At 65.3% G+C, this 57,671-nt stretch carries 43 protein-coding genes, 1 tRNA gene, 1 other RNA gene and 1 pseudogene (1 of these 46 running past the window's edge); 11 read left to right on the forward strand and 35 right to left on the reverse strand.

Going from position 1 to position 57,671, the window contains the following annotated elements; genetic code table 11:
* Positions 1 to 390 precede the first annotated feature (390 nt).
* From pbpC to ACD584_RS18520, 4 genes are all read right to left on the reverse strand, one after another.
* Positions 391 to 2,715 (reverse strand): penicillin-binding protein 1C, encoded by a 2,325-nt coding sequence (pbpC, locus tag ACD584_RS18505; protein WP_175611813.1) that lies wholly within the window; start codon positions 2,713 to 2,715, stop codon positions 391 to 393.
* 203 nt (positions 2,716 to 2,918) lie between these two features.
* Positions 2,919 to 3,761, reverse strand: coding sequence for a type II CAAX prenyl endopeptidase Rce1 family protein (locus tag ACD584_RS18510; protein WP_076037766.1), 843 nt, complete (start codon positions 3,759 to 3,761; stop codon positions 2,919 to 2,921).
* A gap of 68 nt (positions 3,762 to 3,829) precedes the next feature.
* The gene (locus tag ACD584_RS18515; RefSeq protein WP_175611558.1) at positions 3,830 to 4,777 is read right to left on the reverse strand and encodes a glycerophosphodiester phosphodiesterase family protein; all 948 of its coding nucleotides are present in this window, start codon (positions 4,775 to 4,777) and stop codon (positions 3,830 to 3,832) included.
* Positions 4,778 to 4,880: 103 nt separating this feature from the next.
* Positions 4,881 to 8,015: a TonB-dependent receptor gene (locus ACD584_RS18520; RefSeq protein WP_116923827.1), complete on the reverse strand. Its 3,135-nt coding sequence runs from the start codon at positions 8,013 to 8,015 to the stop codon at positions 4,881 to 4,883.
* Positions 8,016 to 8,619: 604 nt separating this feature from the next.
* Here ACD584_RS18520 and ACD584_RS18525 point away from each other — a divergent pair.
* Entirely contained in the window at positions 8,620 to 9,087 is a 468-nt protein-coding gene (locus ACD584_RS18525; protein ID WP_076036250.1) for a transposase, read from the forward strand.
* Between the two features lie 354 nt (positions 9,088 to 9,441).
* Here the strand turns inward: ACD584_RS18525 and ACD584_RS18530 are convergent, their stop codons facing one another.
* The 9 genes from ACD584_RS18530 to prpB all read right to left on the reverse strand — a co-directional run bounded on the left by ACD584_RS18530 (position 9,442) and on the right by prpB (position 25,527).
* Complete coding sequence (locus ACD584_RS18530) at positions 9,442 to 14,358, reverse strand: alpha-2-macroglobulin (protein ID WP_070692165.1); 4,917 nt, start codon at positions 14,356 to 14,358, stop codon at positions 9,442 to 9,444.
* 767 nt (positions 14,359 to 15,125) lie between these two features.
* Complete coding sequence (locus ACD584_RS18535) at positions 15,126 to 16,076, reverse strand: nucleoside hydrolase (protein ID WP_076037768.1); 951 nt, start codon at positions 16,074 to 16,076, stop codon at positions 15,126 to 15,128.
* Between the two features lie 124 nt (positions 16,077 to 16,200).
* Entirely contained in the window at positions 16,201 to 18,417 is a 2,217-nt protein-coding gene (locus ACD584_RS18540) for a TonB-dependent receptor (RefSeq protein WP_070692164.1), read from the reverse strand.
* Positions 18,418 to 18,671: 254 nt separating this feature from the next.
* A complete protein-coding gene (gene prpF / locus ACD584_RS18545) occupies positions 18,672 to 19,871 on the reverse strand; it encodes a 2-methylaconitate cis-trans isomerase PrpF (RefSeq protein ID WP_076036253.1) in 1,200 nt (399 codons plus the stop codon).
* 93 nt (positions 19,872 to 19,964) lie between these two features.
* Positions 19,965 to 20,282 carry a type II toxin-antitoxin system RelE/ParE family toxin gene (locus ACD584_RS18550; protein WP_043921641.1) on the reverse strand — a complete coding sequence of 106 codons (318 nt, stop codon included), beginning with the start codon at positions 20,280 to 20,282 and terminating at the stop codon, positions 19,965 to 19,967.
* Entirely contained in the window at positions 20,279 to 20,521 is a 243-nt protein-coding gene (locus ACD584_RS18555; RefSeq protein ID WP_019237897.1) for a type II toxin-antitoxin system ParD family antitoxin, read from the reverse strand. The genes ACD584_RS18550 and ACD584_RS18555 overlap by 4 nt, the downstream gene beginning before the upstream one ends.
* Positions 20,522 to 20,607: 86 nt before the next feature.
* On the reverse strand, positions 20,608 to 23,202 hold the full coding sequence (gene acnD / locus ACD584_RS18560) for a Fe/S-dependent 2-methylisocitrate dehydratase AcnD (RefSeq protein WP_076037769.1): 2,595 nt from the start codon (positions 23,200 to 23,202) through the stop codon (positions 20,608 to 20,610).
* Positions 23,203 to 23,400: 198 nt separating this feature from the next.
* Complete coding sequence (gene prpC / locus ACD584_RS18565; protein WP_011036232.1) at positions 23,401 to 24,555, reverse strand: 2-methylcitrate synthase; 1,155 nt, start codon at positions 24,553 to 24,555, stop codon at positions 23,401 to 23,403.
* A 75-nt stretch (positions 24,556 to 24,630) separates the two neighbouring features.
* Positions 24,631 to 25,527: a methylisocitrate lyase gene (gene prpB, locus ACD584_RS18570; protein ID WP_011036231.1), complete on the reverse strand. Its 897-nt coding sequence runs from the start codon at positions 25,525 to 25,527 to the stop codon at positions 24,631 to 24,633.
* A 145-nt stretch (positions 25,528 to 25,672) separates the two neighbouring features.
* Between prpB and prpR the strand changes: the two genes are divergently transcribed.
* Positions 25,673 to 27,274 carry a propionate catabolism operon regulatory protein PrpR gene (gene prpR, locus ACD584_RS18575; RefSeq protein WP_076036255.1) on the forward strand — a complete coding sequence of 534 codons (1,602 nt, stop codon included), beginning with the start codon at positions 25,673 to 25,675 and terminating at the stop codon, positions 27,272 to 27,274.
* Between the two features lie 94 nt (positions 27,275 to 27,368).
* Here prpR and ACD584_RS18580 read toward each other — a convergent pair whose 3' ends face one another.
* The 14 genes from ACD584_RS18580 to ACD584_RS18645 form a co-directional block, all read right to left on the reverse strand.
* Positions 27,369 to 27,698, reverse strand: coding sequence for a hypothetical protein (locus ACD584_RS18580; RefSeq protein ID WP_175611560.1), 330 nt, complete (start codon positions 27,696 to 27,698; stop codon positions 27,369 to 27,371).
* A gap of 207 nt (positions 27,699 to 27,905) precedes the next feature.
* Positions 27,906 to 28,130, reverse strand: a complete 225-nt coding sequence (locus ACD584_RS18585) for a hypothetical protein (protein ID WP_076036257.1) — start codon at positions 28,128 to 28,130, stop codon at positions 27,906 to 27,908.
* A gap of 302 nt (positions 28,131 to 28,432) precedes the next feature.
* Positions 28,433 to 28,507: transfer RNA gene (locus ACD584_RS18590), tRNA-Val, on the reverse strand.
* Between the two features lie 176 nt (positions 28,508 to 28,683).
* A complete protein-coding gene (locus tag ACD584_RS18595) occupies positions 28,684 to 29,037 on the reverse strand; it encodes a PilZ domain-containing protein (protein WP_011036225.1) in 354 nt (117 codons plus the stop codon).
* Entirely contained in the window at positions 29,034 to 29,993 is a 960-nt protein-coding gene (locus ACD584_RS18600) for a DNA polymerase III subunit delta' (protein WP_076036258.1), read from the reverse strand. The genes ACD584_RS18595 and ACD584_RS18600 overlap by 4 nt, the downstream gene beginning before the upstream one ends.
* Positions 29,990 to 31,048 (reverse strand): endolytic transglycosylase MltG, encoded by a 1,059-nt coding sequence (gene mltG / locus ACD584_RS18605; protein ID WP_076036259.1) that lies wholly within the window; start codon positions 31,046 to 31,048, stop codon positions 29,990 to 29,992. The genes ACD584_RS18600 and mltG overlap by 4 nt, the downstream gene beginning before the upstream one ends.
* A 60-nt stretch (positions 31,049 to 31,108) precedes the next feature.
* A complete protein-coding gene (locus tag ACD584_RS18610) occupies positions 31,109 to 32,464 on the reverse strand; it encodes an aminodeoxychorismate synthase component I (protein ID WP_076036260.1) in 1,356 nt (451 codons plus the stop codon).
* A gap of 161 nt (positions 32,465 to 32,625) precedes the next feature.
* Positions 32,626 to 33,861, reverse strand: coding sequence for a beta-ketoacyl-ACP synthase II (fabF, locus tag ACD584_RS18615; protein WP_014506895.1), 1,236 nt, complete (start codon positions 33,859 to 33,861; stop codon positions 32,626 to 32,628).
* Positions 33,862 to 34,001: 140 nt separating this feature from the next.
* Positions 34,002 to 34,241 carry an acyl carrier protein gene (gene acpP / locus ACD584_RS18620; protein ID WP_002814322.1) on the reverse strand — a complete coding sequence of 80 codons (240 nt, stop codon included), beginning with the start codon at positions 34,239 to 34,241 and terminating at the stop codon, positions 34,002 to 34,004.
* Positions 34,242 to 34,396: 155 nt separating this feature from the next.
* Positions 34,397 to 35,140: a 3-oxoacyl-ACP reductase FabG gene (fabG, locus tag ACD584_RS18625; protein ID WP_076036261.1), complete on the reverse strand. Its 744-nt coding sequence runs from the start codon at positions 35,138 to 35,140 to the stop codon at positions 34,397 to 34,399.
* 78 nt (positions 35,141 to 35,218) lie between these two features.
* The gene (fabD, locus tag ACD584_RS18630; protein WP_075286075.1) at positions 35,219 to 36,163 is read right to left on the reverse strand and encodes an ACP S-malonyltransferase; all 945 of its coding nucleotides are present in this window, start codon (positions 36,161 to 36,163) and stop codon (positions 35,219 to 35,221) included.
* Between the two features lie 642 nt (positions 36,164 to 36,805).
* Positions 36,806 to 37,783, reverse strand: coding sequence for a beta-ketoacyl-ACP synthase III (locus ACD584_RS18635; RefSeq protein WP_011036218.1), 978 nt, complete (start codon positions 37,781 to 37,783; stop codon positions 36,806 to 36,808).
* An 89-nt stretch (positions 37,784 to 37,872) separates the two neighbouring features.
* Positions 37,873 to 38,067 (reverse strand): 50S ribosomal protein L32, encoded by a 195-nt coding sequence (gene rpmF, locus ACD584_RS18640; protein ID WP_010368401.1) that lies wholly within the window; start codon positions 38,065 to 38,067, stop codon positions 37,873 to 37,875.
* A 96-nt stretch (positions 38,068 to 38,163) separates the two neighbouring features.
* Entirely contained in the window at positions 38,164 to 38,673 is a 510-nt protein-coding gene (locus ACD584_RS18645; RefSeq protein ID WP_011036217.1) for a YceD family protein, read from the reverse strand.
* Between the two features lie 111 nt (positions 38,674 to 38,784).
* Here ACD584_RS18645 and ACD584_RS18650 point away from each other — a divergent pair, with 111 nt between their 5' ends.
* On the forward strand, positions 38,785 to 39,363 hold the full coding sequence (locus ACD584_RS18650) for a nucleoside triphosphate pyrophosphatase (protein ID WP_076036262.1): 579 nt from the start codon (positions 38,785 to 38,787) through the stop codon (positions 39,361 to 39,363).
* Between the two features lie 7 nt (positions 39,364 to 39,370).
* Here ACD584_RS18650 and ACD584_RS18655 read toward each other — a convergent pair whose 3' ends face one another.
* The 3 genes and pseudogenes from ACD584_RS18655 to ACD584_RS18665 all read right to left on the reverse strand — a co-directional run bounded on the left by ACD584_RS18655 (position 39,371) and on the right by ACD584_RS18665 (position 44,038).
* Positions 39,371 to 41,200, reverse strand: coding sequence for a hypothetical protein (locus tag ACD584_RS18655; protein WP_228438048.1), 1,830 nt, complete (start codon positions 41,198 to 41,200; stop codon positions 39,371 to 39,373).
* Positions 41,200 to 42,174: pseudogene (locus ACD584_RS18660) on the reverse strand (glycosyltransferase). The gene ACD584_RS18655 and the pseudogene ACD584_RS18660 overlap by 1 nt, the downstream one beginning before the upstream one ends.
* A 19-nt stretch (positions 42,175 to 42,193) precedes the next feature.
* Positions 42,194 to 44,038: a glycosyltransferase family 39 protein gene (locus ACD584_RS18665; RefSeq protein WP_175611561.1), complete on the reverse strand. Its 1,845-nt coding sequence runs from the start codon at positions 44,036 to 44,038 to the stop codon at positions 42,194 to 42,196.
* A 36-nt stretch (positions 44,039 to 44,074) separates the two neighbouring features.
* On the opposite strand from ACD584_RS18665, the gene ACD584_RS18670 reads away from it, so the two are divergent.
* The 4 genes from ACD584_RS18670 to ACD584_RS18685 are packed head-to-tail and all read left to right on the forward strand — an operon-like array spanning position 44,075 to position 48,464.
* Entirely contained in the window at positions 44,075 to 45,028 is a 954-nt protein-coding gene (locus ACD584_RS18670; RefSeq protein ID WP_014506886.1) for a MoxR family ATPase, read from the forward strand.
* Between the two features lie 4 nt (positions 45,029 to 45,032).
* On the forward strand, positions 45,033 to 45,989 hold the full coding sequence (locus tag ACD584_RS18675) for a DUF58 domain-containing protein (protein ID WP_076036265.1): 957 nt from the start codon (positions 45,033 to 45,035) through the stop codon (positions 45,987 to 45,989).
* Complete coding sequence (locus ACD584_RS18680; RefSeq protein WP_076036266.1) at positions 45,982 to 47,931, forward strand: DUF3488 and transglutaminase-like domain-containing protein; 1,950 nt, start codon at positions 45,982 to 45,984, stop codon at positions 47,929 to 47,931. The genes ACD584_RS18675 and ACD584_RS18680 overlap by 8 nt, the downstream gene beginning before the upstream one ends.
* Positions 47,928 to 48,464 carry a Slp family lipoprotein gene (locus ACD584_RS18685; protein WP_011036208.1) on the forward strand — a complete coding sequence of 179 codons (537 nt, stop codon included), beginning with the start codon at positions 47,928 to 47,930 and terminating at the stop codon, positions 48,462 to 48,464. Before ACD584_RS18680 ends, ACD584_RS18685 begins: the two co-directional genes overlap by 4 nt.
* Before the next feature lie 102 nt (positions 48,465 to 48,566).
* On the opposite strand, the gene ACD584_RS18690 is transcribed toward ACD584_RS18685, so the two are convergent.
* The 5 genes from ACD584_RS18690 to ffs form a co-directional block, all read right to left on the reverse strand.
* Complete coding sequence (locus tag ACD584_RS18690; protein ID WP_076036267.1) at positions 48,567 to 48,917, reverse strand: histidine triad nucleotide-binding protein; 351 nt, start codon at positions 48,915 to 48,917, stop codon at positions 48,567 to 48,569.
* A gap of 105 nt (positions 48,918 to 49,022) precedes the next feature.
* Positions 49,023 to 49,616: a recombination mediator RecR gene (gene recR, locus ACD584_RS18695; protein ID WP_076036268.1), complete on the reverse strand. Its 594-nt coding sequence runs from the start codon at positions 49,614 to 49,616 to the stop codon at positions 49,023 to 49,025.
* A 96-nt stretch (positions 49,617 to 49,712) separates the two neighbouring features.
* Complete coding sequence (locus ACD584_RS18700; protein WP_011036205.1) at positions 49,713 to 50,033, reverse strand: YbaB/EbfC family nucleoid-associated protein; 321 nt, start codon at positions 50,031 to 50,033, stop codon at positions 49,713 to 49,715.
* A 6-nt stretch (positions 50,034 to 50,039) separates the two neighbouring features.
* On the reverse strand, positions 50,040 to 52,001 hold the full coding sequence (gene dnaX, locus ACD584_RS18705) for a DNA polymerase III subunit gamma/tau (RefSeq protein WP_076036269.1): 1,962 nt from the start codon (positions 51,999 to 52,001) through the stop codon (positions 50,040 to 50,042).
* Between the two features lie 176 nt (positions 52,002 to 52,177).
* An RNA gene (ffs, locus tag ACD584_RS18710) (signal recognition particle sRNA small type) lies at positions 52,178 to 52,274 on the reverse strand.
* Positions 52,275 to 52,721: 447 nt separating this feature from the next.
* On the opposite strand from ffs, the gene ACD584_RS18715 reads away from it, so the two are divergent.
* From ACD584_RS18715 to ACD584_RS18730, 4 genes are all read left to right on the forward strand, one after another.
* Positions 52,722 to 53,792: a DNA adenine methylase gene (locus ACD584_RS18715; protein ID WP_076036270.1), complete on the forward strand. Its 1,071-nt coding sequence runs from the start codon at positions 52,722 to 52,724 to the stop codon at positions 53,790 to 53,792.
* A 50-nt stretch (positions 53,793 to 53,842) separates the two neighbouring features.
* On the forward strand, positions 53,843 to 56,011 hold the full coding sequence (locus ACD584_RS18720; RefSeq protein ID WP_217694203.1) for an Eco57I restriction-modification methylase domain-containing protein: 2,169 nt from the start codon (positions 53,843 to 53,845) through the stop codon (positions 56,009 to 56,011).
* Positions 56,012 to 56,399: 388 nt separating this feature from the next.
* Positions 56,400 to 56,597: a hypothetical protein gene (locus ACD584_RS18725; RefSeq protein WP_139328369.1), complete on the forward strand. Its 198-nt coding sequence runs from the start codon at positions 56,400 to 56,402 to the stop codon at positions 56,595 to 56,597.
* Positions 56,590 to 57,671 carry the 5' portion of an AAA family ATPase gene (locus ACD584_RS18730; RefSeq protein WP_076037770.1) on the forward strand. 19 nt of this gene lie beyond the right edge of the window, so the window shows 1,082 of its 1,101 coding nt (coding positions 1-1,082); its start codon is at positions 56,590 to 56,592; its stop codon lies off the right edge, out of view. Before ACD584_RS18725 ends, ACD584_RS18730 begins: the two co-directional genes overlap by 8 nt.

Genomic DNA, 57,671 nt, shown 5'->3' on the forward strand with positions numbered 1-57,671 from the left:
CGCGGCTGCGTCTGCAGATGCGTGCGGCGCTGGAAGAAACAGTTTTGCTCTACCGTGGCGGATGACTGGATGGGCGAGGCTTCTTCCATCGGCCACACAAGCAGCCCAAATCTCGTAGGAGCGCCCTTGGGCGAGATGGGCGTTACCGGGAAAAGCCCATCGCGCCCAAGGGCGCTCCTACAAAAGCGGTCGCTGCCTCTGTAGATGCATGCGGCGCTGGGAGAAACAGTTTGCTTTGGCCGTGGCGGATGACTGGATGGGCGAGGCTTCTTCCATCGGCCACACAAGCAACCCTAATCTCTTAGGAGCGCCCTTGAACGCGATAGGCGTTACCGGGAAAGCCCATCGCGCCCAAGGGCGCTCCTACACACGCGCTGCCGCAACGCGTGCTCAACGCAAGACGCGAAAACGCACCTGGGTCCAGGCGCCGTCGCTGGCCATCGCGGTCAGGGTGTGCGTGCCCACTTCCGCAAAATCGCGCTGAAATCCCTGGCGCCCCGCGGTCTGGGCAATCCAGCGGCCGTCCAGCAGCCAGTCGATGCGCGCTTCGCTGCCAAGCGCGCGCAATTGCAGGCGCACCGGGCGTGCGGTGTCGTTGGCGCGGGCCAGCGTGGCGCGATCGGTCAGGCCGTCGATGCGCAGCACGCCACCGCCGGTCATGCGGCCGTCGGGCAGGCAATCGGCAGCCAGTGGCGGCAGCTGTGCGGCAGCGCGCTCGGCAGCGGTGAGCCAGGGTGATACCAGCGCCGGCCAGCGCGCCAGGCTGCGTGCGGCGCGCGGATGCGGCTGGGTACATTCCTGCGACAGCCGCTGGCCGCTGCGTGCGTCCACCTCGTACTGCAGTTGCCCGCTCTGCCACAGCCGCGCATCGCGTTCGGCGAAGGTGGGCGGCACCGCGCCGTCGAGTACGAAGGCCTCGTGGCGGCGCGCGCACAAGTTTGGCGGCGTCTGCGCGGCGGCAGTGCCCAGCGGCCAGCAGATCTCCAGCGCCTGCACGCTGGCCGGCATCGGCATCGGGGCGCTGTCGCCGGCCGCGCGCGGCAAGGCGTCGATCACCTCGAACATCAGCGGTAGCGCGGTGACTGCGCCGTACTGCCCCGGCAATGGCGTGCCATCCGGCCGGCCGACCCACACACCGACCGTATAGCGGCGCGTTCCGCCGATCGCCCAGGCATCGCGGTAGCCGTAGCTGGTGCCGGTCTTCCACGCCACGCCCGGGCGCGCGGTGGTGTCGAAGGTGCCGCTGGCATACCCGGGGCGCGGATTGCTTTGCAGGATCTCGCGCACGATCCACGCCGCGCCCGGCGACATCAGCCGCCGATCGATGCGCGGATCGTCCGGCATATAGCGCACATGCCCGGCAATGCCGCCGCGCTGCAGGGCCGCGAACGCACCCACCAACTCCTGCAACTGCGCACCGGTGCCGCCCAGGATCAAGGCCAGGTTCGGCGTGCTGCCATGCGCGAAGCGCAGCGCAATGCCGGCGTTGGACAAGCGCGCGGCAAAACGCGCCGGGCCGATGCGATCCAGCAAATCCACGGCCGGCACGTTCAACGACAGCCGCAATGCTGTGGCTGCGGCCACCGGGCCGTTGAAGGCCGCATCGAAATTGCCGGGGCGGTAATTGCCGAAGCTCTGCGGCGCATCCACCAGCAGGCTTTCCGAATGGATCACGCCATCGTCCAGCGCCATGCCATACAGGAAAGGCTTGAGCGTGGAACCGGGCGAGCGCCAGGCCTGCACCATGTCCACATGGCCCAACCGCTTGCGGTCGCCAAAACTGGCCGAGCCCACATATGCGCGTGCCTCCATGCTGGTGTTGTCCACCACCAGCAAGGCGGCCGAGGTGCGCTCGGGCAATTGCGAAAAATACGTGGCCACGCGTTCTTCCAGCGTGCGCTGCAGCTCCACGTCGAGCGTGGTGACGATGCGTGCGGCGCGTGGTTGCGCGCTGTGCAGGCGCTGCGCCAACAGCGCTGCATGCAACGGTGGTTTGAGTGAGCGCGTCACCACCGGTTCGATGCGGGCATCGTCCACCTGTGCGCGCGACCACACGCCCAGCTCCACCATGCGGTCGAGCACCTTGTCGCGGGCGCGCTGCGCCGCTTCCGGGTGGCGATCCGGGCGCAGCCGGCTCGGCGACTGCGGCAGTACCGCCAGCAACGCCGCTTCAGCCTGCGACAACGCGGTGGCCGGCTTGCCCAGATAGGCCCAGCTGGCCGCTTCCACACCTTCGATGGTGCCGCCGTACGGCGCGCGCTCCAGATACAGCGCCAGGATCTGCTGCTTGCTGAGGTGCGCTTCCAATTGCAGCGCGCGCAGCAACTGCTTGGCCTTGCCCCAGGGCGTGCGCGTGTGCGGGTCGAGAATGCGCGCCACCTGCATGGTGAGGGTGGAGCCACCGGAGACGATGCGCCCGCTGCTGATCCACTGCCCGCCCGCCCGCAGCAGACCCCATGGATTGACGCCCGGATGGCGCCAGAACCAGCGGTCCTCGTAATTCAACAGCGCCTGCAGATACAGCGGCGACACGCTCTGCGGGCTGGCCGGATAACGCCACACGCCATTGCGATCGGCGAACGCGCGCAACGGCGTGCCATCGCGTGCGACCACCAGCGTGGAGGTGTCGCGCGACTTGGGCAGCGGTAGCGGAAAAGCCAGGTCCAGCACCAGCACGGCAGACAACAGTCCCACGGCGCTCCAGCGCAGCCACATCAACCAGCGGCGGTGGCCGCGTTGGGCCACATCATCGGTGCCAGCGACGCGTTCCTGCGTCCTCTCGGTCCTTGCCTGCGCTTGCTGCTGTTCATCCATCCTGCGAAGCATGCAGGGCAAAACACATTTCGGCCACTCTTGCGCGCCGCGCATCGGGTGAGCAGCTCACCTGCGCACTCCTGAATGACGTAATGACGAACGCGCTAGCTTGCAACGTCCGCACGCAGCGAGCGAGACGGCGTTACAAACAGCCGCAGCAATCCCATCGCCAGGAATACGGCAGATAGCCGCAATGCCATGCCGAGCCAGCCACTGGCAGCCGAATCGGACACTGCAAAGACCGTCCAGGCCGCATTGAGCGAGACATGCAGCACCCAGCCGCTCCAGATCGTGTAACCGTCCTGTGCGTCCACAATGGCAAACAGCAGCGCACCGATGCCGGTGATGGCGAAGATCAATAAGGCGTCGCCGCCTCCGCCGCCTGCCCCGAGCCAATGCACGCCGCCGAACACAACCGCCTGCACCAGCGCGGCGATCGCCGGACGCCAGGCCAGTGCGCGGCAGGCAAAGACAAAGCCGAAACCACGAAAGACGATTTCTTCGGCCAACGGAAACAGCAGCGCCAGCCACAGCAGGCCAAGCAGATCGCCGGTGCCGACCGAGGTGGATTGCGTCCACAGCCCAAGCCAGCACGGCAGTGTGGCCAACAGCGTCAGCGCCGGGCCGCGTAAACCGTTCCAACGCAGCCCCAGACGCGCTGCAATCTCGGCTGGCGTACCAGGACGCAGCAAGGCCGCTGCGGCCAACACGACCACCACACTGAGCAAATTGTCGGCAATCCCGCCGCCATAGGGCACGGGAATTTTCGGGATGGGCAAACCAACCGCCTTGGCCACGTCGCGCACCTGCAGCGCGATCAGCAGCACCACCAACCAGACGACATGCGGACTGAATTTGCGCTGGCGTGTATCGAGCGGCATGCAGACATCCTTGCGTGCAAACAACGCCTGACTATAGCGGCGGCTGCAGGGTCCCCGCAGTGCCATGGTCATGCTGTGCGGCGACAGTGCGCATCCGTCGCAAGCCTGCTGCGTGCAGCGAGGTAACGCGGCGCTCAACGCGTCTCCAGCGTCGCGCGATAGCGCAGCAATGCTTCCGGCGCATCGGTCTGGATGATGGAGATGCCGTCGCGGTGCATGCGGCCCCAAACCTTGTCCGGGTCGCGCCCGGCATCGGCATCGCCGCCGTACCCGGCGATAAAGCCTGCCCACAACGAATTGACCATCAGCCGCACGTTGTGCGCCTTGCTCACCGCAACCAGGGCCGGCAATTGCGATGCGGCCATCTTGGGCAGCTCGAACGCCATCGGGCGCGCATTGCGGGTTTGTGCAGTGGCGATCGCGGCCAGATCGGCCGTGCCATGCGCATTGATCAGGATCGGGAAGAAGTGCACCCGGTCGAACGGCTGCATCGCTGCCAGCGGCGGCGTGGCGATGCCGGCTTCGGCCTTGACGATCACCTGGTGCTGCATGCCCGCGCGCGTGACCGCGTCGACCACCTGTACATAGATCGCATCCTTGACGTCGAGATTGAGCAGGATGTGGCCCTTGGCGGCGGCCAGCATCTGCTCCAGCGTGACCACGCGCTGGTCGGTGAGCGGCGCCTGTGCCCCACCCTCGTCGGTGCGCAGCCGCAGCTTCTGCAGATCGGCCAGCGTGAGCTCGGACAGCTTGCCGGTGCCATCAGTGGTGCGGTCCACGGTGGCGTCGTGCAGCATCACCAGTGTGCCGTCTGCGGCGCGGCGCACGTCGGTTTCCATCACGTCCACGCCGATGGCAATACACCGTTGCAAGGCTGCCAGCGAATTCTCCGGCGCGGTGTCGTTGAATCCATGGTCGGGCGCCGCGGCGTGGCAGCCGCGATGCGCCACCACCACGATGCCGCCGTCGGGATTGGTCAGCCGTGCCTGGATCGCGGCAACCCCCACCGGCGCGGCAGTCGCATCGGCGGCAATGGCTGCGCACAGCAGCGCGGCAAAAGAAGCAATAGACTGCAAGGTCATCGTACGGCTCCGTTTGAATGCGTGGGCAACGCGACGCATCCGCCAGGCGGCTGCATCGCGTTGCAGGTGCTTGGATGGCCGCTCACTGCGCGGCCATGGTTGTCTAGAGCGAGGGTGTAAAGCGCAGGCCCACCCAATAGGTGCTGGGCACCGAGTAACTGTCCTTGAGCAGGTTCTGCCCCGGGCCGGTCACGCTGCTGATGCGGCTGTGGGTGAGGTTGCTGACCTGGCCGATCAGGCTGAGCTGCTTGCTGACCGCATACGTCGCGGTGAAATCCAGCTGCGAACGCGGCGACCAGTACAGATCCTGCCAGTCGATGTTGCTGACGATGGCACGCAAGGCCTTGCCCTGCCGGTTGTAGGCGGCACGCAATTCCAGGCCGCCGGTGTTGTAGAACAGCGTGGCGTTGGCGGTGTAGTCCGGCTGGCCGACCAGGTTGTCGAGCTTGCGCTCGCGCTGGTTGACGGTGCTGCCGCTGCCGACGCTATACGGCACGTCCAGGCTGCCATCGAGCAGCGCAAAGTTCGCACTGAAGCCCACGCCGCTGAGCCACGGTGCAATCGGCGCCAGCGTGTTGACGATGCCGTTGAATTCCACGCCACGGATGCGCGCCTTGGCTGCGTTGGCCGGCGTACTGATCAAGGCATTGGCGTAGGTGGTGCCGTCGAAGGTGAAGCTATCGGTGCGCGAGAGCGTAAAGATCTCGTCCTGGATGCGCTTGTCGAACACGGCGGTGGAGGCGAAGGCATCGAAGTCACCCGGCAGCCGCCATTCCAGCGACAGATCCAGGTTGTTGGACACGCGCGGCTTGATGTCGGGGTTGCCGATGGTGACGGTGACGCCCTGCGCGTTCGGGTTGCCGGCGTCGGTCGTGTTGACGAAGCCGATCGAGGTGCGGGCTGCGTACGCATCGTACGGCGGGCGGCCAAGTGTGCGGCTGGCGCCGACGCGCAGGTCCAGTGCGTCGGTCAGGTGGTAAGTCATGATCGCCGAAGGCAGCAGATAGTCGTAATCCGCATTGGTGGGGTTATCGACATACACGTAGCGGTTGCTGGCGGTGTCCAGCTGGCGCTGGCGGCCTACGGTGTTGAGCTTGGTGCTGTCCAAATGCAGGCCGGCCTGCACGTTGAGTCGCTCACTGCGGTAACTCACCAACCCGTAGCTGCCGAAGGTCTTTTCGGTGTGGGTGAAGTTGTCCTGGTTGCTGAAGGCCTGCTGGTCGGTGCTGTTGAACGCGCTCAGCGGCGTTGCCGCCAGCACGCGGTTGGCCTTGTCCGGATCGATGGTGATCAGGTTCAGACCGGCATAGCGCATCGGCGCCCTGCCAGTGCCCGCAACATCGGCCAGGCCGAACGCCGGTGCGCTGGTGTTGGGCTGGTACTCCAAGCGAAAGATGTCGTAAGACGGCTTGTCGGTGGTGTATGAAACGCCCGCGGCAAACCCGATACCGTGATCGCTTTCGCCTTGATTGAAGCCGTAATCAAGCCGACCGGTGAGAATGCGATCGGCTGCAGTGCGCTTATAGTCCGGCCGCCAGTACGACAGGCTGTAGTTATCCAGATTGTTGTAGGCCTGCGGCGATACCCCGAAGCGCTGATCGAAGCCGGAGGTGTCGTAATTGAACGCATAGTTGGGTGTGGCATTGACGGTCACGCCGCTACCGGTCTGCCCCACTGGTACCGCTGCCGGCCGAATGATGCCGGTGGCGTACTTGATCATGCGGATCGGCTCGTCGTAGGTCGCATCCGACCACGAACCCCGTGCAGAAAACTGCTGCCGATCGGTGGGCCGCCAGATGCTGCCCAGCTGCGCCACCTTGGTGCGCGTGGTGACGATCTGGTTGGAGTACCCCACCTCGATATCGCCGCCGGGATAGCTGCCCGAGGTCGCGGTCTGGTTGAACACCTGGCCACGGTTGCGCGGGTCGATGATGACCTCGTTGCGCTCCATGTCGTCCTTGAAATAGTAGTACCCGGCCATGGCGTAGGCCTCGAAGGCCGCACTCGGGCGCGCTTCAAACTTGCCGGTGACGCCATAGCGGTCGCGCTGGTTCTGCACGTACCAGTACTTATCCTGCTGCGGCACCGCCCAACCATTGCCGAGATTTGCGCCGGTCTGCAGCACACCGTTGTTGTCGTAGAACCCGTAATGCACCGTGTCGGTGGTCATGTGGGTTTCGGTGTAGCTACTGAGCGTCTGGTAGTTGGCCGAAAGCGTGAAGCCGTATTGCTGTTCGCTGCCGAAGGTGCGGCTGCCGGTGGCATTCAAGCGATACCCAGGGTCGTCCTGGTCGCGCGGCTTGCCGACGTCGTTGGCGTGGCCCAGTGCGGCTTCGGCGCTGAAGAACGGCTTGCCGCCGTTTTCGAACGCACTGCGCGTCTTGAGATTGATCGCACCGCCGGTGGCATTGGGGTCCAGATCCGGTGTAAAGGTCTTGACCACCTGCAACTCGCTGACCATCGAGGCCGGCAGCAGATCCAACCGCACGCCGCGGGTGATCGAGCCGAGCGTGCCGTTGGGCGTACCGGGCGAGGCGATGGTGAGCCCATCGATGGTGACGTTGTTGTACGACGGCCCCAGCCCGCGCAGGACCGGCGTGGCGGCTTCATCGCGCGGATGCTCGTTGTCGGTGGCAGGCAACACGGATAAGCCAGGCACGCGACGTAACGCTTCGACAATGGTGCTGTCGGGCAAGGCCCGCACGTCGGTCGCACTGATCACATCGGTGATGTTGGTCGCCGCGCGCTTGCTTTCCACCGCCGCCGCGTTGGCACGCCGCACACCGGTGACCTGCATGGCATCGAGGGTTTGCACGCCTGCGGTGGGACTGGCACTGGCACTGGAACTGGCACTGGCACTGGCACTGGCACTGGAAATGGAACTGGCACTGGCACTGGCGACTTTGCCTATGCCTGTGTCTGAAGCTGCACCTGTGCCTGCACCTATCGCTGTCGCTGTCGCTGTAGCAGCGGTAGCTGTAGCAGACGTAGCGGTAGCGGAGAGATCTTGATTCGATGCCTCGCTTGATGGCCAGGAAGCATTCGCTGCCGCGGCTGGCGTTTCCGCACCGCCTGCATCACCGCTTGCATCTGCAGGCGTTGCCGCCGGCGAGATCGGCGAGCCTTGCCCCGCGGCATTTGAAGCGTCAAGGGTATGTGCCTGCACGCCCGACGAACAGGCCGCGATGGCAAGGGCAAGAACAGAGACGTGCACACGGTACGAATCGGAGCGCTGCATGGAATCCCGGAAATCGCGCGGCAAGGGCGCCGCGTCTGTGCGAAAGCACGCCACCGTAGGCAGCCAGGATGACCTTTGCGTGTCGCGCACATAGCACCAAAAAGACAATGCGAACACCTGTCGCGCAATGCGAAGAACCGTAGGAGCGCGCTTGCGCGCGACGGGCCTTTACCGGGAACGCCTCATCGCGCGCAAGCGCGCTCCTATCGGGGCCTCGCAGATCATGGATAACGGATTTACCCCTTCGCCGCACCGCCGCCACGAAAGCTATCCCGTTTAGCAACAGCAGGACGTAAACCCAACGTAGGAGCGCGCTTGCGCGCGAGAAGCTTTACCGGGAACGCCTCATCGCGCGCAAGCGCGCTCCTACACGGGCCTCGCAGATCATGGATGACGGATTCACCCCTTCGCAGCGCCACCGCCATGAGAGGTGTCTCGTTCAGCCACAGCTGGACGCAAACCCAACGTAGGAGCGCGCTCGCGCGCGAGAAGCTCTCCCGACAACGCCCGCCGCCCAAGCCCGCACTCCGGCGCGGAGTCCGCTGACCCCAATCCAGGGATTGCGCCAATGCAGCCCATCGACCAAGCACGTCAATCTGTTGGCATGACTGATTCCACTTCGCCCGGACATCGCGCCCTTCGCCGCGGCCGCCATTCGCTTGCGGGGCATTGCTACCTGCTCACCACGACAACCCACCAGCGGCAGCGCCTGTTCGACGATCCTCGCCTGGCTGCAAGCGCGTGTGGCGCATTTACCAAAGCAGCGCCCGCAGATGCCACCTTGCTTGCCTGGGTATTGATGCCGGATCACGTTCACTGGCTGCTGCAGTTGGGCCATCACGCGCCGCTGGCGCGGGCGGTGGCGTGCCTGAAGGCTGCGAGCACGCGTGCGGTCAACACGCAGCGTGCTGTGCAGGCGCCCGTCTGGGCCCGCGCTTATCACGACCATGCCGTGCGCCATGACGCGGATCTGCGTGCGGTTGCACGCTATGTCATCGCCAACCCATTGCGTGCCCGGTTGGTGCAGCGCATTGGCGCCTATCCGTTTTGGGATGCGATCTGGCTGGGGTAGAGGCGCGCCTGTGCGGTGAGGCACTTCTGGGAACGCTTCATCGCGCGCGAGCGCGCTCCTACGGTGATTGCGCACGGCTGTACGACCGTGATCGTGGCCTGGCTGGCACCTCCGTTCTGGAACGCGGTCTTATTGGCTTAGAAGCGAGCAGGCGCGCGGTGGAGTTTCCCCCGGGAACGCCTCATCGCGCGCGAGCGCGCTCCTACAGTGATCACTACGGCTGTGCCGCTGATCGTGGCCTCATTGGAACTACGTTTGGAACGCCGGTCTGATTGGCCTGGAAGCGAGCAGGCGCGCGGAGAGGCATTCCCAGGGAAGCCTTACCGCGCGCAAGCGCGCTCCGACCGTGATCCCTTACGGCTGCACCACCGTGATCGTGGCCGGGTTGGTGCGGCCGACACCGCGCAGGTCCGGGCGGTACATGTCTTCCACCAGGGACGGCGGCACGGTGTAGGTGCCCGGGGTGACGGCGCGCACCAGGTAGAACACCTGCGCCTTGCTGCCCGAAGACAACGACAGCGCAGCCACGTAGCGGTCGTCGCGGAACTCTTCGTGCTTGACGTCGGCGGCGCTGGAACGTTCGCTGATGCCGATGCCGTCCACCACCACGTCGGCCCACTGCTTGGCATCGCCCAGGTTGAAGTTCTCGATCTCCAGGCCGGCCGGCAGCAGGTCGGTGAGCAAGGCGTCGCGCATGCTGGTGTTGGCGGTGATGGTGACGCGCACGATCAACGCCTCGCCTTCCTTGAGCGCACGCGGCGTCCACGGCTTGCCGTCGGTGGTGTACCAGGTGCGTTCCACGCTGAGATGGCGGGTGTCCGCTTCCGGTGCGCTGCGCGGGATGCCGGCCACTTCCAGGCTGGCATACATCGGCGCCTCGCCTTGCGGGACGAACTGCACGCCACGTGCCAGCGCGGCGCTGTCGAAGCTACGGCCAAACAGGCGTGCCGGCGCGATCTCCTGCGCCTCCCCACCCACCGTCAACGTGCCCGACACCGTCTTGCCCTGCGCCACCATCAGCGCCTTGCCCAGCCGCGCCAGCGCAACCTGCTCCTGCGTACTCAGCCACAGCGAACCACCACCGCGGCGCGCGTCCAGCGCCTGGCCCAGCGTCACCGCGCGGGTGTCGTACTCCGGCGAGGACAAGCCACGTTCGTGCAGCAGCGCCATCATCAATGCATCGTCGCGGATCGCGCTGCCGTAGTCGCCGAAGTACGGGGGCCGGTCTGCACTGTTCTTGGCGAAGCCGGCCTTGATCGCTGCCTGGCCACGCTTGGTATCGCCCTGCAGCGACAATGCCGCGCCCAGATGCACCAGCGACAACCCGGTCAGCGCCTTGTCGCGCTGGTTGTCGTACAGCGCGCGCAGCGTGCCCAGCGGCGCACGGTTCACGCGCGCCAGTACATAGCCGGACCACGCCTGGTTGGCGAACTTGAGGTTGTCGCGGCGGTCCTGGCCGTAGAACTCGTTACCGCCGGAGAGCAGATCCTCGCTGAGGCGATTGAGCGCCTTCTGCAGCACGTTGTCGGGCACCGCAAACCCGGCGTCCTTGGCATCGAGCAGGAACTCGGCGATGTACGGGGTCAGGCCCGGATTGACGTAACCATCGTCGCCCCACATCGAGAAATGCCCGCTGGCAATCTGCATCGAGGCCAGCCGGCCGAACGCGCCTTCCATGCGCTCGCGGCGGGTGGCCGCATCCAGCCCCTTGGTGCCCAGCGCCCTGGCCGTGGCCTCGTCCAGCAGCAAGGCCGCATAGCCCTTGCTGGTGGTCTGCTCGGCGCAGCCGTACGGATAGTTCAACGCATCCTGCAGCGCACTGGCGAACGGAATCGGCGGCAGCGGGCTGACCAGCATGCGCGCGGTCACCGAGCCGGCCATCAGGCCCTCGGTCAGGCCCGCATCCATGCTCACCGGTGCCAATGGATCCAGCACACGCGTCTGCGTGCGCAGCACCTGCGGCCAACCGGCACGCACCGGCAGGTCGTAGCTGCGGTCGGCCTTGAAGCCGTTGCCGTCCACACGCACGCGCACCTTGGCAACGCTATAGCCTTCGGTGGCGGTGAGCGGAAAGCTCAGCGTCTGCTTGCCATCGGTGGCCAGCTTGACGCTGCGCGCCGCCTCGGCAATGGCCAGCGGGCCGATGCCGTCCACGCGCACGTTGAACTCGCCCGGCTTGCCGGTGAAGTTCTGCACGTCCAGCGTCACCGTGCTGCGGTCGCCCGGCGCCATCACGCGCGGCATGCTGGCTTCGGCCAGGATCGGCGCACGCACGATGGTTTCCATGTCGCGGTTGCCGTAGCGCGTGTCCGAGTACACCAGTGCCGAGACACGCAGCGTGCCATTGAAATCCGGCACCGGCAGCTGCACGCGTGCATTGCCTTTGGCGTCGAGTTTCACCGAGCCGGAGAACAGGTCCACCGTCTGCACGCGTGCGGTCGGGCGCTTGGCCTGTGGCAGCGCTTCCAGGGCCATGTCGCCGCCGAACTTGAGCTTGCCGCTGGCGCCTTCGAAACTTTCGATCACCCGTCCGTAGATGTCGTAGGCATCGGTGCCCAGCCGGCGCTGCGCGAAGAACTGCGCGTTGGCATCGGGCACCGGGAAGCGGGTGATGTTGAGAATGCCCACGTCCACCGCCGAGATGGTGACGTGCGCGGCCTTGCCGGCCAGCTCCGGCACACTCACGGTCACCGGCAACGGTTGTTCCGGGCGCATCTGCTTGGGCGCAGACAGGCCCACCGCCACGCGCCGCGCCTTGCGGTCCATCGGCACGAACGCCACGCCCACCGCGCGTGCGGGGGTGATCTTGCTCGGCGCGCTGCCGCCGCGGAACACCAGCGCGGTCACGTACACGTCGTGCCGTTCCCAGGCCTCGGTGACCGGAATCTCGAAAGTGCTGCCCGGCTTGACGTCGATGTCCTGCACGTACAGCAGCTTGTCGCTTTCCACCAGCAACACACCCTTGCCGGCATGCGGCGGGGTCAGCGTGACCTTGAGCGTGTCGCCGGCACGGTAACCGGTCTTGTCCAGCGCCAGCTTGACCTTGTCCGGGCGCGCGTCCAGGCCGCGGTTCTCGTCATTCCAGCTCCAGCCGGCGCGGAACGGGTAGCGCGTGGTCAGGCCGGTGGCCGGGTCGAACACGTCCAGGCGGTACTCACCCCACTCCACCGGGAAATCGAGCTTGGCATTGCCGCTGCCGACATCGATCGTGCGGGTGTCCTTGTTCTCGAAGCGGCGGGTGAAGTCGTAATCCCAATGGTCGTCGGTGTAGTTCCAGTGGTAGTCGCGCAGTTCGCGCACCAGCGTGGCCTTGAGCCCCTTGGCCGGCTGCGGCTTGCCCTCGGCATCCACGCGGGTGATCTCGAAGCGTGCGTTGCTGTTGGCATCGGCGCCGTCGGTGTCGTCGAACAACGGGCGCACGCCGACCAGCGCCTTGGCCGGCCACAGCACGCGCTTGATGGTGCGGGTCACGGTGCGCCCGCCGGTCTCGTACACACTGCCCGACACCACTGCGGCAATGGTGCTGACCGGCTTGGCTTCGTCCGGCAGGGCGATGTCTTCGCGCAACACGCCATCGCCGCCGAACTCGGTGTCGATCACGTCCTTGGCTTCGCGCGGCAGCTCCAGTGTGGGGTCGCCGAAGAACCAGCCCGGCAACGACTCCAGCGGATGCTGCTCAACGCTCACCGCCAGCTTGGCGGTGAAGCGGTTGCCATCGGCCGGCGCGCCGTACAGATACGCGGCATTGGCGATCAGGGTGAAGGGCTTGCCGGCGCTCAAGGTCTTTTGCGCGGCGTCCAGGTCCAGCTTCATGCGTTCGGGCAGGAACTCTTCCACGCGCACGGTCATGCCCTGCACGGCGTCCTTGCTGCCCGGGTCGGTGCGGAATTCCACCTGCCAGCGGCCGGTCGGCGCATCGGCGGGAATCTGCTGGGTAAATTCGAAATAGCCCTGCTCGCCCGGCTGCAGCTTGGTTTCGCGGAAGGTCTTGCCGTCGGGCTGCTTGAGACGCAGGAACACCGGCTGGCCGCCCTTGGTCGGCCCGCTCGTGGGCTTGCCATCGTTGTCGCGCAGGATCGCCGACACGCGCATGGTCTCGCCGGGGCGATACAGGTCGCGGCCGGCCCAGGCGAACACGTCGAACCAGGCGCCTTCGCGCCCGGCCACGGCAAATTCGCTCAGATCCAGCGCCGGCTGGTTGAACGGCAGCATCGAAATATCGGTCTTGCTGCGCGCCACCAGCACGTGGCTGGCGTCGAGTGTGTAGTTGAGCAACGCATTGCCGTTGGCGTCGGTGCTGCCCTTGAGGAACAGCTCGCCCTTGGCATCGAGGATGCGCAGTTCCACATTCTTGGCCGGCTCACCGCTCTGCAGCGAGGCGGTGTGCACGAACAGCTTGTCCTTGTAGGCGCGCGTGTGCAGGCCGATGTCGCTGACGGTGAAGAAAGCGGTGTCGAATTCGTTTTCGAAGGTGCCGGCGCGCTTCATCACCGCGAAATACAGGCCCGGCTCCTGCAGCTCCGTGATGTCCTGCGTGGGCAGGTAGGTCAGCACACGCTCGTTCTGCTTGCCGCCCAGGATGAAGCGGTTGACGTAGATCGGGTCGGCCAGTTTGGACAGCGGTGCGTTCTCGCTGTATTCGTTTTCCAGGTCCCAGCTGCCGCGTCGGCCGCCGCGCTGGAACTGGTGGAAGAACGCCGGCAGCGACTTCTCGCGCACGCGCAAAAATTCCACATCCACTTCCGGCACGTTCACCGACACCACGGGCAGGCCGCGGCTTTCGCGCGCCGGCAGCACGCTGCCTTGCGAGGCGAAGCCGGCCACCGGCTTCAGCTCACCGGTGTAGACCTTCTGCTTGAGGGGTTTACCCAGGCGGCTGCCATCGGCGGCGAGCAGGTTGGCGGCGATCAGGACGGTGTAGTCCTTGGCCGCTTCCACGTACGGGTAGCGCAGCGTCTTGCCGTCGTCAGACAGCGACCAGCTGCTGTCGCCGTTGCCGACCTTTTCCTCGAAGCGCACCAGCGCATCGAAGTCCTGCGTGCCCACCAGCGGCCGCGAGAACTCCAGCGCCAGCGACAGGCCGTCGCTGGTCTGGTCGGGGTAGGCGCGCGCCAGGCCAAAGCCGGTGATGCCCTGCTTGTCGGCCTTGATCGCCTCGCCACTGGCAGTGGGCAACTGGCCGCTTTCGTTGCGCTTGCACGCCACGCTCCCCAGCGCCACCGTCAGCAACACCACCCACAGCAGCATCCGCCGCACGCCCGACGACGTCATCCCTGATTCCTGCCTGTCCATTCGCGCTACCCCATGACTGAGGCGGCAAGTATAGCGACGTGCTTCACGCCGCCGATGTCCGATATGTGGCCGGTCGCGGACTTGCCGATGGGCGGTGAGCCTGCGCTGCGGTAGATGCGTGGCGATGGCAACGGCGCGTCCGACCCGCGGACGCAGTGGCTTTTTAGCCGCACGTTTTAGATGCAGTCAAAAGCCTGGTTGGTCGAGGGTGCGGTGCCCCCGCCGCTAGCGGGACACGCCGTGAGTCCGTCCATGCAGGCTCAGTAGCGGCATCCATGCCGCTACATGGTCCCGCAATCGGCGAGGACACCGCACCGGAGTGTGAGTTGGTTGCGTTGTTGAAAACATGCACACCGACACTCTCGACCGGATCGCCGCGTGGACAATCAGCTCCACAACGCAACGACATCAACGCCAGCGTCTACAAAGCAACCGGCTCACTGTCTAGCGCGGCGCCCTCGCCGATTGCGGGACCGTTGGCGGCATGGATGCCGCCATCGAGCCCCCAGGGACGGGTTCACGGCGTGTCCCGCGAGCGGTGGGGCGCCGCGCACCCGGCCAACCAGCCTGTGGCTGCGTCCGACAAAGTGCGGCCAACAAAACCACTGCGCTGACCGCCAGGCTGGCGTTCGCCACGACAGGTGGTGACAGCGGCGCGGAGGAACCGGAGTGTACGGGGGTACATGCCGATTCCGAGCACCGGCCGCGCCCGCCTGGCGGCTGCGCAGTCGTTTTGATAGCTGCTCTTAGTGCGACTGCAACAACGTGCGCATGTACATATCGATCAACGCCGGCTTGTCCGCGCGCAGGCAAGCCTGCACGTTCGGCGTGCCGGTGCCTTCGCGCGTGTACCCCTGCGCATCGACTTCCAGATGCAATGGCGTGGTCGGGCATAGCTGCGGTTGCAGCAGCCAGGCCACCGGCACCACGTCGAACAACGTTGGCGTGGCGCTGGCCCAGGGCTGGTCGGTATTGCGCCACTGGTAGTACAGCTGGGTGAGTGCATCGGTCAGGCCATCGCCCTGTGCAAACAGGGCCACGCGCTCGGGTTCTTCCAGCGTGATCTGGGTGGCGTCCAGCGGTAGCAGCACGATCGGCACGCCAGCGGCGAACACCCGTTGTGCGGCGGGTACATCGGCCAGCAGGTTGTACTCCGGCGCCGGTGCGCTGGCCGGGCGGTACGCCGACTTGCCGTAGCCCACCCGCACCGAGCCGCCCATCGCCACGATGCGCTTGAGCTTGGCAAACCCTGCCGGGTCGCGCTGCTGTGCACGTGCCGCATCGGTCATCGGCCCCAGCACCAGCAAGGTCACCTCGCCGGGATGCAGGCGCGCCTGCTGCAGGATCATCGCCGCCGCATCCGGCAGCTTGCCTGGTAGCTGCCCCTTGGCCGCCCAACGCGCCTGGCTGAAGGGAATCGTGCTGGTGGTGCGCTCGCCCACCGCCAACGGAATCTCGCTGCGTCCGGCCTGCTGCAACAGCCGCTGCAGCAACTGCGCGCGCAGCGTGGTATCGCCCCAGGCCGAGGCGATGCCCCGCACCTGCAGTTGCGGGCTGTGCAGCAGCAGGCCCAGCGCGAAGGCGTCGTCGATGTCATCGCCGATATCGGTGGACACCACCACGCGCTCGGCCGCGGCGATGGCCGGCACTGTCTGCGCCTGCGCCGCCGCTGCCTGCACACCGCTGCACGCCAGCATCCCGCACAGGCCCACCGCTATCAGCCACCTGGTTGCCCACCGTTGTCGCATCACCGCACTCCACCACAAAAAAAACCGCCGGCATGATAGCCGGCGGTCTGGATCGCTTACCTCACACCGGCCATCAGAAATTGGCGCGGAACTGTGCACCGACGATGCGTGGGTCGTTGATGAAACCGGTGAGGTTGTTGAAATCGATCGCACCGGTGGCGCGGATCTGGTTGGTGCAGTTGCGGCAGAACACCGACAGCTCGTACGCACCGGCGCCCCAGTTGTAGCCGATCTTCGCGCCACCTTCGACCAACGGCTGGCCGACGAGCTCACGCGAGTCGTACAGGAAGAAGTTCACTTCGCTGCGGTAGGACCAATCGGTGTAGAAGAACAGCTCGCCGTCATCGCCCATCGGGATGCCGTAGCGCAGCGTGGCGTTGGCCATCCACTTGGATGCCTGCGGCAGTGCGTTGCCATCGATGATGGCGTTGCCGGCGGCGTTGAGCGGGTCGGTCACGGTGCAGGTGCGGCACACGCCCACCGACAGGGTCGGGTCTTCGATGCGGGTCCAGTTGTAGGCACCGCCGGCGGTCACACGCAGGTTCTGGGTGATCAGCGCTTCGAAGTCGAATTCCGCACCGCGTGCCTTGGTCTTGTCGGCATTGAGCAGGCGCACATCGTTGGAGGCGCCGCCCACTGCGGTGAGCTGCTGGTTCTTCACCCGGAAGTCGTAGACGTCGAAGCTGATGCGGGCGCGGTTGTCGAACAGGTCGGACTTGATGCCGATCTCGAACGAATCCACCGTCTCCGGCTCGGCCACGGTCAGCGGTGCGGTGCCCGAAGGCACGCCGAAGCTGGCGCCGCGGAAACCGCGTGCGGCACGTGCGTAGACGTTGACCGCATCGTTGATGGCGAAGGTCGCCGCCACATCGCCGGTGACCTTGGAGTTGTCGGTCTCGCCGCTGGAGGGTTCCACCAGCGTGACGCGGTCCAGCGCCAGCACGTCGAAGGTCTTCTTGTCATAGGTGTAGCGGATGCCGGCGCGCAGGTTCAGGCGGTCGGTGGCGGCATAGTTCAACGAGCCGAACGCTGCCCACGAGGTATTGCGCTGACGGGTCAGCTGGTAGCTGGCCAAATCGCCGCCGCTGAAGGTGTTGTAGGTGTAGTTCTCGCCTTCCACATCGTCATGGAAGTAGTACAGGCCGGCCTGCCAGTTGAGCGGGCCCGCGTACTGCGATTCGGCACGCAGCTCCTGGCTGTACTGGTCCAGGCTCTTGATGCCGCCGGCGGTTTCCACCGGGAACGGGATCGGGCCGGGGCCGGAAGGCGGCGCGAACACTGCACCGAAGCCGCCGTCGATGTCGCCGCGGCTGTAGTACTTGCCGATGCCTTCATAGGCGGTGATCGAGTGCAGCGCGATGTCGCCCAGATCCCAGCTCAGATTGGCGCTGCCGCCGTAGGTCTGCAGTTCCTGGTTGTTGGCGCCGTCGATGGAGGCACGCTCCGGATCGAAGCCATCCACCAGCTGGTTGGTGCCCGGCTGGAAGATGTTGGCGCGGAACAGACGCGCGGTGCCGTCCAGGTGGCGGGCGTGCGCGTTGAACAGCGCGCTGAACGTGTCGCTTCCCTGGTACAGCAGCTGAAGGCGCACGGCAGAGTCGGTATAGCCTTCCAGATCGCGGCCGTCGCGGTTTTCCACCCAGTCGTCGCGGCGTTGGCCCAGCGTGGACAGACGCGCCGCCCAATGCTCGCCCATGGCGATGCTCAGGCCGCTTTCCAGGGTCATGGTGCCGTAGGTGCCGTAGGACAGGCTGGCGTAGCCGTCATTGGCGCCGATGGTCGGCTTGACCGAATTGAACTTGACCACGCCCGCCGGCGTGTTGCGGCCGAACAGCGTGCCCTGCGGGCCGCGCAGCACTTCCAGGCCTTCCAGATCGAAGATCGGGAAGCCCTTGAGGAAAGCGTTTTCCTGCACCACGTCGTCGTACACCAACGACACCGGCTGCGAGGCGTAAGTGTTGAAGTCGGTGTTGCCGTAGCCGCGGATATACACGCGCGGGAACACACGCCCGTTGGAGGATTCGATATTCAGGCTGGGTGCCTTGCCGGCCAGCACCCGGATGTCCGAGCCGCTGGTGGAGATCGCATCCAGGAATTCCGGACGCAACACGCTGGCGGACACCGGCACGTCCTTGGAGTCTTCCGAGCGGCGCTCCACCGTGACCTTGACCGCGTCCAGACGCGCAATGCCGTCATCGCTGGGCGCCTGCTGGGCCGCGGCGTAGAACGGAAGAAGGGAAGCGACGGCAACGGCGAGCGCGCTGACCTGAAGCGACCGGCTGGCTGACATGGGAGGACTCCGGATTCTGGTGACGGGGCGGCCTGGCTTTCATGCCGCGTTGCAACAGAATTAACATGATTTACACAAATATGGCAGGACGCGTGCGAAAAAGTTTTCGGAATTCGAAAGTGCGTTCTAATTAATGCAACAGGGGTGTGCAATTTCCGCACTACAGCCCTCGTTGGCGGCAGCGGGACGACACAGCCGCCGCCGCCCCGGATCAGCGCAACGACGCGGATTTCCGGCCTGTTTTGCTGCGCCGATTACCCGATCCCGGCAGCATCAGCCGGCACCCGTACCCACCCTTCCATCAGCACGCGCGCACTGCGGCTCATCAATGCTTTGGTGACCTGCCACTGCCCACCCACCTGGGTGGCCTCGGCGCCCACGCGCAGGGTGCCGGAGGGGTGGCCGAAGCGCACCGCCGAGCGCGCCGCACCGCCGGCGGCCAGATTGACCAGGGTGCCCGGCACAGCGGCGGCGGTGCCGATCGCCACCGCGGCGGTCCCCATCATGGCGTGGTGCAATTTACCCATCGACATTGCGCGCACCAGCAGATCGACCTCGGCCGCATGCACCGGTTTGCCGCTGGAAGCGGTGTAGTCGGCCGGCGGCGCCACGAAGGCGACTTTCGGGGTGTGCTGGCGCGTGGCCGAATCCTCCACGCGTGCGATCAGGCCCATGCGCACCGCGCCGTGTGCGCGCAGGGTTTCGAACATGGTCAGCGTGCGCGGGTCGCCATTGATGGCGTCCTGCAGCTCGGTGCCGGTGTAGCCCAGGTCGCGCGCGTTGACGAAGATGGTGGGAATGCCGGCGTTGATCAGGGTGGCGTCGATGGTGCCCAGGCCCGGAACCTCCAGCGCATCGATCAGGTTGCCGGTCGGAAACATCGCCCCGCCCTCGCCTTCGGCAGCATCGGCCGGGTCCAGGAATTCCAGTTGCACTTCGGCCGCCGGAAAGGTCACGCCATCCAGTTCGAAGTCGCCGGTTTCCTGCACCTGGCCCGCGCGCATCGGTACGTGCGCCACGATGGTCTTGCCGATGTTGGCCTGCCAGATCCGCACCGTGGCCACGCCATCGCTCGGCACGCGTGCCGCATCGACCAAACCATTGGCAAGCGCAAACGGCCCAACCGCCGCCGACAGATTGCCGCAGTTGCCGCTCCAGTCCACGAAGGCACTGTCGATGGACACCTGCCCGAACAGATAGTCCACATCGTGCCCCGGCCGCGTGCTGGCGCAGACAATCACGCTCTTGCTGGTGCTCGACGTCGCCCCGCCCATGCCATCGATCTGCTTGCCATACGGATCCGGGCTACCGATCACCCGCAGCAACAACGCATCGCGCGCCGGTCCCGGCTGTTGTGCGGCAAGCGGCAGATCCTGCAGGCGGAAGAACACGCCCTTGCTGGTGCCGCCGCGCAGGTAGGTGGCGGGGATGCGGAGTTGGGGCAAATGGGTCATGTCAGCTCGGTGAGGTCGAATTGAGTTGTGTGCATGGACACGTCCGGTGCAGCAGCGCCGCGTGCTTGGCTTGGCGGGGCTGCGTGCCAGGCGTTACGGATGTGCGCTCATCCACGCAGGAATATCGCGTTGCATGTGCAGCACACGCCAGATGACGATGTCGGTTGCGCGCTCGTTGTAAAACAGCAGATGGGGAAACCGCTTGAGCGGCCAGACATGAATCTGCGGCAGCTTCAGCACCACCGCGTGGCGGCTAGAACCGGCCGCCGGATTGCGCATGAGCGTGGTCACCGCCGACTCCAGTGCTTTGGTAAAGGCCAATTCCAGCGCAAGCCCGCCCTCGGCGCCGTACCAGGCGGCGGCCTCGTCGACATCGCGCAGCGCCAAGGGGCGCCAGCGCGCCGGCTTCATTTTCCGGCAGCGCGCTGATGCGCACGCGCGCGCATGCTGTCAAAGAAGTCGGCCTCCATCGCAACAGCAGGCCCGGACTCTGCGCCGTCCAGCAACAGCGCGCGCAGGCTTTGCGCATCACGCTGCATACGGATCAGCTCGCGCAGATATTCGCTGCTCGAGCCGTAAGCATGTTCCAGGACCTGCTGGTCGACAAATTCCTTGAGCTCGTCCGGGAGCGAGATGTTCATGGTGGCCATGCAGCGACCCGATGGCAAAGATTGCCAAAGTGTGCCTCCCGGCAGCGGCATCGGCAAGCCGCTGCGCGAGACGTACTGGCGTATCTTCAGGCAGCCTTGGTTGCTTCCAGAAAATCCTGCGCAAATCGCTGCAGCACGCCGCCCGCCTCGTAGATCGACACTTCTTCTGCGGTATCCAGGCGGCAGGTCACCGGCACCTGCAACTGCTCGCCGTTGCGTCGATGCACCGACAGCGTCAGCGTTGCGCCCGGGGTGCGTTCACCGACTACATCGAACGTCTCGCTGCCATCGATACCCAGCGTCTTGCGGTCGGTCCCCGGCTTGAACTCCAGCGGCAACACGCCCATGCCGATCAGATTGGTGCGGTGAATCCGCTCGAACCCTTCGGCCACGATCGCCTCCACACCGGCCAGCCGCACACCCTTGGCCGCCCAATCGCGCGACGAGCCCTGCCCGTAATCGGCACCGGCAATGATGATCAACGGCTGCTTGCGCTGCATGTAGGTTTCGATCGCCTCCCACATGCGCAGCACCTGCCCTTCCGGCTCCAGCCGTGCCAGCGAACCGGCCATGACCTGGCCATCGACCACCACCATTTCATTCACCAGCTTGGGGTTGGCAAAGGTCGCCCGCTGCGCGGTGAGATGGTCGCCGCGATGGGTGGCGTAGGAATTGAAGTCTTCTTCCGGCACGCCCATCTGGGTGAGGTATTCACCGGCCGCACTGCTGGCGAGAATCGCATTGGACGGCGACAGATGATCGGTGGTGATGTTGTCGCCCAACACCGCCAGCGGGCGCATGCCCCGCAAGGTGCGCGCACCTGCCAGCGCGCCCTCCCAATACGGTGGGCGGCGGATGTAGGTGCTCTGCGCGCGCCAGTCGTACAACGGGCTGACGCGTGCACCCTGCAGGCCACTGCGCTTGAACATCGGCTCGTACACGCTGCGGAAATGCTCCGGCTTCACGCTGCGCGCGACCACCGCATCGATCTCCGCATCGCTGGGCCACAGGTCCTTGAGCGTGACCGGCACACCCTCGGCATCCACGCCCAGGACATCCTTCTCGATATCGAAGCGCACAGTGCCGGCGATGGCGTAGGCAATCACCAACGGCGGCGACGCGAGAAAAGCCTGCTTCGCGTACGGGTGGATCCGCCCATCGAAATTGCGGTTACCCGACAACACTGCGGTGGCATACAGGTCGCGTTCGATGATTTCCTGCTGGATCACCGGGTCCAGCGCGCCGCTCATGCCGTTGCAGGTAGTGCAGGCGAACGCCACGATGCCGAAGCCCAGCTGCTCCAGCTCGCCCAGCAAGCCGGCCTCTTCCAGATACAGCTGCACCGCCTTGGAACCGGGTGCCAGCGAACTCTTCACCCATGGTTTGCGCGTAAGACCGCGCGCATTCGCATTGCGCGCCAGCAAGCCGGCGGCGATGACGTTGCGCGGATTGGAGGTATTGGTGCACGAGGTAATCGCCGCGATGATGACCGCACCGTCGGGCATTTGCCCGGGCAGCTGCTCCCACGCAGCGGCAATGCCACGGCTGGCCAGCTCGCTGGTCGCCACGCGCTTGTGCGGGTTCGACGGCCCGGCCATGTTGCGTACCACGCTGGACAGATCGAACTGCAGCACGCGCTCGTAGTGCGCGGTGACCAGATCGTCGGCCCACAAGCCGGTCTGGCGTGCGTAGGTTTCCACCAGCGCAATCTGCGTGTCTTCGCGCCCGGTCAGGCGCAGGTAGTCCAGCGTCTGCTGGTCGATGTAGAACATCGCCGCGGTGGCGCCGAACTCCGGCGTCATATTGGAAATGGTGGCGCGGTCGCCGATGGTCAGCGCACTGGCACCCGCACCGTAGAACTCCAGGTACGCGCCCACCACGCGCTGCTGGCGCAGGAATTCGGTCAGCGCCAGCACGATGTCGGTGGCGGTGATGCCCGGCGCCGGCCGCCCCAGCAACTCCACACCAATGATGTCCGGCAGCCGCATCCACGAAGCGCGGCCCAGCATCACGTTCTCCGCTTCCAGGCCACCAACGCCCACGGCAATCACGCCCAACGCATCCACATGCGGGGTGTGGCTGTCGGTGCCCACGCAGGTATCCGGAAACGCCACGCCGTCCTGCACGTAGATCACCGGCGACATTTTTTCCAGATTGATCTGATGCATGATCCCGTTGCCCGGCGGGATCACTTCCACGTTCTCGAATGCCCGCTTGGTCCATTCGATGAAGTGAAACCGGTCCGCGTTGCGGCGGTCTTCCACGCCACGATTCTTGGCGAAGGCCTGCTTGTCGAAGCCGGCATATTCCACCGCCAGCGAGTGATCCACGATCAACTGCACCGGCACCACTGGATTGACCTGCGCCGGGTCGCCGCCCTGCTCGGCAATGGCATCACGCAAGCCGGCCAGATCCACCAATGCGGTCTGCCCGAGGATGTCGTGACACACCACGCGCGCCGGGAACCACGGGAAATCCAGGTCGCGCTTGCGCTCGATCAACTGCCGCAGATAGGCGTCCACGTATTGCGGATCGGCGCGACGCACCAGGTTTTCGGCATGCACACGCGCGGTGTACGGCAGCGTGGCATACGCACCGGGCTGCAAGGCATCCACAGCGGCGCGGGCATCGAAATAGTCCAACGAGGTGCCCGGCAAGGGCTTGCGGTACGAGTTGTTCATGGCTGGCGACATCACGAAGCGGGCGGGGGCTTTGGAGCGGGAATCGGGAATCGGGAATCGGGAATCGGGAATCGGGAATCGGGAATCGGGTAGAGGCTGCAGGGCTGTGCGGTGTTTGCAAGTACAAAGTTGCGCTGTTTTCCGGCTATCTGCTCAAGAGGCAGGCAACCGGTCAACAGCGCAACCTGCAGTGCCTGCTCAGGCGCGCTGATCCAGCGGCACAAACGCCTGGTCTTCCGGCCCGGTGTAGTTGGCCGAGGGGCGGATGATCTTGCCGTCCACGCGCTGCTCGATGATGTGCGCGCTCCAGCCGGCGGTGCGTGCCAACACGAACAGCGGGGTGAACATCGCCGTCGGCACGCCCATCATGTGGTAGCTCACCGCACTGAACCAATCCAGGTTCGGGAACATCTTCTTGATGTCCCACATCACCGTTTCCAGGCGCTCGGCGATGTCGTACATCTTGCGGCTGCCCTGCTCGTCCGACAGCTCGCGGGCCACGTCCTTGATCACCTTGTTGCGGGGGTCGGACACCGTGTACACCGGGTGGCCGAAGCCGATCACCACTTCCTTGCGCTCCACACGTGCCTTGATGTCGGCCTCGGCCTCATCCGGCGTGTCGTAGCGCTTCTGCACTTCGAATGCCACTTCGTTGGCGCCACCGTGCTTGGGGCCACGCAGCGCGCCGATGCCGCCGGCAATGGCGCTGTACATGTCGCTGCCGGTGCCGGCGATAACGCGGCTCGCGAATGTCGACGCGTTGAACTCATGCTCGGCATACAGGATCAGGCTGGTGTGCATCGCGCGCACCCACGATTCTTTCGGCGCAAATCCATGCAACAGGTGCAGGAAATGCCCACCGATCGAATCGTCGTCGGTCTCTACCTCAATGCGCTTGCCGTTGTGGCTGTAGTGATACCAGTACAGCAGCATCGAGCCCAGGCTGGCCATCAGCTTGTCGGCGATATCGCGCGCACCTGGATGGTTGTGGTCGTCCTTTTCCGGCTGCAGGCAGCCGAGCACGGAAACGCCGGTGCGCATCACATCCATCGGGTGCGCCGAGGGCGGCAGCTGTTCCAGCGCAGTTTTCACCGCCGCCGGCACGCCGCGCAACGAGCGCAGCTTGGCCTTGTAACCACGCAGTTCACCACTGTTGGGGAGCTTGCCGTGCACCAGCAGATACGCGATCTCTTCGAATTCGCTGCTGGTGGCCAGGTCCAGAATGTCGTAACCACGGTAGTGCAGATCGTTGCCGCTGCGCCCCACGGTGCACAGCGCGGTATTGCCGGCGGCGGTGCCGGACAGGGCAACCGATTTCTTCGGCTTGAAACCAGGAATGACGGTGTCGTTCATGCGATGACCTCTTCAGATATGGCGTGTCGCGAAATTACTAACGGGATGGCACCGGCGACGTGCTGCGCAGCGCGATCATGCGCCCTTGCGCGCGAACAAGGCATCCAGCCGCTGTTCGTAATCGTGGTAGCCGATGCGCTCGTACAACTCTTCGCGCGTCTGCATGCTTTCCAGCACGGCGTTCTGATGCCCATCGCGGCGAATTGCGGTGTACACCGCTTCGGCGGCCTTGTTGGCAGCGCGGAAGGCAGACAGCGGGAACAACTGGATCGCCACGCCGGCCTGTGCAAGTTGGTCGCGCGTGAACAGCGGCGTCTTGCCGAATTCGGTGATGTTGGCCAGCACCGGCACGCGCACCGCATCAACGAAGCGCTGGTAGGTCTCCAGGTCATAGGCGGCCTCGGCAAAGATGCCATCCGCGCCCGCCTCCACGCAGGCAATGGCGCGTTCGATCGCCGCATCCACGCCTTCCATCTGGATCGCGTCGGTTCGCGCAATCAGGAAGAACGCCGGATCGGTCTTGGCATCGGCCGCTGCCTTGACCCGATCCACCATCTCGCCCTGGCTGACGATCTCCTTGCCCGGGCGATGGCCGCAGCGCTTGGCGCCGACCTGATCTTCGATATGGCAGCCGGCCGCGCCCGCCTTGATCAGCGACTTGATGGTGCGTTCGATATTGAACGCGCTCGGCCCAAAGCCGGTGTCCACATCCACCAGTAGCGGAAGTTCGCAGACATCGGTGATGCGGCGCACATCGATCAGCACGTCTTCCAGGGTGTTGATGCCCAGATCCGGCAAGCCCAACGACCCGGCCGCCACCCCGCCGCCGGAGAGGTAGATGGCCTGATAGCCTGCGCGTTGCGCCAGCAGCGCGTGGTTGGCGTTGATGGCGCCGATCACCTGCAACGGCGATTCGGCGGCCAGGGCTGCGCGGAACCGGGCGCCAGCGGAAGACAGGGGCAAGGACGTCATGGCGATTCCTGAGATGAGATGACTGTAGTAGCGCAAGGTGCGTGCCAACCGTAAGCCATTGATGTGACTGATCGCGTGCGCGCATAGCGTTGCATCAATGAAACATACGGAGCACAATGCAACATCACTGAAACGCCAGCGAATCATGGCCCACTCCTCCTTCGTCGCTCCTTTGGATGGCACCCTGCCGGTGATCTGGACGGTCAGCGTGTCGCGCCTGACCGGCCTGCTGGCCGATGTCATTCCCGAGTTCGACCAGCGCGCGCGCATCGAGCAGATCAACCTCGGCTTTGCCGAGGCAGTCGAGGTCATCGGCCAGCGCCTGCGCCGCGAGCGCTGCGACGTGTTGGTGGCTGGCGGCTCCAACGCCGCTTACCTACGCAGCCGATTGCCGCTGCCGCTGGCGCCGATCCAGGCCACCGGCTTCGACCTGATGGAAGCCCTGGCGCGCGCACGCCGCATCGCACCGCGCATCGGCGTGGTCACCCATGCCACCGACGTGCCGTCATTTCAGCCGTTCCAGGACAGCTTCGCGCTGGACATCGCCCACCGCCGCTTCATCACTGCCGAGGACGCGCGCGACTGCATCGCCGACCTGCGTGCCAGCGGCATCCAGGTGATCGTCGGGACCGGCATGGCGATCGACTTCGCCGAACAGGCCGGCCTGCCCGGCGTGTTGTTGTACTCGGCCGACTCGGTGCGCCTGGCGCTCGACCAGGCAATCGCCCTGGCCACCGCGCCCAGCAGCGCAGCCCCCGCTCTGCGCAGCGCCGCACGCCGCACGCGCAACCAACCGGCCGCACTGCTCGGCGAAGACGCCGCCATGGTGCAGGTGCGCGCATTGGTGCAGCTGTACGCGCCGCACGCCAGCACCGTGTTGATCAGCGGAGAGACCGGCACCGGCAAGGAACTGGTCGCGCGCCAGGTGCACGCCGGCAGCCGCCGCCGGGGCCGGTTCGTGGCGATCAACTGCGGCGCGATCACCGAGTCGCTGCTGGAAGCGGAACTGTTCGGCTACAGCGATGGCGCCTTCACCGGCGCGCGGCGCGGCGGCCATACCGGGCTGATCGAAGCAGCGCAGGACGGCACCATTTTTCTGGATGAAATCGGCGAACTCCCATTGCCGCTGCAGACCCGCCTGCTGCGTGTCCTGGAAGAACGCGAAGTGCTGCGCGTTGGCGCCACCGTGCCGGTACCGGTCGATGTGCGCGTGGTGGCGGCCAGCCTGCAGCCGCTGCAGGCACTCGTCGACCAGGGCCGCTTCCGCCGCGACCTGTTCTATCGCCTGGCCGCGTTGCGCATCGCACTGCCGCCACTACGGAATCGCCCCGACGACATCGCCTTATTACTTACGCACTACGCGCAACACGGCAGCGAGATGGCATTGCCACTCTCGCCCGCTGCGCTGCAGCGACTGCAACGCCACGCCTGGCCCGGCAATGTGCGCGAACTGCGTAACCTGGTCGAGCGTCTGTGCATCCATTGGAAGGCGCAAGCGCAGGGCCAGGTGAGTCTGGCCCAGCTCGAGGCCTGGGCTCCGGAGCTGGCCGATGCCATCACGCCGGCCGCCTACGATTCCACATCCGCCGACGCAGCCAGCTCGCGCGCGCAACTCACCGCAACATTGGTACGTGCGGCACTGGAACGTGCGCAGGGCAACCGCGCGGCCGCAGCCAAAGCGCTGGGCGTCTCGCGCACCACCCTCTGGCGCTGGATGCAGGCCCAGGGGCTAGCTTCTTCGCAGTGACCGGCGCACACGCGCGCTTGAGTACTAGCGCTAGAACAGATCGCCGCGGCACGGCTTTCGCGACTGACGCAGCACCTGTGCCCGCAGGCACGCACTACTTGACCGGTGTGTACTCGGACTCGCCGGTGCTCAGGTTGCCGGTCGACTGATCGATGGCGTAGTTGATCGTGCCCACGCCATTGGAAACCTGCAGCACATCGCCACGCAGTACCGCCGGATGGTTCTTGGTCTTCACCCCGTTGCCGAACAGCTCGGGCCGGGTATCGCGAATGATGAAGCTTTCGCCGTTGTGCTCGATGCTCAACACGTTCTTCGGCGCCTTGGCGTTGACCCACTTGCCCACGAATTCCTCGCCCATGTCTTTGGCGCAACCGGCCAGCAGGAGCAGGCTCGCAGCCAATGCAGTTCCAAGCAGCGTCTTCATCGCCACTCCTTCGTTGAATCCAGGGCCGAGCAGGATGGCGGTTCTCCCACGGGCCTGCAATAAGCAGACGCCACCGCAATCCCATTGCGGCCGGCTGGGATTCACCGGCCTGGCAAAAAGGTGACGCACGCCGCGGTGCACGCGTCGAACGCACAGCACACCGCCACAGCGACCGCGCGGCGGCTGGCCGCCGAAGGAGGCGCAGCCTCAGCGCAACGCCAGCTGCAGATCGCCGGGCGCAGGCGGCATCACCAGATCGGCCGTGTCCAGCAGGCTCTGTGCCGACGCGGCTGCAGCGGCCAGATCGCCGAAGCGCCCGCCCAGCTCGCCGACGGTGTAATGGCGCATCACCGCACCCTGCTCGCTGACGCGCACCTCATCCACCGGAAACCGGCGTGTTCCAGCCACCATCATTCGACTTTGCGTACGCATGGGTCTGTCTCCGTCGAGTACCGCGTCATGGTCGCTGCGCCGCGGCCGGACTGTCGGGGAGATGCCTGCAAGTGAACTGATCGTTCCCATCGCAGCGCTTCGCCCCCACCCCATCCGCACCGCCGCTGCATCTGCGCGCTACCTTCCGCGCACCACCGCTACCGGCAGGTGAAAAACCTCTTACACGCGGGTGTACGTCGCGCGTGCATGTAACGCGCCGACGCAATCGGCAATGCACTGCGCTGACCGAGCGCCCTGAAACGACAAAGGCCACCGCAAGGGTGGCCTGGTCTTCGACGTCATGGTGGGCGGTACAGGGATCGAACCTGTGACCCTTGCCGTGTGAAGGCAATGCTCTACCGCTGAGCTAACCGCCCGGTGACGCGAGCCGCACATTATAGGGCAGCGGCGGAGATCGTCAATAGTTGTTTACCGCGTGGCGCAACGCACTGAAACCGCCGTGCCGCCGCCCCACGATCACCACGCGCATGCAGCGCACCTGTGGCCCAGTCTTGCGCTCGCCGCGCGCCATCGGCCGCGGCAATTGCCTGCCTTACATCGTGTGGGTCGGCTTGTCGGAGGTGGTCAAACCGGCCAGCAGCGTTTCGATCTTGTTGCGCACCGCCTCGCCTTCCGGGCCGTCCGGAAACTGCACGCCGATACCAGCCGCGCGGTTGCCCTGCGCGCCCGCAGGCGTGGTCCACACCACCTTGCCGGCGACCGGGAGACGCTCGCTGGAATCGGGCAGCGTCAACAGCAGAAATACCTCATCGCCGAGCATGTAGCGCTTGGGGGTCGGCACGAAGATGCCGCCACTTTTCACGAACGGCATGTAGGCGCTGTACAGCGCGGCCTTGTCCTTCAACGCCAGCGACAAAATGCCTTGGCGTGCATTCATTGCACTCATCGAGTTCCCCTAGAACGGGCCGGGCGCTCTCCCTCGCGCCAGGCCAGCAACAATTCCGCCACCGCCAGATCGGCGCGGACGGTGGTGCGCAACAAATCACGGGTGCGATTGGCGGCGTCGAACCAGGTCGCCAGCTTGTGCAACCGTGATGGATCGGTCAAGCCGGCCGATGCCTGCGCCAACGCCAGGTCGGCGGCATGCCGCAGACGCTGGTCGGCCTGGCCATCGTTGGTCCAGCGCTGCGCCACGTCCACCGCGCCGACGCGGCCACTGGCGATCTGCTCCAGGTCCTGCGCCACGGCGCGGCGCACGGCCAGGCCGTCTTCGCGCAGCCACTGGGCGGCAAGCCCGGGATGGCCGCGCGCGGCCTCCAGCGCCTCCTGCGCCGCACGCTCGCTGACGCCTTGGGTCAGCAGCCAGGCCAGCGCTTCGTGGGCCGGCGGCAGTTTGAATTCCAGGCGCTGGCAGCGGCTGCGGATGGTGGCCGGCAAGCGCGCCGGCTGCGCACTGATCAACCACAGGTAGCGGCCTGGCGAGGGTTCTTCCAGCGTCTTGAGCAAGGCATTGCAGGCGGCGCGGTTGATCGCATCGGCCGGGTCGACGATTACCACCTGGGCGATGCCGTACTGCGGCGTCAGCGACAGTTTCTGCGAGATCTCGCGCACCTGTTCAATGACGATCTCGATGCGCAGCTTGTCGCCGGTGCGGTTGGCAATGAACGACACCAGCTGCAGATCCGGATGCGTGCCGGCGGCGATCAGCTGACGGGTGCGCTGCGCCACTGCCGGATCCGGCGCACTGGCCAGCACGTGCTCGGCCAGCGCCAGCGCCACCGCGCGCTTGCCCAGCCCGTCCGGGCCGCAGATCAGCAGGCCATGCCCGAGCCGGCCGGCATCCAGCGCGGCCAGGGTCTGGTCGTAGGCGCGTTGTTGCCAGGGTGAAAACGTAGGCGTCATGGCGTGGGCTCCGGCTGACGGCGGCGCTGCAGATAGCGCGCCACCGCCGCATTGTGTTCGTCCAGCGTGGCCGAAAACGCATGCGCACCGCTGCCATCGCCCACCGCGACGAAGTACAGCGCGTTGCCCGGCGCCGGGCGCACCGCCGCCAGCAGCGCTTCGCGGCCCGGCATGGCGATCGGCGTGGGCGTCAGGCCGGTGCGGGTGTAGGTGTTGTACGGCGTGTCGGTGGTGAGATCGCGGCGGCGGATGTTGCCGTCGTAGCTGCTACCGATGCCGTAGATCACGGTCGGGTCGGTCTGCAGCTTCATGCCCATCTGCAGGCGGCGCACGAACACGCCCGCGATCTGCGGCCGCTCGGTGCCCAGTGCGGTTTCCTTCTCGATGATGGAGGCCAGGATCAACGCCTGTTCGGGCGAGCTCAGCGGCAGTTGCGGGGCGCGCTGTTCCCAGGCCTGCGCCAGCGCCTTGTCCATTGCCGCATGCGCGCGTTTGAGCACGTCCAGGTCGCTGTCGCCGCGCTGGTACAGATACGTTTCGGGCAGGAAGCGCCCCTCCGGATGCTGGCCGGCAACGCCCAGCCGCGCCATCAGTGCGGCATCGTCCAGGCCCGCGATGGTCTGCTGCAGCGGCGTGGCCGTGCCCAGGGCCGCGCGCAGCTGACGAAAGTTCCAGCCTTCCACCAGGGTAAAGCGGTACTGGATCACCCGGCCCTGGCGCATGCGCAATAACAGCGCACGCGGCGACAACGCCGGCGTCAGCGCGTATTCGCCTACCTTGAGCTTGCCGGCCGCATCCACCTGGCGGGCCAGCAACTGCCATTCAAGATCACTGCCCTGCTGCACCCCGGCCTCGCGCAGCTTGCGCAGCGTGGCCTTGAGCGAATCGCCGGGCGCGATGACCACGCTGGGCGTGCTCGCAGTGACCGACGTCTCGGCAAAATGCACGAAGTGCCGCCACGCCACCACGGCCGCGATCGCCAGCAGCGCCGCAAGCAACAGCACCGTCCCCAGCACGGCCAGACATCCGCGTTTGCCAGTCACCGCCACACCCACCTCGTCATTGCTCCAGCGCCGCGCAGGATACCGCGCGCCGGTGATGTGCCGTTGAAGTACTCATGCCGGGTCCAGCGCACGCAGCAGCCCGCGCGCCTTGGCACGGGTTTCGTCCAGTTCCCGCTGCGGGTCCGAGTCCACCACGATGCCAGCACCGGTGCGGAACCGCACCTGGCTGCCGGCCACTTCGGCGGTGCGGATCAGGATGTTCAGATCCATGTCGCCGTCGCGGTTGAGCCAACCGAACGCGCCGGTATAGGCGCCACGCGCGGTCTGTTCCAGCTCGGCAATGATCTGCATGCAGCGCACCTTCGGGCAGCCGGTGATGGTGCCGCCCGGAAATACCGCCGCAATCACCTCGCCAGGGGTGACGCCCTGCCGCAACCGGCCGCGGACATTGCTGACGATGTGATGCACGTGCGCATAGCTCTCCACGCCCATCAGCTCGTCCACCTCCACGCTGCCCGGCGCGCAGATGCGGCCCAGGTCGTTGCGCTCCAGGTCGATCAGCATCACGTGTTCGGCGCGTTCCTTCGGGTGACCGACCAGCTCGCGGATGCGCGCAGCATCATCGTCGCCCGCGAAGCGTGCACGAGTGCCAGCAATCGGCCGGGTCTGCACCACCTGCCCGTGCACCGATACCAACCGCTCCGGCGAAGAACTCACCACCGCGCGCCCGGCCGCCACAAACAGGCCGGAAAACGGCGCCGGATTGGCCGCACGCAGCCGCGCATGCAAGGCGGCAGGGTCGACGGGCCGATCGAACTGCGCCTGCCAGGCGCGCGAGATATTGGCCTGGAACACATCGCCGGCACGCAGATAGTCCAGCACCCGCAGCACCGCATCGGTGAATTGCTCAGGCGGGTCTTCCTGCACCACCGTCGGCGCTGCCCAGGCAGGCAAGGCTGGCAGGCTGGCGCAGGCGGTGATGTCGTCGTCAATCTGCTGCAGCAGGTCTTCGCGCCCCGGCTCGGCCACGGCGAAGCAGCGCCCGTCCATGCGGTCGCGCAGCACTGCCGCCGGCGCCCGCAGGGCCAATGCCGCGGGCGCGGCGTCGCTGCGCATGGGCAGGCGCAGGATCGGCTCGACCTGTGCGGCCACCTCATAGTCCAGCAGCACCGCCCAGCCACCGCGAAACGGCCACGAACGATCGCCCTCGTGCGGCAAGCGCTCGGCCTGCCAGGCTGCATCCAGGGCGTCGAGAAAGCTGCCTTCCAGCAGTTGGCCATCACCGTTGCGGGTGCAGCCGTCCTGGTCCAGACGCAGCTGCGCGCCCTGCGCCAGCAGCAATACATCCCAACGCCCGTGCGCGGTGCCCGACGCGCTGGATTCCAGCAACGCGGGGTACCGCTGCGGTGCCAGGCGATGCAGCGCCAGCAGGTCGATGTCCGCGTGCAGTGGTCGGGTCAGCGTCATCGGCCTGGCTTGGCGTGGAGGGACGGATGCGGCGCTGCGCGCCGGTGACAACCAGCGCGCCGCACACCGCACGGTAAATCAGCAGAAGACACAACGGGCCGAACGCGCGACGCGTTGCAGCCCATCGCGACCCTGCGCCATTGCGGCGCAGGACCAATGGCTCAGATGCGCTTGAACACCAGGGTGCCGTTGGTGCCGCCAAAGCCGAAGCCGTTGGACATCACCGCATCCACCTGCACCTCGCGCGCCACGTTCGGCACGTAGTCCAGATCGCAGCCTTCGCTGGGCTCTTCCAGGTTGATGGTCGGCGGAATGATGCCGGTATGCAGCGCCATCACCGAGAAGATCGCTTCCACGCCGCCGGCCGCGCCGAGCAGGTGGCCGGTCATCGACTTGGTCGAGCTGACCATGGTCTTGTACGCGTGGTCGCCCAGCGCACGCTTCATCGCCATGGTTTCGGCCAGATCGCCCAGCGGCGTGGAGGTGCCGTGCGCGTTGAGGTAGCCGATCTGCTCGGGGTTGAGCTTGGCATCGCGCATCGCCGCGGCCATGCTGCGCGCCGCGCCTTCGCCATCTTCGCTGGGCGCAGTCATGTGGAACGCATCCGAACTGGCACCGAAACCGACCAGCTCTGCATAGATGCGCGCGCCGCGTGCCTTGGCGTGTTCGTACTCTTCCAGCACCAGCACGCCGGCGCCGTCACCCAGCACGAACCCGTCGCGCTGCTTGTCCCACGGACGCGATGCAGCGGTGGGGTCGTCGTTGCGCGTGGACATCGCCTTCATGGCGCAGAACCCGCCCACCGAACTTGGGGACGAACCGCGCTCGGCGCCACCGGCCAGCATCACGTCGGCATCGCCGTGCTGGATCATGCGCATCGCGGTGCCGATCGAATGGTTGGAGGTGGCGCAGGCCGACACGGCCGAGAACGTCGGGCCCTTCAGGCCTTTGATCAGGCTCACCTGGCCCGGCAGCATGTTGATGATGGTGCTGGGCACATAGAACGGCGAAATCTTGCGCGCGCCGCCCTCATGAAATTTGATGGTCTGCTCTTCGATGCCGAGCAGCCCGCCGATGCCGGAGCCCAGAATGGCGCCCACGCGTTCGGCATTGCTTTCATCGATCTCCAGCCCGGAATCGTCCAGCGCCATGAACGAGGCGCCGACACCGTAGTGGATGAACGAATCCATCTTCTTGACGTCCTTGGCGGACACAAACTGGGTGGGATCGAAATTCTTGATCTCGCCGGCGATCTTGGTGGTGAACTGCGAGGCATCGATCTGCGTGATCGGGCCAATGCCCGAACGACCGTGGATGATCCCATCCCAACTGGTGGCCAGATCATTGCCCAGCGGCGACACCATGCCCATGCCGGTAACGACAACACGACGACTCATTGCAGATCTCCTCACCACACGACGGACGGTGCTTGCGGTTTACGGTTGACGCTCAAAAACACAGGGCCGCATCAGCGGCCCCATGGGATGTCTGACGCAGCAGCAGCCAAATGCCCGCCACCGCTGTCAGGAACAACGCATCAGCTCTTGACGTGAGCCTTGACGTAGTCGATCGCCTGCTGGACCGACGTGATCTTCTCAGCTTCTTCGTCCGGGATTTCGCACTCGAACTCTTCTTCCAGCGCCATCACCAGCTCGACGGTGTCCAGCGAGTCGGCACCCAGGTCATCGACGAACGATGCGCTGGTGGTGACTTCCTCTTCCTTGACGCCGAGTTGTTCGACGACGATTTTCTTGACGCGTTCTTCGATGGTGCTCATTGAGATATCGCTCCAGATGGAGTAGTGGTGGTACAAAAAAAACGCCATCGCCGCTGCGATGGCCGCGTTGGATAGTGTAGTGGAAGCGACCGGGCCTTGCATTGCATCACAAATCCCGGCCGATCAGCCACTTAGCGCCTCCCGGCGCCGCACGCTCACGGCATGTACATGCCGCCGTTGACGTGCAGGGTCTCACCAGTGATGTAACGGGCGGTTGGGCCAGCCAGGAATGCCACCGCATTGGCGATGTCGTCCGGCTGCCCCAGATGGCCCAGCGCGATCTGCTGCAGCAACGCCGTCTTGGCATCCTCCGGCAACGCCTTGGTCATGTCGGTATCGATAAAGCCGGGCGCGACCACATTGACAGTGATCCCGCGCGAGCCGATTTCCTTGGCCAGCGACTTGGAAAACGCAATGATGCCGGCCTTGGCCGCCGCGTAGTTGGTCTGGCCCGGATTACCGATCACACCCACCACCGAGGCGATGTTGATGATGCGGCCCTTGCGCGCTTTCATCATGCCGCGCATCACCGCCTTGGAGCTCCTGAAGACACTGGTCAGGTTGGTGTCGATGATCGCCTGCCAATCGTCGTCCTTCATCCGCATCAGCAGGTTGTCGCGGGTGATGCCGGCGTTGTTGACCAGGATCGAGACCGCACCGAACTCCTTGCCGATCGCATCGATCAAGGCATCGACCGCGGCCGCATCGGTGACATTGAGCTCCCGGCCGTGGCCGCCGTTGGCAGCCAGGCGCTCGCCGATGGCAGCGGCCCCGGAGGCGGAAGTGGCCGTGCCGATCACCGTGGCACCCTGGGCGGCCAGCGTATCGGCGATGGCCGCGCCGATGCCGCGGCTGGCACCGGTGACCAGAGCGATCTCGCCCTGCAATGGCTTGCTCATGTTGCTGTTCCTCGAGAGGGGACGTCGCAACCGCAGTTACGAGCGTCGAGGGCCGGCATCACCGGCAAATTGGTCAACTCAGTGCGCCCACGCATCCAGCGCGCCGGCGTAATCGGCCGGCGTCGCGAGCGAACGGGCATCCAGACTCTTGTCGATACGCTTGATCAGCCCGCTCAGCACCTTGCCCGGGCCGCATTCGGCGATCCGGGTGATGCCCTGCGCGGCCAGCGCCTGCACGCAGCCGGTCCACTGCACCGGCAGATACAGCTGCTCGACCAGGGCCTGGCGGATCGCTTCGTGGCCGGCGTGCACCTGCGCGTCGACGTTCTGCACCACCGGAATCTGCGGCGTGCGCCAGGTCAACCCGGCCATCGCCTCACCCAGCTGGTTGGCCGCCTCGCGCATCAGCGGGGTGTGCGACGGCACGCTCACCGCCAGCTTGACCGCCTTGCGCACGCCGCGCTCGGCCAGCAACGCCAGCGCGCGATCCACCGCCGCCGCATCGCCACCGATCACGATCTGACCGGGCGAATTGAAGTTGGCCGGCACCACCACCTGGCTGCCCGAGGCCTCGACACAGACCTCGCGCACCAACGCATCCTCAGCGCCCAGCACCGCGGCCATCGCGCCGACACCGGCGGGCGCCGCTGCCTGCATGAACTGCCCGCGCAGCCGCACCAGGTGGGCACCGTCGTGCAGCGACAAGGCACCGGCAGCGACCAGTGCGGTGTATTCGCCAAGGCTGTGGCCTGCCAGCACCGCCGGCCGCTCGCCGCGCTGCGCGTTCCACAGGCGCCACACCGCCACACCGGCGGCCAGCAACGCCGGCTGGGTGTATTCGGTGCGGTTGAGCATCTCTTCCGGGCCGCCCTGCGACAGGGCCCACAGATCGACGCCGGCGCCATCGGAGGCCTCGACGAAGGTCTCGCGGATCTGCGGATGCAGTTCGGCAAGTTCAGCCAGCATGCCCAGGGACTGCGAGCCCTGGCCGGGAAACACGAAAGCGAGCGTAGATTCGGTCACGCGTTGCTGCCTACAAAAATCGAGCCGGGATAATACGTGCGAAATCGCCCGGCCGTCTGTACTGACGCGTATGCAAGGCCAACGCCCGCATCGCACAGGCGTCTGCCGGCAGGGTCTGAGCAGGTCAATGTCGCCGTTGAGGAGCCAGTCCAGGCACGGCATCGACAGCTTCAACGCGGTGGTCGCGTAGATCGCCGGGCGGCGCGCTGGCGCGTCAGCTGGGCGTGGAAGAGAGGCGGGTCAGATGCGCGAAACGCGCGGTTACTTGACCACCTGGGCGCAGGCAGTCCGCACACGAACGCGCTGTCGCTAAGCATCAGTGGCGTGCCCCTGACAACGCTCTACCCCGCCTGCCCGCAGGCCATCACCCGCAACAGCTTGACCGCCTGAGCCTGCAGCGCGCTGCGCCGGCTACATTCCCCGCAGGGACCGCATCACCGCCACGCTGCGGCGGTGGAGGCAGGACATCCAGGCCCCAGTGGCGTGCGAGAACGTTGCGTGTGTCGATCAAGACTGTGCGGCGGCTGCACTGCGTCAGGGAGACTCACTGACACATCAGCCCGCAATGGCAAGGCTCTTTGCACCAACAGAACCTCAAGCGCAAAAAGACACCGCCGGCAAACGCGGCAGTGCCTGCGCAGATCAGTAGCGCAGCAGCGCCGAGCCCCAGGTAAATCCGCCCCCGAAGGCTTCCAGCAGCAGCAACTGGCCACGCTGCACGCGACCGGAGCGAACCGCTTCGTCCAGCGCGAGCGGCACCGAGGCCGACGAGGTATTGCCATGCCGGTCGACGGTGACCACCACCTGCTCCATCGGCAGATCCAGCCGCTTGGCGGTGGCTTCGATAATGCGCAGATTGGCCTGATGCGGGATCAGCCAGTCCAGGTCGTGCGTGTCCAGGCCATTGGCGGCGAGGGTTTCATCGACCACCGAGTCCAGCGCCTTGACAGCGTACTTGAACACGTCGTTGCCCTTCATCAGCAACGCGCCACCGCCGTTCTTGCCTTCGCCGAAGCCAACAGACACACCGACCGGATCCCACAGCAATTCCTTCTTGCTGCCGTCGGCATGCAGATGGGTGCTGAGGATGCCGGTGTCTTCGTCGGCCTTGAGCACGACCGCGCCCGCACCGTCGCCAAACAGCACGCAGGTGGTGCGATCGGTCCAGTCGACGATCCGGGTCAGCGTTTCGGCGCCAACCACCAGCACGGTCTTGGCGTCGCCACTGCGAACGAACTTGTCGGCCACGCTGAGCGCGTAGACGAAGCCGGAGCAGGCCGCGTTGACGTCGAATGCACCGCATCCGACATTGCCCAGCCGCGCCTGCAACAGGCATGCAGTGGACGGGAAAATCAGGTCCGGGGTGGTGGTGCCGACAACGATCAGGTCGATCTCGTCGGCAGTGACACCGGCCGCTTCCATCGCCTTCAGCGAGGCGAAGTACGCCAGATCGCTGGTGGTCTGGTCGTCGGCAACGATGTGACGTTCACGGATGCCGGTACGCGAGCGGATCCATTCATCGCTGGTGTCGACGATCTTGGACATGTCGTCGTTGGTCAACACCTTTTCGGGCAAATAGCTACCCGTGCCCGCGATTCTGGAGTAGATCCGCTTGCTCATACTGTTCCCTGGTGCAAGAGCCGCGGTAATTGGCGGCTCCGGAAGTATCGAGGGTCACCCGCCTGCAAAACTGCGGCGGGTGCCACGGATCAATCTTCTTGGACGGCCGACGACTTGGTCGTGATCACCTTCTTGCCGCGGTAATAACCGTCAGCGGTGATGTGGTGGCGCAGATGGATCTCGCCGCTGGTCGGGTCGGTCGACAGCTGCTTGGCGGTCAGGGCATCGTGCGAACGACGCTGGCCGCGGCGGGACGGGGTGACTCGGGATTTCTGCACAGCCATGGGATTGCTCCAAACTTAAGTTCGATAACTTTTCTGTTGAGTCGAACAGGACTGTACGCCCGCGCCGACCTGTGTTTCCGCCCTTAACAGCGGCGGTTACTGTTTCTTCAACGCCGCCAGCGCCGCGAACGGACTGGCCTTGTCTTGCTCTTCCTGCGTCGGAACCCACTCGGCCTCGACTGCCTCGCTCCCCGGCGCCATCGGCACCACGGGAACCGCCAGCACCAGCTCGTCCTCCACCAGGTCCACTGCCCGCAGCATGCCGTCGTCTGGCACCAGCAAGGCTTCGTAGTCGGGCGGCAACGCGGCCTCATCAGCCTCGTCGCGGATCAAGCCGAGTCGCTGCCTGATCTGCACCGGATACAGAAAACGCTGCAGGCTGCGCTGGCATTCCAGCGGCAGCGCGACATCGATGCTGAGTTCGACATAGGCGACCTTCAACAGATCATCCTGATCGAACTGAAGCGAATAGACACATTCGCCCTCGGTATCAACCAGGCTTCCCTGAAGACGGGTCATCGCAGATAGCGGGATGCGGCCGTCGAAGCGCCTGCGCGCTGCGACCATCCGCCAAGCATCCAGCATTTCGGGCACGTTCGCGGACATAAGCCGCAGAATGTTAAAGACCCGCCGGGGCCATGTCAAATCTGCCGCCGCTGGGATTGTGGCCCGGCGCCCGGGCCGGCAGACTCCCTTGCCCTCCCTCGCGGTGCGCCCATGATGCCACGCCTGCTCCTGGCCTCCACGTCTGCCTACCGCCGCGAGCTGCTCGGCCGCTTGCACCTGGACTTCGACACGGCCCGCCCCGAGGTGGACGAGCACGCCCTGCCCGGCGAAACGCCGCAGGCGCTTGCGACCCGGCTGGCCAGCGAGAAGGCGCGCGCCGTGGCGGTGCGCTTCCCGGACGCCTGGGTGATCGGCTCAGACCAGGTCGCCGACCTGGACGGCGAGGCACTTGGCAAGCCGGGCACGCTGGAGCAGGCGCGCGCCCAGCTCACGCGCATGTCCGGCCGCACGGTGCGCTTCCAGACCGCCGTCAGCCTGATCGGCCCTGACGGGTTTGCCGCGCACGCGCTGGACCTTACCGACGTCCAGGTGCGGATCCTGCAGCCGCAGGAGATCGAACATTACCTGGCTGCCGAACCGGCGCTGGATTGTGCCGGCAGCTTCAAATGCGAGGGCCTGGGCATCACCTTGTTCGACGCAATCCGCAGCAACGACCCTACCGCCCTGGTCGGCCTGCCGCTGATCGCAGTGGCGCGGTTGCTGCGGCAGGCGGGATTTTCGCTGCCTTGAAGCTGCCTCAGCCCGCCCGGCGCAGCGTGCAAAACTGATACGGATAGACGGTTTGCCCAATGCGTGAGAGCAACGTGCGGCACTGCGCCGGATCCAGCGTCAGCCCGTACGCAACCAGGCGCTGCTGCGCCGCGTCGCGAATGGCCCGATCGGCCGCCGCGATATCCAGCTCCCTGGCCTTGGGCACGACCAACAGGCAGCGGCCGGGCGTGGAAGCAGCCAGCTCGGCGCGCAGACCCCGGGCGATCAGCCAACGCAGGCGTGCGCAGTCCGACTGCGCATCCCACCCGAACTGCTGCGCCCAGCGATTCATGCGATCCACTCGCATCTGCTGTTTGTCGCGCGCCGCACCGAGCATCGCGTAAACCTGCGGGCGTTCGGCCACCAGGGTGCGCACGCGCGCCCGATACGCATCGGTCTCGCTGATGTTGGTTGCGACCCCGATGTAACGGGCCTGCTGCGGCAATAGGGTGACGCGCCATGACTGCGGCTCATCGCCGACCAGCAAGACCGTTGCCCGTGCCGGATCGATGATCTGCGGTTGCGTGACCTCAAACGCCGCGCGCGCCCAGGGCTCGTACCCCCAATCCTTCCAGCCGGCCACCGCCACCAGCGCGCACAGCCCGATCAACCACGCAGCCTTGTGATCGGCACGTTGCGCAAACGCATGCCGGCAACAGATCCACAGCACCACCGGCGCCAGCAATTCCAGCACGACCAGATAGCGGTGGATGCTGAAGATGGCCTGCCACAACACATAGGCCGTGGCCACGAACACCAGCACCACAGTGGCCGAGCGGTCCAGCCCAACCCCGGCAACCCGGCAACGCAGCACAGCGCGCGCCGCCACGATCAGTACCAATGCATACAGCAAGGCCCACAGTGACTGCACCAATCCCAGGTCGCCGATGCGTTGCGGCTTCAACGTAAACAGCAGCGGCCAGAGCAGGTGTTCGCCGAGATTGCGCGGCAGCCAGCGCGTGTCGGCGATCGACACCGGCGCAGCCAATGGGGATTTGAATAGCCCGTTGAACTGCGGGAACAACGGGTTGCCCAGGTGCTGCCAGACCTGCCAGTACCACGGCCCGGCCACCAGCACGAACACACCGCCCGCGACGACGATCACGATGCCCAGCGCCAGCAGCCGTGCCCGCAGGCGCGCGCCATCGCACATCAGCGCCGGCACCAGCGCGAGGGCGTAGAGCGCATTGGTCAACCTGAGCGCGACCGCCAGACCCAGCAACGCGCCTGCACGCCATAGATGGAGGGCGGTTTTGCCCTGCCGCGCACGTGCCTGTGCCTGCAGAACCAGCGCCAGGGCGCCCAACACGGGCAAGGCCGTGGAGGTATCGCCCATGGTGCCGCCGAGTTCGGACAGAAACACGGCGCTGCTCGATCCTGCGGCCACCAGCAGCGGTGTCCATTGCGCACGCCGCGGATGCGCCGAAAGCACCCGCCAGGCAACCGCGGCCACCGGCACGAACACCAGCGCATGCAGTGCACCGAGCAGCACGCCAACCAGTGGCGCGGGAAGGTGCAACATCAAGGCGGCATGCATCGCATCCAGCAGCGGGCTGAAATAGCTTTGCATCTGCGCCGGCGCGAGGTCGGTCGTCAGTCGCCCGTGCAGCCAGGCATCGCCGATATACAAGTGATAGTTGCGCAAGTCCCAGTTGGCGTCCTGGCCGAGGCCGAGCGACACCAGTGCACCGAGCAGCACGATGGCAAGTACGGCGGCGGCACTATGCCGCGGGGAATGGAAACCGAAGCGACGATCCGCCCAGGCGAGCAGGCGTTGGCGGCGCGTCGCTTTCGCTGTCGCTGCACTCGCCCGCATCACGTCCGCTCCTGCGCATGTCTGGATGTAAGCGCTGCCACGCTCGGTTCGGCGAGATAGGCCAGATGCTTGGCCTCGACGAGACCACGGGTCACCGTGTCCAGAATCAGCCCGCACGCCAGCAACAGGAAGCCGAGCAGCATCAGGGCTACGCACAGGATCGCGGTTGGAAAGCGCGGCACCAGGCCTGTTTCCAGATAGGTCTGCAACAACGGCACGGCCAGCACGATCGACAGCGCGGCGCTGAGCAGGAAGCCGATCGAGAAGAACAGCAGCGGACGCTCGGCCTTGAACAACTTCACGATGGTGGTAAGGATCCGCCACCCGTCGCGCCAGGTATTCAACTTGCTCTGCGAACCCTCCGGCCGCACACCGTAGGCGGTGTCGACTTCGGCGACCGGCATGCGCAATTGCAACGCGTGCACCGCCAGTTCGGTTTCGGCTTCGAACCCATGCGCATGCGCGGCAGAGGATTTGACGTAGCGGCGCGAGACACCCGGTAACCCGACAACATGTCTTCGAAACTGTGGCCGAACAGCAGGCCTGCGCAGCGTGTCAGCAGCACATTGCCCAGCCGATGTCCGGGCCGGTACGCGGCCTGCTGTTGATCGCGCCGCGCGCCAACCACCATGTCCAGTTGCTCGCTGAGTAACTTGCGCACCAGCGCTGGCGCGGCAGCCGCGTCATACGTCGCGTCGCCATCAACCAACACATAGATGTCGGCGTCCACATCGGCGAAACCGCGGCGCACCACATTGCCCTTGCCCTGCAGCGCCAAGCACCTGCGCGCCGGCCGCTGTGGCGATCGCCGCGGTGGCATCGCTGGAGTTGTTGTCCAGCACATGGATGGCCGCCTGCGGCAATGCCGCGGCAAAATCACCGACCACTGCGGCAATGGTGGCGGCCTCGTTGCGGCAGGGCACCAGCACAGCGATGCGGATCCCGGCGAAGGTGTCGGGACAATCGGTACTCATCACGTAGGCCAGTATCCGGTCAGGGGGCGGGAATGGTGAATGGTTGCTCCCACCAGTCCTCGACGCTGCCGTCGTGGCCGTGCAGGCGCAAGCCCAACCAATGCGTGCCGGGCGTCAGCGCGCGCGTGTCCAACGTGGCAGTGAAGCCGACGCGGGGATGTTGCGGGTCGGTAGAGATTTTCCAGTACGGGCGCACGTCCAGGGTGGCGCCGTAGTCGGCGCGTCCAGCGGGGCGACCATCGACCAGCAGCTCGACGCGCGACAGACCCACGCCGTCCTTGAAGGCCCAGCCACGCACCTGGATGGTGGCCGTGGCGGCAACGCCCGGCAGCGGCGCATCGATCCACGCCATCGCAGGCGCGATGCAGGGGCCGGGCTGGCGTTGCGCCGGCAGCGCGAACAGCAGGAAGCGCTGATAGCCGTGGTCAGTGGAGACCACCTTGGGCGGCGGCAGTGGCCCGACCATGGCGCAGATGGCGTGGTAGCGCGTGAGCAGGTCGCGGTAGCGCTGATCGCTGGGCGAGAGCACCAGCAGGCGCGGGCCGCTGCGCTCGCCTTGGCTGAGCAGCCCCCACTGGGCCAGTTGCGCCGAGCGGCCATGCTTGTCGTTCAGATCAGCCTGCAGCACTTCGATCTGTGCATCGTGCAATTGGAAGCCGAGCTCGGCGCCTACCTTGAAGTTTTCCGCCAGCACGCGGGTGCCGGGCGGCAGCTGCGTCAGTTCGGTCTTGACCGCGCGCGCCAGGTCTTTCCAGCCGGCAAAATTGCGCGGGTAGTATTTTTCGCCCGCCGCTTGCGCGCGGATCGCCGGCACCGACACCGCCAGGTAATAGCTGTAGGCGCCCAGCATGCCGAGCAGCGCGATCAGCCAGGTGGCACGCCGCAGCGGGCGCGGCCAGCGCATCAGGATCACCGGCGCGGCGACCAGCAGGGCGAGATAGCCCGGCAACGGCCAGTGGAAGCTGATCCGCTCGGCATCGCTGAAGAACCCCAGCACGAAGATCGCCAGCGTGGAAATGCCGCCCAGCAGGCCGAAGTAGCGCCACTGCGCACGCGAGCCGCCACTCCCGGCACGGGTGCCGGCCAGGCTGACCTTGACCATCGCCCAAGCCAGCAATGGCGTCACCAGCGCGGCCTGGATCAGCAAAAACCACAGCCCGGTGATCTGGAACGTCCACGGATGCCGGTCTACCAGCTGAAAGCGCAGGCCCGCCTCGTCATGGTCGGTGTTCCAGAACAGCAGCGGCAGCCAGCTCATGGCGCCTACCGTCAGCGCCATCCAGATGCGTGGGTCGCGCAAGACCGCACGCCCCTGCGGAATGCACAGCAAGGCAATGCAGCCCACTCCGATCACACCGACAAAGCGGTAGTGGCTCAGTGCACCAATGACCAGGCCGATGGCGAGCTCCAGCGCGCTGGTGGCATCGACCTCGCGCAACAGCCGCGCGCCCGCATCCATGCACAGCAGCGCTGCCAATGCCATGGGCACGTCGGGCACCGCCAGGATGCCGAGCGTGGCCGACAGCGGCATCAGCAAGGTCAGGCTGCCGGCCTGCCAGCCCAGCGTGGAGCCGAACCAGCGCGTGGCGATGTGCGCAACCAGCCACGGCAGCAGCGCAGCGATGGCCAGAAACGGCAACCGCAGCGCCAGTAAATGGTGCCCGCCAAGTTCCACGCTCAGGCGCGTCAGCCACGCGGTCATGCCCGGCAGATCCGAGTACGCCGCCGCCAGATGCTGGCCTTCCTGCCAGTAAAACGCCTCGTCCACGAACAGCGGCAGACGCGCGGCAATCAATAGCTTGACGGCCGTCGCCAGTGTCCACAGGATCACGAAGGTGCGATGTGCGCGTTGGTCCCCTGGCATTGCCCTGTGCACTCTTCTTCCACCTACGGATTTGTGATGTCGACACCGCTGCGTTCCACGGAAATGCTAACCGATGCGCTGCGCCAATCGCTGCGGCGCGCACAGGACCAGGTCAATTCGCTGTTGCTGGGCAAGGCGCAGGAAGTGCGCCTGGCGTTCGTGGCACTGCTGTCCGGGGGACATCTGTTGATCGAGGACCTGCCCGGCCTGGGCAAGACCACCCTCGCCCACGCCATGGCGTCCAGCCTGGGCCTGGGGTTTCAGCGCGTGCAGTTCACCTCCGACCTATTGCCGGCCGATGTGCTGGGCGTGTCGGTCTACGACGCGGCCTCGCGGCAGTTCCAGTTTCATCCCGGCCCGGTGTTCACCAACGTGCTGCTGGCCGACGAGATCAACCGCGCGCCGCCGCGCACGCAGAGCTCGCTACTGGAAGCGATGGCCGAGCAGCAAGTCACCCTGGACGGGGTGACACATGCGCTGCCGGAGCCGTTCTTCGTGATCGCCACGCAAAACCCGGTCGATCTGTCGGGCACCTTCCCGCTACCGGATTCGCAACTGGACCGCTTCCTGCTGCGGCTCAGCCTGGGCTACCCCAGTGCCGATGCCGAACGGGCGCTGCTGTCGGGGGTGGATCGCCGCGAGTTGATCGCCCAGGCCGCACCGCAGTTGAGCGATGCCGATGTCGTGGCGCTGCGCGCGGGGGTCAACCACATCCATACCAGCGACGCCTTGATCACCTATGTGCAGGCGCTGCTGCTGCGTAGCCGTCAGCACGCCGGCGTGCGCGTGGGCCTGTCGCCGCGTGCGGGGATTGCGCTGTTGCGCGCAGCCAAGGCCTACGCCCTGCTGCTGGGGCGCGAGCATGTGCTTCCGGAAGACGTGCAGGCGTTGTTCGTGGCGGTCGCCGGGCACCGCCTGGTGCCGGAAGCCGAATCATCGTCCGGGCCGGCGCTGGCCAAGGCGTTGCTGCACAGCGTGCCGGTGGACTGAGCACGTGCGTGCGCACCTGCGTGGCATGGGCCGACGGCTCAGCCTGCTGGCCCGTCCGCGCGGGCCGGAAGCTGTGCCGATCGTGCTGGATCGGCGCCGGATCTATGTGCTGCCCACGCGGTTTGGCCTGTTTCTGGCGGCCTTGCTGATGGCCATGCTGCTCGGCGCGCTGAACTACAACAACAACCCGGCGTTGTTGCTGGCGCTGCTGCTGGCCACTGCCGGCATTGCCAGCAGCATTGTGGCGCACCTGCAATTGTCGGCACTGCGGATCGAAGCGGTCTCCGCCGAACCGGTGGTGGCCGGCGAGCCGCTGCGCATGCGGGTGTCATTGGCCCGCCGTGACACCCGCGCCCGCCGCGGATTGCGCCTGGATCATCTGGAGCACAGCGGTTTTTGCTCGCTCACCGACTACGACAACGCGGACGTGGATCTGCTGGTGCCCACCGTGCGTCGCGGCTGGCAGGACATCGAGCGCATTCGGCTGTCCAGCACCCAACCGCTGGGGCTGGTGCGCGCGTGGTCGTGGGTCTGGCCGGAAACACCGCTGCTGGCCTACCCGGCCCCGGAAGCGCACGGCCCGGCGCTGCCCGATGGCGCCGGCTCGCCCAATCAGACCCGTCTGCATGCGCAAGGCGAGGAGCTGCACCAACTGCGTCCGTACCGGGCCGGCGACGCACCTCGCACGATCTCGTGGAAGCACTCGGCGCGCCGCGATGCGCTGCTGGTACGCGAATACGAGCAGCCGCTGGGCGTGGAAGTGACCCTCGACTGGCGCAGCCTCAGCGCCCTGCCCTACGAACGCCGCATCGCGCGGCTGACGCGCTGGGTCAACCTTGCCGAACGCGATGGCCGCCGCTACCGGCTGCTGCTGCCAAGCCAGCCGCCGCTCGGTCCTGCGCAGGGCCCGTCGCACCATCATCTGTGCCTGCGCGCGTTGGCGTTGCTACCGCATGACTGAGCCTACCGACCCGATCACCCAGGCCAGCCGCGGCTGGGTACTGGCCACCACCTGGCTGGCGCTGGCGCCGCTGCTGCTGCAGTTGCCCGGCCTGCTCGCCGGCACCATCGCCGTCGCCGCGCTGCTGGTCGGCATGATGAGCTGGCGCGGCAGCCTGATGGCACCGGTCCGGTTGCTGTTGGTCATCGCAATGCTGGCGGCGGTGTACTGGCAGATCGGCATGCGCTTCGGGCGCGACACCGGCTGCGCGGTGCTGGCGGCGATGCTGGCGATCAAGGCCTCCGAATTACGCACCCTGCGCGATGCGCGCAGCCTGCTCGGTTTTGCGTTGTTCGCACCGTTTGCCGCATTCCTGCTGGACCAGGGCCCGGCCACCATGGGCCTGGCGTTGCTCGCGGTGCTGAGTGCGCTGCTGTGCATGCAGCGCCTGGCCGACGACGAACACCGCACCGGCACCCCAGGGCTGCGCCTGCAATTGCGCAGCATCGGCAAGCTGGTGGCCATTGGCGTGCCGCTGGCCCTGGCCACGTTCTGGCTGCTGCCACGTTTGAGCTCGCCGCTGTGGGGCGTACCCGAGCGGGCGCTGTCGCGGCCCGGCCTGTCGGACAACATGTCGCCGGGTGAGTGGATCGACCTGATGGCCGATGACAGCCCCGCCCTGCGTGTGCAATTCACCGGCATGGCGCCGCCACCGGAGCAGCGGTACTGGCGCGGCCCGGTGATGTGGGATTTCGATGGCCGCACCTGGCAGCGCGCGCGCTGGACCGGCCGCGCGCAACCGGCCGCCTTCGCCGCCGGGCCGGCAACGTATCGCTACCGCCTGGACTACGAGCCCACTGACCGCCGCCAGCTGGTTGCGCTGGATCTGCCGGTGCAAGGCGTCGCGAACGCCGAACTGTCGCCCGATTACGAATTGTTTGCGCAGCGTCCGTTGAGTGCCCTCACCCGCTGGGACCTGCAGTCCGCGCCGCCGGCACGCTTCGACACCGATCTACCGGCGCCGCTGCGCGCACGCGCATTGGCGCTGCCACCCGGCTTCAATCCACGCACCATCGCCCTGGCCCGCCAGTGGCGTGCCGAAGCGGGTCGTGACGATGCCGCAGTGGTGCAACGCGCGCTGCAATGGATCACGCGCGAATTCGCCTACACGCTCGACACCCCGCTGCTCGGGCGCAACAGCGTCGATGAGTTTCTGTTCCAGCAGAAGGCCGGTTTCTGCGAACACTTCAGCTCGTCGTTTGTGGTGCTGATGCGCGCGGCCGGCATCCCTGCGCGCGTGGTCACCGGCTATGCCGGCGGCACCTACAACGGGCTGGGCAATTACTGGGTCGTGCGGCGCATGGACGCGCATGCGTGGAGCGAGGTGTGGCTGGCCGGCCGTGGCTGGGTGCGCGTGGATCCCACCGCCGCCGTGGCACCGGAACGCATCTACGACACGCTGGAGGATCGCCTGCAGGCAGGTGGCGGCGGTGGCGGCCAGCTGGGCACCTGGGACAGGCTGGGCGAGGTCAGCGACTGGTTGCGTCGCGGCTGGAACGAGCTGGTGCTGTCCTTCGATGCCGACCGCCAGCAGCGGCTGCTGCAACCGTTCGGCATCGACCGCCTGGACACCAACCAGCTCGCGGCCATTTTCGGCGTATTCGCGGTCAGCGCACTGGCCTGGATGGGGTGGCTGCTGGCGCGCGGCGAACGCGAACGCGACCCGCTGCTGCGCGCCTGGCACCGGCTCGGGCGCCGTTACCGCAAGCTCGGCCTGGCCCGCGAACCGCACGAACCGGCCACCACCTGGGCGCAACGTGTGGCACAGCACGATCCCCACACGACACTGTTGGCACTCAGCCAACGTTTCGCTGCGGCGCGCTACGCTGGCGCTGATTCGGACAGCGCCTCTCTCATCAAAGATCTGCAGCAGCATCGCCCGCGAACCGGAGCTTCCTCATGAGTACCCGTTTTCTTCTTCCAGTCATCGCTGTCCTCGGGCTCGCTGCCTGTGCCACGGCGCCCAAGCCGTTGCAAGGCCAGTTCCCCACGGTCAGCCCGAGCGACTCGACCGCCAGTGCACAGGTCGGCACCTCGGTGCGCTGGGGCGGCAAGATCATCCAGACCAAACCGGCCCAGGGCCAGACCTGCTTCGAGCTGATCTCGCGCCCGCTCAACGCCAGCGGCCGCCCGGACCGTAATGCGGTGGATGCCAGCGATGGCCGCTTCCTCGCCTGCCGCGCGGGCTTCTACGACCCGGCGGTGTTCGAGCCAGGTCGCGAAGTGACCTTCATCGGCAAGATCGAAGGCTACGAAACCACCAAGATCGGCGAGTACGACTACAAGCTGCCCAAGGTGGCCGCCGATGTGGTCTACCTGTGGCCGCAGGTGCGCGAGGTCGATGTGGTGCCGGCCTACCCGTACGGCCCCTGGGGCGACCCGTGGGGTCCGTGGGGCCCGCGCTGGGGCGGCGGTTGGGGCCGCGGTTGGTGGTAACCAGCCACTGCTGAGATGACACAAAAACGCCGCTCACAGGGAGCGGCGCTTTTGTGTGTGGCGTCCGATGCAGCAGGATCCTCTGAGCCTAACCATATCCGATCACGGCGTACCGAAACGCCCCAGCGGCGCACCGGCCAGCAGATGCAGATGGATATGGAACACCGTCTGCCCAGCATGCTCGCGGCAGTTCATGACAATGCGGTAACCATCCTGCGCCAGGCCTTGTTCGCGCGCATATGCCGCGGCCGCCAGCGCCAACTTGCCGACCAGCAGCGCCTGCTCCGGCCGTACATCGTCCAGGGTCGGGATCGCATGCACCTTGGGAATGAAGAGCACATGCACCGGCGCTTGCGGTGCGATGTCCTCGAATCCCAGCACCTCGTCGTCTTCATAGACGATGGTGGCGGGAATTTCGCGACGAATGATCTTGCCGAAAATGGTGTCGGTCATAGGAGGGGAATCGAGAATCGGGATTGGGGAATCGCAAGAGCTTACCGCGCGGGCTTCGGACTTTGCTTCTCCGATTCCCCATTCACGACTCACGATTCCCAGCGCTTAAAGCACCTCACTACGCGTGCCGAAGGCATGCGACAACGTGCCGCGATCCACGTACTCCAGCTCGCCGCCCAGCGGCATGCCTTGTGCGAGCCGGCTGGGGCGCACGCTGTGTTGGCGGGCCAGTTGCGCCAGGTAATGCGCGGTGGCCTCGCCCTCGACGGTAGCGTTGGTGGCGATGATCATTTCGGTGACCTCGCCCGCTGCCAAACGCTCGGCCAGGCGGTCCAGGCCCAACTCACGCGGGCCGATACCATCCAGCGGCGACAAACGCCCCTGCAGGATGAAATACACCCCGCGGTAGCCGGTGGCGTGCTCGATCGCCAGGCGATCGGCGGGCGATTCCACCACACACAGCTGCTGCCGATCACGGGCGGAATTGGCGCAGATCGCGCACACCTCCGACTCGGTGAAGTCGCGGCATTGCACGCAATGGCCCACCTTCTCCACCGCATTGGCCAACGCCGCCGCCAGCCGCCGGCCACCCTCGCGCTCACGCTCGAGCACGTGGTACGCCATGCGCTGCGCCGACTTCTGACCCACACCGGGCAGCACCCGGAAGGCTTCGATCAGTTGTTCTAGAAGGGAGGACATGTGCTCGGGAATCGGGAATGGGGATTGGGGAATCGCAAAAGCAAAGGTGCACGTTGCTTCACGATTCCCGACTCCCTACTCCCGATTCCCAGCCTCTCAGAACGGCAGCTTCATGCCGGGCGGCAACTGCATGCCGGCCGTGGCCGAGCCCATGCGCTCCTTGGACTCGGCATCGATCTTGTTGGAGGCATCGTTGAAGGCGGCGGCGATCAGGTCCTCGGCCATCTCCTGGTCGGAGAGGATGCTCGGGTCGATGCGCACCTTGCGGCATTCCTTGGCACCGGTGAGCGTCACGCTGACCATGCCGCCGCCGGCGCTGCCGGTGACTTCCAGCTTGGCCAGTTCTTCCTGGGCGCGCTGCAGGTTTTCCTGCATCTTCTGCGCCTGCTGCATCAGTTGGGCAATATTTCCACGCATGCGGGGTTACTCGTCGTAAGGGCGGATGGAATCGGGAACGACCCGCGCGCCCTGCTGCTGAATCAGCTGCTGCACATTCGGGTCATTCATGAAGGCGGTTTCGGCCGCACTCTGGCGCTCGCCTTTCAGGCGATTGGCGCGCTCGTGCAGGGTCTCGACATCGGCGCTGCCGGTCTCGATCACGATGCGCGGCGTGTTGCCCAACTCTGGCGCCAGCGCCTGCGCAAGATTGGCGATTGAACGTTCGGAGTTGAGATATTCAAAGCCCGGCGCCAGCGCCAGGCGCAGCACGCCGTCGCGATGGCCGATGAAGGCCGCATTGGCAGCGAGCTGGCGCGAGGGGCCGTTCAAGCCACTGCGCGTGACCAGCTCCAGCCATTGCTCGGCATCGGCGATGTGTCCATCGTCGAACGCAGCGGCCGGCGGTGTCACCGGCGCGGGCGCAGACGGCGGAGCAACATGCACCTCCGCATCCATGGCAGCAGGCGCCGCGTCGTCGGCCACGGTCGCAGGCGGCGCCATGGCCGCTTCCGGCGCCATTAACGGCACAGCAGCAGGCACCTCGGCAGTGACACCTTGCGGTGCAGCCTGTGCACGCACCGGTGCGTCGTCCACCGCCCACGGCGGTGTGTCATCCGTGCGCGCAGGCGGCGCTGACGGCGCAGGTTCGGCCGCAGGCGTGGGCAACACCACCACCGGCGATGGCGCGGCAGCGACAGGGGGCGCGGACACCACGGGGGCTGGGCTGACGTCGGCCGCCTTGGCCGATGTCGCCGCCGGTGCAGGTGCGGCGGCCGCAGGCGCCGCCTGCACGCCGGTGGCCGTTCCACGCGTGTTGCTGCCAGCGCTGGCGCCACGTCCATCGTCGCCGCTGCCGGCCGGCACCGCGGCAGCCGGCCGGAACGCGAGCATGCGCAGCACGGCCATTTCAAACCCGGCGCGCGGACTCGGCGCCAGGTACAGATCGCGGCGCCCGTTAAGCGCCATCTGGTACCAGAGCTGCACCACTTCCGGCCGCAGCTGCGCGGCAAAGCCGGTCGGGTCGATGCCATCGCCCACGAACGCCACCGACGGCACCAGCTGCTGCACCTGGATGCGATGCAAGGCCTCCGCCAGCGCCTCCAGCACGCCGCTCCAGTCGGGCGAGAATTCCGCCAACGCGGCAACCACCTTTAACAACTGCGCGCCGTCCCCATCGGACAGCGCCTGCAGCATCGCACCGACCTGGGTGCGGTCGACCGTGCCCAGCATGGTGCGCACCACGTCTTCGCGCAGCGCACCGCCGGCATAGGCGATGGCCTGGTCGAGCAAGGACAGCCCGTCGCGCAGCGAGCCATCGGCCGCCTTGGACAACTGCACGATCGCCGACGGGTCCGACTCGATCTGCTCGGCCGCCAGGATGCGGGTCATCTGGCCCTGGATCTGGTCTTCGTCCAGCCGCTTGAGGTTGAACTGCAGGCAGCGCGACAGCACCGTCACCGGCAGCTTTTGCGGGTCGGTGGTGGCCAGCAGGAATTTCACGTGCTCCGGCGGCTCTTCCAGCGTCTTCAGCAGCGCATTGAACGCTGCCTTGGAGAGCATGTGCACTTCGTCGATCAGGTAGACCTTGAACTTGCCGCGTGAGGGCATGTACTGCGCGTTTTCAATCACTTCGCGCACATCGTCCACGCCGGTGTTGGACGCGGCGTCGATCTCCAGCAGGTCGATATAACGCCCGGCATCGATGTCCAGACAGGCCGGGCACGTGCCGCACGGATCGGCACTGGTGCCGGTCTCGCAGTTCAGCGATTTGGCGAAGATGCGCGCGATGGTGGTCTTGCCCACGCCGCGGGTGCCGGTGAACAGGAACGCGTGGTGCACGCGGCCACTGTCGAGCGCATTGCTGAGCGCGCGGACCACGTGTTCCTGGCCAACGAGTTCGGCAAAACGCTTCGGGCGCCACTTACGGGCGAGAACGAGATAGGACATCGGGAAACCAGCGAACGTTGAACCGATATTGTGCCACGCCGCGCACTCTTGATCGTTCAGCGACGGGCCGTCGGCCGCAGAAACGCACCGGCCGGATCGACAGCGGCGCAGTGCCGGCAGCGTGACGCGCGCAGCGCCAGCTGTCGCTGCGGCATTAGACCTGAAGGGGGGTGGTGTCCCCGCCGGTTGACCTCGGCGCCCGCATCAATCGATACCGTTGCTGCCTTCCGGCCCTGGCGGGATTTTCGATCTAGCGTCGCGAGGGACCGACGGGGCCACCATAAGACGTGGGCCACCGGCGTGGCCCTGGATGTCGGCAACGTGCACAAGCGCGCAGCGCAGACATCATGAAACTGGCGGAGAGAGGGGGAGGTACTGATCCCGATGCAACTTCCTGACTCTCCTACAGCCACGCAAACCAGGAAGGTGTCCTGCCTTGTGTTCCGCCATTGTAGCGGGTCCGACTAGCCCCGGGCTAGTCCGCTGTGCGTTGAGTTCAACTCAGGCGCTCCGGCGGTGCTTTGGATGCGTGCCTCTACCCAGACTGGGCAAGATGAAAGCTCTCCAATTTGCGAGTCTGCGTCGCCATGGGTGAGACAGCGCGGCTGTTACAATGAGCGGCTCACATGGGGCTCTTGACTGCACTGCTAATTCCATTAGGTTGGAGTAATCACCTGTTCAAATTGCTAGCGCATCACTCGGGCCTTCTGGAGATCTTCTGTGACCCTGCGATACATCGGTTCGAAGACTCGTTTGGTTGAGGGCTTGGCACCGCACATTGGTAGATACTCTGGTCGCGGCCGATTCGTTGACGCGTTTTGCGGGATGGGCTCCGTGGCGGCCTCTGCCTCTAGGTTGGGGTGGCCCGTCTTGCTCAATGACCATCTGTCTTATGCGACCATCATGAGTGCAGCGCGGCTTACCTCGCTGGATCAAGTTCCGTTCGCCGGGCTTGGTGGATATGCTTGCGCGGTAAAGAAGCTTAATGAACTCGATGGTCGCCTAGGCTTTGTTTGGAGTGAGTACAGTCCTGCTTCCTTGCAGCATTCGAGGGCGCGGATAGAGCGCCGCTACTTCACAGAGGCCAACGCGGCTCGCATCGATAGTTGCCGTTCGCAGATTTTCGATTGGAGCAAAGAAGGGCTACTAAAGCCGGCCGAAGAGCGGTTGCTGCTGGCGGACATGATGTCGGCTGCCAATCGCGTCGCGAACATTGCAGGGACCTATGGGTGCTTTTTGTCCCGTTGGACCGCGCAAAGCCAAGGAGCATTTGTTCTAAGGCCGCGGGAACTCGCAGAGGTCGGCACGCCTGTAGATGTTTCCGTGGGCGATGTGATGAGCGTCGACGTCTATCCAGAAGACACCGTTTACCTCGACCCGCCATACACGAAACGCCAATATGCCTCCTACTATCACCTGTTAGAGACGATCGTCCATGGTGATGCGCCGATAGTTGAGGGTGTCGCAGGGCTCCGGCCTTGGCAGCACCTAGCATCGGACTTCTGCTACAAACGGAAAGCGCTGGGCGCACTTGTTGCTCTCATCGAGGGCATCAGAGCCCAGCGCGTGCTTCTTTCATACAGTAATGAAGGCCATGTGGATCTGGGCGAGCTAACCGAAAGGCTTGCTGATCTGGGCGCCGTGGCGGTTGAGCCATTGGCGAACATTGGACGGTATCGTCCCAACCAGAAGGCAAGTGCAAAAGCGTCCGAGGTCAGCGAATATCTTGTGATTGTCGAGCCAAAATCGATGGGCTCTGAGAAAAGAAAAAACGCAACGGCGCGAAAATGAGCTCTCCGGCGACTATTGAACAAGGCCGTCTGCGCGCAGTGGCTGCGCTTGTGCATGCTTTCGCGGTTTCGTTTGAGCGCAACCAAGATGAGGCCAGACTACAGCTCTTGGAATCGGTCGCGGCACGTCTTGGTTCGCATAACGTGTCGGATTTCCAGAAGGCTTTCGGAAGGAAGCTGATTGCCGCCGCTCACGTGTTGGACAACGAGGCAGCCAAGGTTCTAGCCGCCATCCGCAATACGGGCATAGAGCCTGCCTTGGCGCTGAGTGCGCTATCGAGAGAAGATCTCACCGTTGCGCAGCAGCGGAAAACGGGCGCTTACCACACCGACTTTCGGCTGGCCCAGCGCCTGGCCAAGAACATGGCGCCTAGCCTGTCAGTTCGAAGCAAAGTGGTGGATCCAGCATCGGGATCAGGCATCCTTCTTGTGGCCCTGACCCTGGCTGTGTGCGGCAATGACCGCCGCGCGACTGCCCAGTGGCTGCGAAATGGCGTGCATGCGATGGACTTGTCAGAAGCATCATTGCGCGGGGCCACGCTTTCTCTTGCTGCACTGACTGATGACCTGAGTGCCGTGACTGAGATGCGCAGCCGATGGCTTGTTGGCGACAGTTTAGCCGTCGATGCAGCAGCCTGGGAGGCGATGGCGCGCCAGGGATTCGATGCAATCGTGGCCAATCCACCATGGGAGAAGGTTCGGCTAACCAAGCACGAATTCCTCCTAGATCGGGGAGCTGGTCGACATTACGGTGCCGATGTTGAGCACTTGGACCGCGAGGCCTTCGAGACCTCAGCTGGTCAAGTTCGATCGTATGCGGAATTCCTGGCACGCAGATTTCCCCTTTTGTTACGTGGAGAGCCAGATCTCTACGCCGCCTTTATGGCGCTCTACTTGAACCTTCTGAAACCCGGCGGCCGCGCTTGTGTTTTGGTTCCAGGAGGCCTGATTCGTTCCCAGGGCACCCAAGCGCTGAGAGAAGCATTGTTTGACCGCGCGATGCGTTTGGAAATTGCTGTTTTCGACAACCGTGCTCGGTTTTTTGGCATTGATACAAGATTCAAGTTCTTGGCACTGGATTTCATCCAGCACGAAGGTGCACAAGCGAAGGACCCAATAGTGCTGACCCGAGAATCAGGGACCGAATTTGGGACGGAAGTGCTGAGTCGAGTCCGGATAGGCCGCAAGGCCCTTCGTGCAGTGCGCCCGGATCTGAGCTTGCCTGAGGTCCACAGCGCTAGCGGTTGGGCGTTGTTCCAGCGTCTGACCGAGTGTGGGGAACGGATGGACGACCCTCAGTCTCTTTGGTATGCCGAATTTTGCCGGGAGGTCGATATGACCTCTCAGAGGTCGTCCTTTGCGCGCTCAAAAGGCAAGGAACGAGTTGGCGTGATAGAGGGCCGTCACATCCAGCAGCACCGGTTCGGTGCGAAAGCTTATGTGGCTGGCACGGGGCGCTCTGCAGTATGGGAGAGCCTCTCTTTGGGTGGGGCGGAAGTGGTGCCGCAGTTCCACATTGCGCGTAAGGATTGCCCGCCCAAAGCTCAGGAGCGGATTCAGTTGCGGAGGGCCGGATTCTGCGATATCGCTGGCCAAACCAACGAACGGTCAATGATGGCTGCGTTGGTAGAGCCAGGATTTGTCTGCGGTAACAAGGTGCCTACCGTATTGTTTCCTAACGATCCTGACGAAGACCGTCTTTTCGTTTGGTTGGCCATCGTCAATAGTTTGACCTTCGATTGGATGCTCAGAAGGGTTCTTACCACCACTATCAACTATTTTGTTCTTCTGAGTATCCCGCTCCCGCCCATCAAGCCAAAAGGTCTCCCATGGAGGCGTTTGGCGGCCGCAGCTCGAGAGCTCCATGCACTTAACCTGGCTCCCCGAACGGCTGAGACTGACCGCACAGCGGCGCAGCTGCGAGTAAAAATTGAGGTCGAGGTGGCCCGTGCCTATGGCGTCACCCTTGCAGAACTTGATCTAATGTCCTCCGATTTCCCGTTGTTGGATAGGGGGCAGCCCGCTTTGGAAAGAGAAGGGCGATCCACTATCACCTGGGATTCTGTGCTCGCCGGCCTGTCCGGCGGGAAGGAACCTTGGCAACGGCGAGTGGTTGCTGCGCAGGCGGTCGGGGCGATCGCCTTTGTGCCTGCTCAGCATTCAGGTCTTGAGCCGGAGGAAGGGGACAGTTATGGAGCAGGGCAAAGCGAGTCAAAGTAAACGGGCAGGAATCGTCCGGGTTTTGTGGAAGGAAATCCTCCCGGGTGACCTCAGAAAGTTTGCGGCTCAGTCTCATGACGCCGATACAGGCGGAGGTGCCCGAGACCTGCGGTTCCGTGGAGATCAGGATCTAAAGGCAATCATCCTAGACATGTTTCCCGTTCAAGAGCATGCGAGCCGTCGTAGGAACAGCGTCGCCACCACAATCACCCGTCACAGGGGTCAGTTCTGCTGGAACTCCGGAAGCGGCGGGACTAAGCAAACCCACTCCGAAGCGGCTTACATTGAGCCGCCGACTAGCGCTCGGGAAGGCGAATGGCGCATTACGCGCGTTCACACCTATGGGGTTTTTCAGGGATCGGTCCCAGCCGTAACAGGGGGCGACCGTGTGCTCCTGCTGCTGATTCAGACCGACGACGGCAACATCTGGCCGCGCTTCACAACTGAGACCTCGCTTCGCAAAGACAAATGGAGCGAAGCGGTGAAGCAGAATATTCTGGGATGTTTGGACAGTAAAAAGTCTGAACGCCGCGCTTCCTATGGCTTCTTTGACCTTCAAAATGGACGCACGCACTGCCATGTTTGATTCCCCCTCTGTAGAGGCTCAAGAAGTCCTAAGGCTCCTGGCGTCCTCGAAGAATGTCCTGTTGTCAGGTCCGCCGGGCGTTGGAAAAACGCGGCTTCTGTCTGAGATTGCGGCCGCGTTCGCGAATGGCAACCTGGGGTCACAGGGGCAACCGATGTTGAGCCACAATGATGATGTGGCCATCCAGGATGCGGAAGAAGCGAAGGTCTTCAGAACGGTTTTTCACCAGAATTCTAAATATCGGGATTTCATCACCGGGCTTGCTCCCGCCATAGGCGAAGGAAAAGCCGGTCAGTTCACCATAGTTGAGGGGACACTTTTCCGCGCCGCGCAGCACGCGCGCCAGGAAGGCAAGTCTTCCCTGCTCGTCATTGATGAAATCAACCGCGGCCCTGCTGTGCAAGTTTTTGGTGGCGCCATGGTGGCGATCGAAGCAGACAAACGCTTGACTCCTGACGGCAAACCTCATGAACTCACGCAGTTCTTCGAGGTGATGGTTCCGTCGTCTGGTTTGATTGAAGAATATGCGCTTCCAGACAGGCTCTTTATTCTTGCGGTTCAGAACCAAGCCGACAGCTCAGTGGAGCCGATGGACATTGCGTTTCTTCGTCGGTTCGAGCCATATAGGCTTGAACCTAACGAAGCGGTTCTGCGCGCCCATTTCCAGATCGTTGGCGGTGAGGCCCGAGTGTTGCCTGAGGTGCCAGAAGCACCAACCGATGTTGCAGAGGCAAGCGTCAGAGCGTGGGTAGCCGTCAACAAAAGGGTATCCATAGGGCGCGGCAAGGATTTTCAGGTTGGGCATGGCGTTCTGATGCCAGCTTGGTCAACGGAGCTTTCGATCAACGAAGCTACGACGTTGCTGGCCAAGGGCTGGGACAAGGTTGTAGCCCATGTTGCTGAGGTCTTCTATGGGGACATCCGTAGCATGGCGATTGCCTTGAACGCGGCTGAGTCCCTTGACTTCGACGGGTCGCCATTGAAGTTGGTTGAGCACATGTTTGGCACCGAGCTTCGATACGCGCTGGAGGGAGATGGCACCTGGACGCGAGATGCTCTGTATTCGGGCCTCCG

The organism is Xanthomonas sp. NCPPB 2922 (genome assembly GCF_041520885.1).
Classification (GTDB): domain Bacteria; phylum Pseudomonadota; class Gammaproteobacteria; order Xanthomonadales; family Xanthomonadaceae; genus Xanthomonas; species Xanthomonas campestris.

Bases quoted from the DNA above. Each gene is read 5' to 3' on its own strand.
- pbpC (WP_175611813.1), bottom strand. From the start codon at position 2,715: ATGTGGCTGCGCTGGAGCGCCGTGGGACTGTTGTCTGCCGTGCTGGTG.
- ACD584_RS18510 (WP_076037766.1), bottom strand. From the start codon at position 3,761: ATGGCACTGCGGGGACCCTGCAGCCGCCGCTATAGTCAGGCGTTGTTT.
- ACD584_RS18515 (WP_175611558.1), bottom strand. From the start codon at position 4,777: ATGACCTTGCAGTCTATTGCTTCTTTTGCCGCGCTGCTGTGCGCAGCC.
- ACD584_RS18520 (WP_116923827.1), bottom strand. From the start codon at position 8,015: ATGCAGCGCTCCGATTCGTACCGTGTGCACGTCTCTGTTCTTGCCCTT.
- ACD584_RS18525 (WP_076036250.1), top strand. From the start codon at position 8,620: ATGACTGATTCCACTTCGCCCGGACATCGCGCCCTTCGCCGCGGCCGC.
- ACD584_RS18530 (WP_070692165.1), bottom strand. From the start codon at position 14,358: ATGACGTCGTCGGGCGTGCGGCGGATGCTGCTGTGGGTGGTGTTGCTG.
- ACD584_RS18535 (WP_076037768.1), bottom strand. From the start codon at position 16,076: ATGCTGGCGTGCAGCGGTGTGCAGGCAGCGGCGGCGCAGGCGCAGACA.
- ACD584_RS18540 (WP_070692164.1), bottom strand. From the start codon at position 18,417: ATGTCAGCCAGCCGGTCGCTTCAGGTCAGCGCGCTCGCCGTTGCCGTC.
- prpF (WP_076036253.1), bottom strand. From the start codon at position 19,871: ATGACCCATTTGCCCCAACTCCGCATCCCCGCCACCTACCTGCGCGGC.
- ACD584_RS18550 (WP_043921641.1), bottom strand. From the start codon at position 20,282: ATGAAGCCGGCGCGCTGGCGCCCCTTGGCGCTGCGCGATGTCGACGAG.
- ACD584_RS18555 (WP_019237897.1), bottom strand. From the start codon at position 20,521: ATGGCCACCATGAACATCTCGCTCCCGGACGAGCTCAAGGAATTTGTC.
- acnD (WP_076037769.1), bottom strand. From the start codon at position 23,202: ATGAACAACTCGTACCGCAAGCCCTTGCCGGGCACCTCGTTGGACTAT.
- prpC (WP_011036232.1), bottom strand. From the start codon at position 24,555: ATGAACGACACCGTCATTCCTGGTTTCAAGCCGAAGAAATCGGTTGCC.
- prpB (WP_011036231.1), bottom strand. From the start codon at position 25,527: ATGACGTCCTTGCCCCTGTCTTCCGCTGGCGCCCGGTTCCGCGCAGCC.
- prpR (WP_076036255.1), top strand. From the start codon at position 25,673: ATGGCCCACTCCTCCTTCGTCGCTCCTTTGGATGGCACCCTGCCGGTG.
- ACD584_RS18580 (WP_175611560.1), bottom strand. From the start codon at position 27,698: ATGAAGACGCTGCTTGGAACTGCATTGGCTGCGAGCCTGCTCCTGCTG.
- ACD584_RS18585 (WP_076036257.1), bottom strand. From the start codon at position 28,130: ATGCGTACGCAAAGTCGAATGATGGTGGCTGGAACACGCCGGTTTCCG.
- ACD584_RS18595 (WP_011036225.1), bottom strand. From the start codon at position 29,037: ATGAGTGCAATGAATGCACGCCAAGGCATTTTGTCGCTGGCGTTGAAG.
- ACD584_RS18600 (WP_076036258.1), bottom strand. From the start codon at position 29,993: ATGACGCCTACGTTTTCACCCTGGCAACAACGCGCCTACGACCAGACC.
- ACD584_RS18610 (WP_076036260.1), bottom strand. From the start codon at position 32,464: ATGACGCTGACCCGACCACTGCACGCGGACATCGACCTGCTGGCGCTG.
- fabF (WP_014506895.1), bottom strand. From the start codon at position 33,861: ATGAGTCGTCGTGTTGTCGTTACCGGCATGGGCATGGTGTCGCCGCTG.
- acpP (WP_002814322.1), bottom strand. From the start codon at position 34,241: ATGAGCACCATCGAAGAACGCGTCAAGAAAATCGTCGTCGAACAACTC.
- fabG (WP_076036261.1), bottom strand. From the start codon at position 35,140: ATGAGCAAGCCATTGCAGGGCGAGATCGCTCTGGTCACCGGTGCCAGC.
- ACD584_RS18635 (WP_011036218.1), bottom strand. From the start codon at position 37,783: ATGAGCAAGCGGATCTACTCCAGAATCGCGGGCACGGGTAGCTATTTG.
- rpmF (WP_010368401.1), bottom strand. From the start codon at position 38,067: ATGGCTGTGCAGAAATCCCGAGTCACCCCGTCCCGCCGCGGCCAGCGT.
- ACD584_RS18645 (WP_011036217.1), bottom strand. From the start codon at position 38,673: ATGTCCGCGAACGTGCCCGAAATGCTGGATGCTTGGCGGATGGTCGCA.
- ACD584_RS18650 (WP_076036262.1), top strand. From the start codon at position 38,785: ATGATGCCACGCCTGCTCCTGGCCTCCACGTCTGCCTACCGCCGCGAG.
- ACD584_RS18655 (WP_228438048.1), bottom strand. From the start codon at position 41,200: ATGCGGGCGAGTGCAGCGACAGCGAAAGCGACGCGCCGCCAACGCCTG.
- ACD584_RS18665 (WP_175611561.1), bottom strand. From the start codon at position 44,038: ATGCCAGGGGACCAACGCGCACATCGCACCTTCGTGATCCTGTGGACA.
- ACD584_RS18670 (WP_014506886.1), top strand. From the start codon at position 44,075: ATGTCGACACCGCTGCGTTCCACGGAAATGCTAACCGATGCGCTGCGC.
- ACD584_RS18680 (WP_076036266.1), top strand. From the start codon at position 45,982: ATGACTGAGCCTACCGACCCGATCACCCAGGCCAGCCGCGGCTGGGTA.
- ACD584_RS18685 (WP_011036208.1), top strand. From the start codon at position 47,928: ATGAGTACCCGTTTTCTTCTTCCAGTCATCGCTGTCCTCGGGCTCGCT.
- ACD584_RS18690 (WP_076036267.1), bottom strand. From the start codon at position 48,917: ATGACCGACACCATTTTCGGCAAGATCATTCGTCGCGAAATTCCCGCC.
- recR (WP_076036268.1), bottom strand. From the start codon at position 49,616: ATGTCCTCCCTTCTAGAACAACTGATCGAAGCCTTCCGGGTGCTGCCC.
- ACD584_RS18700 (WP_011036205.1), bottom strand. From the start codon at position 50,033: ATGCGTGGAAATATTGCCCAACTGATGCAGCAGGCGCAGAAGATGCAG.
- dnaX (WP_076036269.1), bottom strand. From the start codon at position 52,001: ATGTCCTATCTCGTTCTCGCCCGTAAGTGGCGCCCGAAGCGTTTTGCC.